We start from the raw sequence: 57,671 nt of genomic DNA on the forward strand, positions 1-57,671 counted from the left end.
CAATGGCGTAGTCGTCGGAAACCTGGCCCGCAAACCGCAGCCGGTACAACGCCGAGGCCGTGACGGGCAATTCCAGCACAAACTCGGTGGGCCGGTCCGGTACCGGCCGCAGCAGCAGCTTGCGCCCGCCCAGCTCCAGCACCGGCGCGCCCGCCGCGCGGTTCACCGTCACCGTCCAGCGCACCCGGCTGCCCTGAGGGCAGCGGAACGAGGGGGTGGCCGGGGCGAAGGCCGGCTGCCGGGTGTAGGCCGGCGGCACTACCCGCAGCTGGGTAATCAGAATGCGCGGCGCGGCAGCAGGCGTACCGGCCGGCTCGTTGAAATGAACTGGTACGGCGGGTTCCGTCAACTGCACCGGCGCGGCAGCCGAAGTGGGCTGCAGCAGCCAGATCAGGCCCGCTAGCACTAGTAGCGCCAGAGTACCGGCCAGCGGTTTGCGCCAGTTGAGAGGGAGCAGCGGTGCTTCGGCGGCCAACTCAGGCAGGCGCGTGAGCAGGCGTTGCTGCTGTAGCTGTTCCAGCAGGTTCAGGTCGGCGGTGGGGCGCAGGAGCAGGGCGGTGCTGTCCTCCAGGGTTAGGTGGCGGCGGTTGAGGCGGCGCGCCACGCTGGGCAGCGGCTCGTGCCAGATGCGCCAGAGCTGCCAGCCGGCCCCAGCCAGTAACAGCCCCAGCAATGCCCACAGCCCCGGCCGCGCGGCCGGCCAAACGGTGGCCGCCGTCAGCAGCAGGGCCAGGCCACCGGCCAGCAGCAGCACCAGCGCGCCCGTCTGCCGACTGGCCCAGGCCCGGGCCGCCGCCTGCACCGGGGCCTGGGGTGATACCGAAGAAGCAACCAGTGGACTCATGCCTGCGGAGTAGTTAAGGGCGAAATTCCCGGCCGCCGGGCGGCCACCAGCCGTTCCAGCGCAAACAGCAGCCCGGCTCCCAGCACCAGCCACGCGGCCAGCGGCCGATGCGGCGCGGCGGGTTCAGGCTGGCCGGCTACCGGTGTCGCCACCGGCCCGCGCAACTGCGCCAGAGCCAGGGTGCGGGAATCGGGAGTTGGTCCCGGCGAAACAGCCGGCAGCAGCAGCGGCAGTAGTAACCCCGGCAGCTCGGGGCTGTCGGCGAGGCTGCTCCAGGTTGGGTCGAAGCGGGAATGGAAGTAGTAGCGGCCCGGGGCCGGCTGGCTCAACAGCGCCGCGCCGGTGGCCGTGGGCCAGCGTACAGCGCCGGCCGTGGCCGCGGTGTCCAGCCGTTGGATGGCTACTGGCTGGCCGGAGCTAGCGGGCAAAAATTCGGTGTTGATGCGGGCTGCCTTTGGGCCGGCTTCCTGCCAAACGTGCGTGCGCCGGGGCAGGCCCGCCGGCAACGGCTCGGTGCGCAGCCAGAACAGCCAGTCGAGCGAATCGGTGGGGGCGGGTGGGGCGGTGGTTACCGTGAGACGCGGTGCCAGGGGCAAGGCTGGGCCTACCGCTCGCAACGCCGCCGTCAGCACCCGGGCCGAAGCGGCGTGGGCGGCATCGTGGCTGAGAAACCAGCGCGGTGCGCGCGTCAGCAGCGGTAGTAGCCGGGACTGACCGTTTTCGGTGAGGCGTAGCTGTTGCGTGGTCAAGTCAAGCCGCAGCTGCCCGCCCCAGGGGCCGGCTACTACGGCACCGCCAGCGGGCATTCGGCGGCGCACTTTCCGCAGCCGAATGCCTTGTTCGGAGCCCTGAGCCACCAATATCACGAGGCTGTCGGGGCGGGGCTGCCAGGCGGCTACGGGCCAGCGGCTGGAATCGGGAGTGGGCAGCGAGAGCCAGTGCACGGCGGCTGGCAGGGCGGGCCGGGTGCCCGTAAACGAGGCCACGGTAAGCGGGGCGACTACCAGCAGCGGCCGGTTCGGCAGCGAGTCGGCGGCCATTTGTACGGTGGCCCAGAGGTTGGTGGTCGGGACCGAATCGGCGGCAAACGGAGCGGTGCCCGTGGTGTCGCCTAACCCGAGGCCGGCCCAAGGCAGCGGCGCACTCATGGGCCGGGCGGCGTGCAGCTGCCGCAGCTCGTAGCCGCGTTGGCGCAAGGAGTCGAGCACCGGCCGGACGGGCTCCAGGGCGGCCACCGTCACGCCGGGAGCCAGCAGCACCTGCCCACGCCGGGGCGGTACGGGCAGCTGCTGTAACGGCTCAGCCAATGCAAGCGCAAGCAGCCCGATGATGCCCGCCCGCAGCAGAAACAGCAGCAGCTGCTGGGGCTTGAGGCTGCGCAGGCGCTGGTTGGCGGCGGCCTCCAACCAGCGCACACTGCCCACCCGCACTACCCGCCCCGGCCGGCGGTTCCAGAGGTAAATAGCCAGCGGCACCACCAGCCCCAACAGGGCCAGCCAACCGGTGGCAGCATGCGAAAAGAAGAGCGGAAGCAAAGACGGAGCCTGGTTGGATGAACGCGGTGTGCGGCCCCAAGGTGGGGAAGCCTTTCCACAGACACAACTTCCGGCCCCGGCGTTGCGGCAAACGGCTTCCCCGGCAGCGGATTCCTTGCGCCCCGCTTACGGCAGCGGCTGGCTCAGCTCCCGGCCCAGCGCCGCTACCAAGGTGGTCATGGCCTCCTGAATACCCTGGCACTGCTGCACCATGCGCGGTTTGGGCTCACCCTTGGTCGTATACTGGTCGTAGTCGCGCAAGGCAAATTCCACCGGCTGCCGCCGGTTCTGGGCCGCAGTGGTGCTGATGCGGGAAAATTCATCGGCCCGCTGCCACTGTACCAGCCCATCGGCGGTTAGCCCGCCGCCGGCGTCACTGGCGGCAGTGGTAACGGGGTAGTTGGGGTAGCTGATGTCGGTCAGCTCGTAGTGCAGGCCGTCGGGCTGGGCGCGTAGCCGGAAGCGGAACAGCAGGTTGAAGCGGCGGGCCTCCAGGTTCTTCTGGGCCGGCCCCACGGCCTGCACCATAGCCTGCCCGATGAGTACGCCCCGGCCGGTATCGGCGAAGCGCACTACCTGATCATACTGCTCAAACTGCCGGGCCAGCCACTCCTGGGCGCGGCCGTACACCTCTGCCTGGGGCAGTCCGGCGGCCGGCAGCACGCCTCGGTAGGTTATCTGATGGGTCACGGAATCAAGGGGCACTACCGGCAGCGGCCGTTGGTAGCCGGTCAGCAGCGGGGCCGTTTGGGCGTGGGCGGCGGGCGTAATCAGGCCCAAAGCCAGCAGGCCAGCGAGTAGATAACGGGTCATAGCGAGCAGGATAAAGCAGTGTGCGCCGGCTGCTCGCAACTATCGGGCCTGAGGGCCGGAATGTGCCGCCTCAGCCCCGGGCGCGGCGGCGCAGGAACTCGCGCAGGGCCCCGGTGAGCGGCTCGGCGGTGCTGAGCTGGTGGTAGTCGAAGCCGTGGGAGCGGGCGCGCTGGGCCGTGTCGCGGAGCCACTGCTGGAGCTGCTGCTGCCAGGCGCGGCGCTGCTGGCCGGCATCCAGCTGGAGCTGCTGGCCGGTTTCGAGGTCCTCGAAGGTAATGGCGCCTTTGAAGGTAAACTCCAGCTCGTTGCGGGCCATCAGGTGCAGCAGCAGCACTTCGCCGGAAGCGGCGCGCAGGCGGGTCAGCAGCCGCTCAATCTCGCCGCTGGCCTCGTACAAATCACTCACGCAGATGGTCAGGGCGGGTTGCCGCCGGGCCGTAAGCGGGGCCAGAGTGGCCGAATCGGGGAATTGGCCAGCGGCCTCGGTGGTTTCCAGGGCGTGGTAGAGGCGGCTGAGCTGACGGGCATCGGCGCGAGGCGGCAGGTGGCGCAGGCCGCCGGGGTGCAGCACCGTCAGGGACACCGCGTCGCCCTGCTGGGTGGCCACGTAGGCCAGGGCCGCGCACAGCAGCCGGCCGTAGTGCAGCTTGCTCAGGCCGTTATCATCCTGGTGGTTCATGCTGGCGGTGGCATCCAGCACGAGGTGGACCACCAGGCTGGTATCCACCTCCGACTCGCGCAGGTAGTACCGGTCGGAGCGGGCGGCCAGCCGCCAGTCGAGGCGGCGCAGGTCGTCGCCGGGCTGGTAGGGGCGGTACTGGCTGAACTCCATGCCCGCCCCCTTGCGCCGACTCAGGTGCGCCCCGTGCAGCAGCCCCTCAGCGGCGCGCCGGGCCGCCAGCGGCAGGTTCTGCAAGGCGTGAAGGTATTCGGGGGTGAGCATGAGGTAGGGGTTGGGGGTATGCGGGTAAGCGTTTCGTGGCGGCAGTAGCGCGAACTTTGTAGTTCGCGTTTCCGTGCCGATAGCGTGGTTGGAATGGCGCGGGGCCGCGAACTACAAAGTTCGCGCTACTGCCCAACGGCCCGATCTGCGCTTGATGAAGACCTCCCCGCGAATTGGAAGGTCGCTTTTCGCCTGATGAGGACCTCCCCGCGAGATGGAAGGTCACTTTTCGCTTGAAATGGGGCTTTCCATCTCGCGGGGAGGTCCTCGTCAGGCGAAAGATGGCGTTACCAACGTCGGTAATGCTTGTCGTCAGGTGAAAGATGCCGTTACCAACGCCGGGCAGGGGGCCTGACTACAAACGAACGGCTTTCAGCAGGGCGGCTACCGCGTCGTCGGGAGTGAGGTTTTCGGCTTCGGCGTTGAAGTTGAGCAACACCCGGTGGCGCAGCACGGCCGGGGCCAGGGCCTGCACATCCTCCAGGGTGGCGGCGAAGCGGCCGTGCAGCAAGGCCCGGGCCTTGGCGCACAAAATCAAGGCCTGTCCGGCCCGGGGGCCCGCGCCCCAGCGGCCGTACTCCCGAATAAACGGCACTTCCGACGTAGCCGGCCGCGTAGCCCGCACCAGCCGGTTCACCAGCCCCATCAGCTCCGCGCTGATGCTTACCTGCCGCGTGAGCAGCTGCAGCTGCCGCACTTCCTCACCGCCCAGAATGGGCTGCACCTGCTGGCGGCTGGTGCCGGTGGTGCCGCTGAGTACGGCCAGTTCCTCCTGCTCGGTGGGGTAGCCGATGCGCACGTACAGCAGAAACCGGTCGAGCTGAGCTTCGGGCAGCGGGTAGGTGCCGCTCTGCTCGATGGGGTTCTGGGTGGCCAGCAGGAAGAACGGCTTGGGCAGCGCGTGCTCCTGGCCGGCGTAGGTTACGTGGCCTTCCTGCATGGCTTCCAGCAGCGCGGCCTGAGTTTTGGGCGGCGTCCGGTTAATCTCATCGGCCAGTACCAGACTGGCGAAAATGGGGCCGGGGTTGAACTTGAACGAGCGGTGGCCGGTGCCGTGGTCTTCCTCCAGAATCTCGGTGCCCAGAATATCGGTGGGCATCAGGTCGGGGGTGAACTGGATGCGGCGGAAGGGCAGGTCCATGGCCTGGGCCAGGGTGCGCACCAGCAGGGTTTTGGCCAGGCCCGGTACGCCTTCCAGCAGGGCGTGGCCCCCGGCCAGCAGGGCCACCAGCACTTCTTCCAGCACCTCGTGCTGGCCCACAATCACCTTTCCTATTTCCTGTTTGAGCAGCGGAATTTTGGCCAGTAGGCGGGTTACGTCTTGTTCGGTCACCGGGAGCGGGCGTTGAAAGTCAGGGAAAAGATGGCGAATACCGCAACAAAGTCCGGTAAAGCCTGCCAAGGCTGCTTATAGGCAGGCTGGGTACATAAATTTTCTTGCGGCGGTAAAGTCTGATTAGCGTGGCGAGTGGTTTGCGGCCGGTCGGCCTAATCTGCTACTTCGGACCATGATACACAACTCCTCCCGTATTTCCGGCCCCGCCCGCCTGTTAACGGCCCTGCTGCTCGGTGCCGGCCTCGCCACCTCCGCACAGGCCCAAACCACCCCCGATGCGCCGACTCCTAACAAACCGCCGTACGCCAACGCCCTGCGCCTGGACATTGGTGGGGCGCTGGCCCGCAACGTGGCTCATAACATCCTGAATTCTTCCCCGGATCTGCTAGTGCCTGTTCTGGTAGGCTACGAGCGGCAACTGGGCCGCCGCATCAGCGGCAACGTGGAGGTGCTGGTGAACGGGGGCGAGCCGGACGAGCGGTTATCGGGGGTGGCACTGCAGGGCCGTTATTACCTGTATCAGGGGCGTAAAACGGGGCTGCTGGGCGTATATGCCGCTCCTACGCTGAGCTTCCGGAGTGCGCGCCAGCAGTTTTACTACAGTTCCACCAGGTATACAAGCAAGCTGGGCGGGGCTGGCGGATTGCTGGGAGTACAGCTGCCCCTAGGAAACCGGCTGCTGCTGGATGTATCGGGTGGGGTCATGACCTGGAAGCGTCTGGATGAAACTGAGCTTTCCAGTCTGCCTAGCTACTACCGGTACAAAACCTACTACGAAGAGCAGGGCACCGTATTCGATGGCCGCCTCAGTCTGGGCTACCGGTTTTGAATTGTCAGGGGAAAACACCCTTGCCCTCTTCCAGCAGAAATACCTTTCATACAGCTTGTACACAGTAGTTTATTGAACCATCAGTTTATGCTAAAATCCGAATCCTATGCTCACGCCATGCAGAACTAAGCGCCGCAGTCTGCGCAAAAACATGTTTCCGCTGATACTGACCTTCTGGACCGCTACTATCTGCGCCCAGGCCCAGACCGCTCCCGATACCGCCGCGCCGGCCCGTATCGGCTTCCGCCACGCCCTGCGGCTGGATGTGGGCGGCGTGCTGGCCCGCAATTTGGCCTACAATGCCCTGAACAATACGCCGCAGCTCCTGCTGCCCGTGCTGGTGGGTTACGAGCAGCAGCTGGGCCGCCGCACGAGCGGCAGCGTGGAGGTGCTGCTCAACGGCGGCGAGCCTACCGAACGGGCCTCGGGCTTGGCGGTGCAGGGACGCTACTACCTGTATCAGGGCCGCCAAACGGGCCTGGTGGGTATCTACGCGGCACCCACACTCAGCTACCGGGCCATAAAACAGGCTACCTATTACAGCCTCGGCACCGAAAAGCGCAAGCTGGGCGGGGCGGGCGTGCTGCTGGGGGCGCAGGTGCCGCTGGGCGGCCGGGGCCGGCTGCTGCTCGATGTATCAGGCGGCATCATGGCCTGGAAACGGCTCGACCAGGGCCCGCAGAATACCGCGCCGGGGTATTATGATAACGAGACGTTCTACGAGCGAAATTCCTCCGTTTTCGATGGCCGTATCAGCCTGGGCTACCGGTTTTAGCATCAGGCCGTGAGGGCATACAGGATGATGTTCACCCCGAACTTGGTGTTGTCCTCGGCCAGGAAGCGTTTGTTGCGGAAGTCGTAGTCCCACTCGCAGCCGTAGTCTTTGTTGGAGTAGAGCACGGCCAGCCGACCGTTGATTTCGATGCCCTTCAGGTAGTCATGCACCAGGTCGTCGCCCCAGCCGTTGAGCTCAAAACCGGTGTTGGGCGGGCCATCAGGGAACTTGAAGAACTGCGAGTAAATCGGGTGCGACTTGGGCAGCTTCTTCAGCGCCCCGGCCCCGAAGCACACGCGCATCTGCTCCTCAAAGCTGCGCGCGAATAGCCCGTCGATATCGTGGTTGCAGTCATCCACGAACACGAAGCCGCCGCCGCGCACGTACTGCTCAAAGTTCTTGCGCTCCGGGGCCGAAAACTGCACCAGCCGGTGCCCCGAGAGGTAGCAGAACGGGTAGTGAAACAGCTCCACCGAGTCGAGGGCCACCACTTTCTCCTTGGCATTCACGGGCACCTTGGTGTACTGCACCAGGGAGTGCAGCAGGTTGGCGGGCATCCGCTCATCCACGGCATCCCAGTCGCCGGAGCGGTATTGGAGGCGTACAAAAGTGAACGGAGCGGGCATAGAGAGCAGGGAAGAGGAGGATAAAGGCGGGGCAATGACACCGGTCCGGTACTAAAGGTGGCACCGGGCAGCCCGGTAGGATGCCAGCCCGCAGCGGATTGTCCCCGAATGAGGCACGGTTTATGACGCTAAACATACGCCGCCACTGGCAACCACCGTTACCGGAGCTGGCGTATTGTCCGTAACCACATCTTTGTCTGGAAGCTATGAAACGCACCCTGCTCCTGTTGCCGGCCCTGCTGCTGGCCGCCACCGCCCATGCCCAGTTTGGGGTGAAGGCCGGTATCAACGCCGCCGTGCTGGACGGTGAAAACCTGGGCTCCACCTCCACCCGGTACAAAACCTACTACCACGCCGGGCTGCTCTACGAGGCCAAAGTGCTGGGGCCGGTATCCATTCAGCCCGAGTTGCTGTACTCGTTGCAGGGCAGCTCCATCCGCACGGCCATCGGGAATTACGACGCCCGGCTGCACTACCTCAACCTGCCCGTATTGGCCAAAATAACGGTGGGGCCGGTGTTTGTGGAGGCTGGCCCGCAGGTGGGCTTTCTGGTTGCGAATGAAGAAGCCAACGTAGTAGGCGGCGGGGGCGGCTACCGTTTCCGCCGCACCGATTTCACGCTGGCGGCCGGGGGTGGCTTCAAGCTGGGTAACCTGCTGCTCGGGGCCCGCTTCAACGCCGGCCTCAACGACATCGACCGGACGCCATACCCCACGAATCTCAACGACCCGCGCTTCAAAAACCGCGTGCTACAGGGCTACGTGGCCTATCAGTTCGGTGACGACTGACAGCCGCTACCCGCTGCCGCCCGGTACTTGACTTTTGTCAAGTTAGTTGCGGAAAATGCGGTTAAGGCTGCCCGGCAGGCGTTAGGGATGGGAAAGAAAGGAATGTACTTTTCTGGCGTACTCTTTCTCCATTCTGCTTTATGCGCCAAACGTTACTTGTTATTGGGACCAGTCTGCTGGCCGCTATCTGCTCCACCACCACGCATGCTCAAGCCCTGAGCGGCACCCGGCTGGGGCTGAAAGGCGGAGTTTCCATCACTACGCTGGATGGCGTACTCAATGCCACGCCTAAAATGCGCGGTGGCATAGTATTAGGCCCTGTGTTGCGTCTGAAGCCGAACAAGCAGGGATTTTCTGTGCAACTGGAAGCGTTGCTCAGTGCCCAAGGTGCCAACCTGGATACGGGTACCGAAACCATTAAGCGAGATACCTATTATTTCAACGTGCCCGTGCTGCTCCGCCAATACATTAGCAGGTTGTTTTACGTAAACGTGGGTCCGCAGCTGGGCTTGCACTTGGGCGCCGGTCAAGGGCAGTACAAAACCGCCGAGGCGGCCGTTACAGGAGGTTTCGGTTTGGAAACGGCCGATGGATTTATAGTGGATGCTCGTCTGAACTATGGCCTTTCCGACATCAACGACAACCCAGGCGAGCGGCAGTTGCGCCAGCAGCTAGGTATTGGGGGGCTGCACAACCGAGGCGGGCAGCTGACTATTGGCTATCTGTTCGGGAAGAAATAACGGCTCATATTTCCTACATACAAAGGGGCTCCGTTGCGGTTGAAACGGAGCCCCTTTGTAACTGTTTAAGTCTTCTCTACACCGCGTCGGAAAGACTGGTGAAGGTGAAGTCCCGGATTTTGAGTGGGGGCACCAGATTCCCACCCAGGCGCACGGGCTTGCCGATGGCCTCGATGTTATTGAGCATAATCACCGGGCTTTCGTTAAAACGGAAGTTCTTGATGGGGAACTTGATCTTGCCATTCTCGATGTAAAACGTCCCGTCGCGGGTGAGGCCGGTGAACAGCAGCGTCTGCGGGTCTACGTCGCGGATGTACCACAGGCGCGTCACCAGAATGCCTTTGGCGGTGCTCTTGATCAGGTCCTGCACACTCTGGGTGCCGCCTTCCATGATGAAGTTGCCGGAAAAGGCGGTGGGCTCGGTCTTGTTTTTCTCGGCCCAGTACCGGGTATAGTAGAGGTTTTTCACCACGCCCTTTTCCACCCAGTTCATACGCTTCACCGGCAGCCCGTCGCCATCGAACACGCCCCCGGGCGCCTGTGGGTTCAGCGGGTCGGAATAGATGCTGATGCGGGAGTCGAATAGCTTCTCGCCCTTACGGTTGCCGCCGCCCTTTTTGCTCAGGAAGGAGCGGCCCTCATCGGCTTCGCGGGCTCCAAATGAGTACACTAGGTTGTTGAGCAGACCCTCATCCGATACCAGCGCAGCGGGTTCCAGAATTACGGTGTACTTGCCGGGCTCCAGGGCCTTGGCATTGCGCGAACCGGCAGCTTTATCGGCGGCCAGTTGCGTGAGGTTCTTGGCGCTGAACTTGGCTACGTCGGTGAAATCGGCCACGGCGTAGCCCGAGCCGGTGCCGTCGGGCGTGCGCACCGTCACTGAGAAATCGAGGCTGGTACTCTGCTGATAGGCTTCCAGCCCTTTGTTGTTGCGCATGGCCTGGAAGTAAGCGCCGTCTTCGAGGTAGCCGGCACCGGTGAGCTGCTTAGCGGTACACAGCGCAATACTGTCGCCGGCGGCTTGGGCCCGGAAATCGGGGGTGATGGCGGCAGTGCCGGCCGCGTAACTCACGGGCGTGAGGTACTGCTGGGGCCCCAGCAGGGGCATGTACTCGGGGTCTTCGGGGGCGAGGCGGGCAATTTCCTCGGCCCGCTGCACGCAGCGGCGCAGAGTGGCATCGTCGAACTCGTTGCAGGTGGCCACGCCCGCCCGCTTACCAAACCGCGCCTCTACTACCAACGATACGTTGTCGGTGGCCCCGGCCGTACTCACCGAGTTGCGGGCGTAGCGGATGTTGCCGGTGTTGCGGCCGTTCAGGTTGGCCTGGCACTCATCGGCTTTGCTGAAGCCGATGACCTTCTTCAGAATAGCCTGGGCCTCGTCTTTGGAGAGAATAGCCATAGTCTTAACCGATTTTGCGGGCGGTGTTGATGACATTTACCGCGTTGAAGCGGGTGGTGCTGGAGCCGTGGCTTACGGCCGACGACTGCGAGGGCTGGCCCTTGCCGTCGTTGAAGAAGCCCGCAAACCGGTAGTCCGACTGGTCGCAGACGGCAGCGCACGAGTTCCAGAACTCCAGGGTGTTGGTCTGGTAGGCCACGTCTTCCAGCATACCCGTAATTTTGCCCTTCTCGATGGCATAGAACACTTGCCCGCCGAACTGGGAGTTGTAGCGCTGCTGGTCGATGGAGAAGGAGCCGTTGCCGGCAATGTAAATGCCCTTGTCCACTTTGCTCACCATATCGTCCACGCTCATCTTCTCGGTGCCGGGCTTGAGGCTCACGTTGGGCATGCGCTGGAACTGCACATCCTGCCACGACTGCGAGTAGCAGCAGCCGTCCGATTCCGTCTGGCCCACGATGTGCGCCTGGTCGCGGATTTTCTCGTAGCCCACCAGCTTGCCTTCGTCAATGAGCTTCCACTCCTTGGTTTTCACGCCCTCGTCGTCGTAGCCCACCGCGCCCAAAGAGCCGGGCTGGAGCTTATCGGCCACAATGTTCACTTGCTTCGAGCCGTAGGGCAGGTTTTTGGCTTTCCATTCCAGCGTAGCGAAGCTGGTGCCGGCGTAGTTGGCCTCGTAGCCCAGCACGCGGTCTAGTTCCAGCGGGTGCCCCACCGATTCGTGAATGGTGAGGCCCAGGTGGTGCGGGTCGAGCACCAGATCATACTTGCCGGGTACCACGCTTTTGGCTGTGAGCTTTTCCTTGGCCTGGCGGGCGGCCAAAGCCGCGTCTTCCAGCATATCGTAGCTGTTGCGGTAGCCGATGACGCCCGAGCCCTGAGGACCGGCAATTTTGTCCTCGGCCTTAGGCGATAGGTACTCGTAGCCCAGGCCCATAGGGGCACTCAGGGCCTGCCGGCTGCGGAACTTGCCCGAGCTGCGGTCCACCACCGTTACGCCAAACGTGGGGAAAATGCGGTGAATGTCCTGGTCGATGTAGGAGCCGTCGGTGCTGGCGAAGTACTTCTGCTCGTTCACCTGAAACAGTACCGAATTCACGAAGCTGGCGCCGTTTTCCATGGCCTTGGCGTTGGCGGCCAGCAGCAGGTCCACTTTGTCCTTGATGGGCACCTCAAACGCGTTCTGCTTGATGGGCGCTTTCCACTCCACCTCGCCGTACCCCTTCTGGGGGGCCAGTTTCACCTGTTCCTTCTGCACCTTGGCGTTGGCCTTGGCAATCTGCACGGCCAGTTGGGCCGCTTTGGCAATACCGGCTTCCGTGACCTGGTTGGTAGCCGCAAAACCCCAGGTACCGTTGGCAATAACGCGCACGCCCGCCCCGTAGCTTTCCGAGTTGACGATGTTCTGCACCTGCTTCTCCCGGGTGAATACGCCCTGGTTGAGGTAGCGGCCAATACGCACGTCGGCGTAGGTAGCACCCGCCGATTTGGCGGCGTTCAGGGCCACATCGGCCATGCGCTTCTTCACGGCTACATCGGGGCCGGGCTCCAGCAGGCGCAGCGGGTCTACGGCGTCGCCGGCGAAGCTGGGCAGGGAGGGCAGCCACAGGGAGCCGGCGGCCAGGCCGGTCAGGCCCACAAAATCACGTCTTTTCATAATCACAGAGGGTACAGATGGAGGGATGTCGCAGATTCGTGCTGGTGGCAGGAAAAATCACAGATGGTGCCGATAGCGCCGATACCGCAGATTCGTTCTGGCGCTATTGGCACCACCTATGCTTACACTGCGTCGGAGAGGCTGGTGAAGGTGAAGTCCCGGATTTTGAGCGGGGGCACCAAGTTACCGTTCACGCGCACGGGTTTGCCAATGGCTTCCAGGTTGTTGAGCATGATAATCGGTGACTCATTGAAGCGGAAGTTCTTCACCGGGAACTTGATTTTGCCGTTCTCGATGTAGAACGTTCCGTCGCGGGTGAGGCCGGTGTAGAGCAGCGTCTGCGGGTCTACGGGGCGGATGTACCACAGGCGCGTCACCAGAATGCCCTTAGCTGTGCCTTTGATGAGGTCGGCGGTGCTTTGGCTGCCGCCTTCCATAATCCAGCCGCCGGGACGGGGTACATCCGGAATGCCAGCTTTCTGGGCCCAGTAGCGGGAGGTGTAGAGGTTCTTCACCACACCCTTCTCAATCCAGGTGATTTTCTGCTGCGGACGGCCGTCACCGGAGAACGTGAGGTCAGCAATTTCGGGGTTCAGTGGGTCGGAGTAGATGGTCACCCGCTCATCGAACAACTTCTCACCCTTGCGGTTACCACCACCCTTTTTGCTCAGGAAGGAGCGGCCTTCGTCGGCGTTGCGGGCATCGAGGGCGCTCATCAGGGCCTGCATCAGCGAGGCGTCGGAGTTGGCTACCAGCGCGGCAGGTTCCAGAATCACGGTGTATTTGCCAGGCTCCAGGGCCTGGGCGTTGCGCGAGCCGGATGCCTTATCGGCCGCAATCTGGGTAAGGCGGCGGGCGTCGAACTTGCTGGCGTCGTTGTAGTCGGCGGTGGCGTAGCCTGAGCCGGTACCGTCAGGCGTGCGCACCGTAATGCTGAACTCCAGGCCCGAGGTCTGCTGGTAGGCTTCGAGTCCTTTGCTGTTGCGCTTGGCCACAAAACCGGCCGCGTCGTTGAGGAAAGCCGCCGAAGTCAACTTCTTCTCGTCGCAGAGCTTCATGCTGGCTCCTACCTGGGCGGCCCGGTAGTCGGGCGTGATGTCGGCGGTGGCTTTGGCGAAGCTATTGGCCGAGGTCAGGTATTTCTGGGGGCCCAGCAGGGGCATATACTCGGGGCTTTCGGGGGCGAGGCGGGCAATTTCCTCGGCCCGCTGCACGCAGCTGCGCAGCGTCGCGTCGTCGAACTGGTTGCAGGTAGCCACGCCCGAGCGTTTGCCGAAGCGCGACTCCACCGTCAGGCTCACGTTATCCACGCCGCCGCTGGTGCTGATGGCGTTGCGGGCCGAGCGAACGTTGCCGCCAGTCTGGCCATTAAGGGTGGCCTCGCACTCATCGGCCTTGCTGAAGCTGAGCACCTTTTGCAGAATGCCCTGCGCTTCGGTTTGGGAAAGAATTGCCATGGGAGGTTGATAGGCTGATTTGTTGCTAACCGATTTTGCGGGCGGTGTTGATGACGTTCACGCTGTTGAAGCGGGTGGTGCTGGAGCCGTGGCTCACGGCCGACACCTGGCTAGGCTGGCCCTTGCCGTCGAAGAAGGAGCCGAACAGGCGGTAATCAGACTGGTCGCAGACGGCGGCGCAGCTGTTCCAGAACTCCACTGTGTTGGTCTGGTAGGCCACGTCCTCAATCATGCCGGCAATTTTGCCTTTCTCGATGGCGTAAAATACCGTACCGCCGAACTGGGAGTTGTAGCGCTGCTGGTCGATGCTAAACGAGCCCCGGCCAGCAATGTAAATGCCCTTGTCGACCTTGCTGATCATGTCGTCCACGCTCATTTTCTCGGTGCCGGGCTTGAGGCTGATGTTGGCCATGCGCTGGAACTGCACATCCTGCCACGACTGCGAGTAGCAGCAGCCATCCGACTTGTTCTGGCCCACGATGTGCGCCTGGTCGCGGATTTTCTGGTAATCCACCAGCTTGCCATCCTTGATGATGTCCCACTGGCCGGTCTGCACGCCTTCATCATCGAAGCCCACCGCACCCAAGGAGCCGGGCTGGGTTTTATCGGCAATGATGTTCACCTGCTTCGAGCCGTAGGGCAGGTTTTTAGCTTTCCATTCCAGCGTGGCGAAGCTGGTGCCGGCGTAGTTGGCCTCGTAGCCCAGCACGCGGTCCAGCTCGGTAGCGTGGCCGATGCTTTCGTGGATGGTCAGGCCCAGGTGGTTGGGGTCGAGCACCAGATCATACTTGCCGGGTACCACGCTTTTGGCCGTGAGCTTCTCCTTGGCTTGCTTGGCGGCCAGGGTGGCATCTTCCAGCATGTCGTAGCTGTACTTGTAACCCACCAAGCCGGTGCCGGCGGGGCCGGCAATCTTGTCCTGCGCTTTGGGCTGCATGTACTCGTAGCCCAGGCCCATCGGTGAACTGAGCGCCTCCCGGGTACGAAACTTGCCGGAAGCCCGGTCGATGGCCGTGACGGAGAAGTTGGGCCAGATGCGGTGAATGTCCTGGTCGATGTAGGAGCCGTCGGTGCTGGCAAAGTACTTCTGCTCGTTGATCTGGAACAGAGCTGAGTTGACGAACGTGGCACCGTTTTCCAAAGCTTTGGCGTTGGCAGCCAGCAGCAGATCCACCTTGTCTTTTACCGGTACCTCGAAGGCATTTACTTGAATGGGGGTTTTCCAGGAAACTTCCCCAAAACCCTTCTGCGGAGCCAGTTTCACGGGTTCCTTCTGTACTTTGGCGTTGGCTTTGGCAATCTGCACGGCCAGCTGGGCCGCTTTGGCCATGCCGGCCTCGGTTACCTGGTTGGTGGAGGCAAAGCCCCAGGTACCGTTGGCAATAACCCGGATGCCGGCCCCGAAACTCTCGCCGCTGGCAATGTTCTGCACCTGCTTTTCGCGGGTGAACACGCTCTGGTTGAGGTAGCGGCCGATGCGCACATCGGCGTAGGAGGCCCCGGCCGCTTTGGCCGCGTTGAGGGCCGCGTCGGCCAGGCGTTTTTTCACGGCCACATCCAGGCCGGGTTCCAGCAGGCGGGCGGGGTCAACCAGCGTCCCGCCGAAGCCGGGTACCGAGGGCAGCCACAGGGCCCCGGCCGCCAGACCGGTGAGGCCCACGAAGTCGCGTCGTTTCAAAAGCGTATCAGTTTGGGTGAATGGAGAAAGGAAATCGAAGGAAGTTTAGGCAGACGCGCTGCCAATTGCAACCTACGGACAAAAAAGCCGTAGTCGGGCTGCATTGCTGTGGGCATAACCCAATAATTATTGCGAAATCCGTAATGCAAGGGGCAGTCGAACGTCATGCAGAGGTGTAGCCAAAGCATCTTGCGTGCTGAAGTTGGAATAGCGTGGCAACGGCAGCACGCGAGATTCCTCGCCGGCTCGGAATGACGTTCTTATTGCTTGACGTTCTTCCCTAACAGCGTCAGCGCGCTACTCTACCAGCGCCAGCAGCTCGGCGGCAATCTGGGGCCAGGGTTGGGCCAGGTCGAGGGTGACGATGCGCACGGGGTGGCCGCCGAGGGTGTAGCGCACATCCAGCGAGTGGGTGGCGGCCGGGTACAGCAGGATGCCTTCCAGCTGCTGACCGGGCAGCGTGGGCTGGTTCTGCAGGTAGGCGTAGAGCTGGTAGAGGTGCGGGGCCAGCAGCTTCTGCTGGTTGTAGCGCAGGCGCAGGGCCGCCGCGTAGTACTTGGTATCGAGGATGATTTTGCGGTCCGGACTTTCTAGGGTAGTATCGGTAATCATGGCGGGCAGCAGCTCCAGGGCGGCGGCCGTTTCGGTACTTGCCTGCCACTGAATCGTTTCACTCAGCACCCGGAACTGCCGCTGCTCCAGGCGGTAGAAATTGCGCACGAACTGCTCGAACAGCCGGGCCATCAGCCGCTCGTCGCGGCGGAAGTCGCGGAAGCGGTGGTGCCCATCCGCCTCTGGCGTAGGCAGGGCGCTCAGGTGTAGCAGCTCGCACACGTTCAGCAGGAATCCGCCCAGCCCATTTGGCCGCTGCCGGCGCACGAAGCGCAGGGAAGCCGCCGTGAGGGGCAATGGCTCTACGGCGGCCGGAAACCGGCGCAACCCGGCCCGCAGCTCCTGCCGCAACGCCGTCGGCAGGCCCCGCGTCCGGCTCACTTGGTGCAAAGTGCCCCGCAGCAGGCCCGCCAGCGGGGTATTTGTGTTCAGCTCATCAAACGCGCACACGGCCCGGCCCCGGCGCAGCAGGTCGCGGCTGAGGGTAGGGGTGAGCAGTACCCGGCCCCGCAACTCGGGCAGCTCGGCAGTATGCTCCGTGTACCCGACCGGCAACCCTTGGCGCAGCAGCCGACGGGTACCGGTCAGCAACACATGACTCAGCAGCTCCAGCGGCCGGTGAAACGCCTCCGCACTGACAGCCCGCAGCTCCTCCTGCTCCGGCAGCCGGTTCCAGGCGTAGCACAACAGGTAGTACAGGTTCTGGATAGGAATCACGCGGGTGGCTGGGCGGATGGCTGAATTGACGGATTATTATATGGGTGAACGGCTTGATTCGCCACATGCTCAGGTATGACACGCTAACAATCCAGCAATCTACCCATCCAACAATCCACTCAGCAGTTTCTTCTGCTGCTGCGCGGCTTTGGCGGGTTGGTCGAGCCAATAATCGGTAAGGAGCGGGGCAATTTCCTGCTCCAGAATCAGGCGCAGCCAGTTGGCCGCCTCGACGGGGCTGGCCGGGGGCTGGCAGAAGTAGCTGTGGCCGATGCAGAAATCGGGTCCTAAATCGGGGTCGTCGGCAATGGTCTGGTTGAGTTGGTGGAGGCGGGTGGTGAGTTGCTGGATTATAGCGGAAGGCACGTGCCGCGCCGCCAGAAACTGGCGTAGCGGTTCGTCAAACCCAGGCGCCAATCTCACGAAAGCAAAGCGGCGGCGCAACGCGTAATCCAGCGGGGCGAGGCTGCGGTCGGCTAGGTTCATGGTCCCGATGACGTACACGTTTTCGGGCACGAAGAAAGGCGGGCTGCCAGCGGGAGAGTAGGGCAGCCGTACGGCGTGGGCCGGGCCGCGCTTATCGGCTTCCAGCAGCAGCAGCAATTCCCCAAAAATGCGGGCGACGTGGCCCCGGTTCAGCTCATCAATCAGCAGAAAATACGGCCGCTTGGGGTCCTGTCCTGCCCGCTGGCAAAAGTTCACCAGAATGCCATCCTGCAGCCTAAACTGCCCGTGCGCATCCGGCCGAAAACCCTGCACGAAATCCTCGTAGCTGTAGCTGGGGTGAAACTGCACCAGCTCCACGCGGGCCGCATCGGTAGCGCCCAGCTCCAGCCAGGCCAGTCGCCGAGCCAGAAACGTTTTGCCGGTGCCGGGCGGCCCCTGCAGGATCAGGTTGCGGCGGCGGCGCAGGGCTGCCAGAGCCGCCTGCAGATCTGCTTCGGATATAAACAGCTCCGCTAGTGCCATTTCCCGGGTATAGGGCGTGACAGGTGGCCGCGCGTAGGCGGGTTGTGGTTCGTGCGCTTCCGCTGCTTCCGGCGTTGCCCTTTCTTTGATTGGGCGAGCTACTTCCCGCGCTGTACCGGTGTACAGTTCCTGCATCTGCTCCTGCGCGGCCACGTCCCCGTCCAGCAGAGGCGAGTTTTCCAGGGTAGGGCGTTTTGTTGCAATAGTGAAGCTGAGGTTTTCCAGAATGCGGTTGGTAGGTGTTCCGGCCGGTAAGGGCCACCGCGCCTCCGGTTGCCCCAACGCCAGCCGATACGCCAGCTGGGCCACGGCACGCGGGGCATACCGCTTGCTTCGGTACACCAAATCGTACACCGTACTCAGGGGCATGCGCGAACCCTCCTGGTCCATGTGACGAAGGGCCTGCAGCACCTGGGCGCGGGTCAGCAGAATTGAATCGGGAGAAGTGGGCATACGGTTCTAAAGTACGGGCAAAACAGCCGGATGCTGCCAAAAAGGTCCCGCCGGCCGGCCACAAAAGAGCCCGACCAACGAAACGCTGGCCGGGCTCTTTTGCTGTGCTACGAAAAGCTTAGGAGCCTTTCTGCGTGGTTTTCTTTTTACCGTCGGGCTTATCCGATTTGGTTTCTTCGTTCTTCTTTTCATCCTGCTTGGTCGCCGGATCGGTATGCTTGGGGGTGCTGGTAGGCTGAGCCATAATTTCTGGGTAAGAATGGATGGTGTACAGGTGTACGCGCCGCAGGGAAACAGGGTTGGTAAGATGCTTCCGGTGTCAGCCAATGGCTATTGCCCGCGTACCTCCACCGTGCGCTGAATCCCCAGCTTTTTCATGCGGGCTTCCAGGGTTTTAGGGTTGATATCGAGCAGCTGAGCCGCTCCGTTCGGGCCGCTGACCCGGCCGCCGGTGCGGTGTAGCGCCGCCAGAATATGGTCCCGTTCCTGGGCCTTCAGCGTTTTCAACGGGCCACCCGTTTCTGCTGGTGCCGGGGCTGCCTGCGCTGCGGCGGCAAAGCCCTGGAACTCCAGAAACGGCCCCTGACTCACAATTACGGCCTGTTCCACCACGTGCTCCAGCTCCCGGACGTTGCCGGGCCAACCGTATTGCTGCAGAGCCCGAAGGTCCCGCTCGCGCAGGCCACGTACGGGTTTGCCCATCTGCTTGGTGAAGCGCTCCAGAAAGTGCCGTATGAGGGCCTCTACGTCCTCGGGCCGCTCGCGCAGGGCGGGCAGCCGGATCGGGAATACGTTGAGGCGGTAGTACAAATCGGCCCGGAAGCGGCCGGCGGCTACTTCCTCCTCCAGCACGCGGTTGGTAGCCGTTATTACCCGCACATCGGTCTGGATTACCCGCCGGCCCCCAATGCGCTCAAACTCCTTTTCCTGCAATACCCGCAGCAGCTTGGCCTGCAGATCCAGCGGCAGCTCGCCCACTTCATCCAGGAAAATCGTGCCCCCATCGGCCAGCTCAAACTTCCCGATGCGCCGGTCATGTGCGCCCGTGAAGGCCCCCTTCTCGTGCCCGAAAAGCTCACTTTCGATAAGTTGGGCGGGTAGCGCGGCGCAGTTAAGCTTGATAAGGGCCCGTTCGCGCCGGGGCGACAGGTTGTGCAGGGCCCGGGCCACCAGCTCTTTGCCGGTGCCGGTTTCGCCGGTGATGAGCACGGTGGTATCGGTGGGGGCCACCTGGGCCAGCCGGGTATACACCTGCTGCATCCGGGCGCTGCCGCCCACAAAGTCGTCGAGGCGGGAAGCGGCCGTGGTGTTGATTTCGTCGATGAGGTAGGTTCGTTCCCGTTCCAGCTGGGTCCGGAGCGCCTCAATCTGCTCGAAGGCCAGCACGTTCTGAATGGCCAGCCGGACCTGGGGTACCAGGGTCTGAATCAGCTCCAGATTTTCCTCCGTGAAGGCGAAAGGTTGCCCACTGGCCAGAATCAGGGCCACGACAGGTTCTTCGCCGGTTTTCAGTGGGGTACACAGCAACGACTGCGTGCCGCGTTCCTCCCGGATAAAGCGCAGCAACTCGTAGCGCCGGGCCAGCTCTTCAAAATCGGAGCCTACGTACACGCCCGGCGCCGCAAACAGTTCCAGCACGGCTTCCTGGGCGGCGGCCCATTGCGGAAGCTCATCGTGGCGGCTGGCATCAAGCGGGGCGAAGCTGCCGTCGGGCTGCCGGTTGAACTCGGCCAGCGCCCGCACCGGTGAGTTGGATTTGCGCACCCGCACGCCAAAATAGTCGCAGGGCACCACCTGGCTGATTTCGGTGGCAATGGTGCGAAACAACTCCCCACGTTCCTTAATGCTGAGCAAGGCGTTATTAAGCGCCAGCTGCATGGATTTCTCCTGCTCTCGCCGGGCAATGTCCTCGAAGGCCAGGGTGTTGGTCACGGCCACGGCCACCAGGCTCCCGATTTTCTCCAGCAGATCAATATCGTTGGGTGAAAAGGACGGCTGCCGACGCGCCACCAACGACAACAAGCCGATGAGCCGGCCACCCGTACGGAGGGGCACTACCACAAAATACCGCATGCCCCGCTCCAGCAGCGCGCAAAAGGGCGAGTACTGCGGGTACGTGGTCAGCAGTTCCTCCAGGTCATACTGAGAAAGGTGCGGCTGGCGTACGAACTCTTCAATGGGCGTACCTTCAATGGGCATGCGGCCCACTGGTTTGGTGCCGGCCTGGCTGGGTAACAGCACCTCCCCGAGGTAATCCCGCAGGAATACCCGTCGATACTGGTGCTCAGCATCGAGGGTAAGGATGGTAATGGCGTCAAACGGAAAAATCAGCCGTAACTTTTCCGTCACGCTCCGGAACAGGTCCTCCTTATTGCGAGTGGTAGCAATGGCCTCATTGAGGTAGAGCAGTAGAGAATCGTCCTGGTCGGGCATGGCTATAGTAAGCTGGTAGAAATTCAGGAATTATTTATTCCTCAAATAGCAGGATAAAAATACAGGATATCCTGCTATTTGAGGAATAAATATTTTTATAGGGTTAATTGAATATTTGTGCTGTTGGAATTATTTTCTGCTATTGGAGTGAATGGGCGCGGTTTTGCATAGGCATTAAAATGATTTTAACGGGTTGGCACGAGGTTAGGTAAAAGGTGGATACTCATAAGCTGCTTTTTCTATGCTTTTCCGACCATACTACGCCGTGCCTTTGCTGGCAACTCTGGGGTTGCTCACGGCCAGCGCGGCCCAGGCCCAGGTGCCCATTGCCGCTGCTACTGCCGGCGACTCTCTGTCGCTGGAAACTACTGTCCGCTCGGTGCTGGATGCCAACCCGGCCATCAACGCCCTGCAGGAGGAAGTAAACCAGGCCCAGAGTCGTCTGGATGAAACGCGCACTTACCTGCGCCCAACGGTAGACGGCACAGCCAGCTACACCCGCATTGATCCGGTAGTGAAAATTCCGCTGGGCGATGCCACGTTTCAGCTGGCACCGGCCAACAACTACGATACCCACGTAACGGCCCGCTACACGCTGCTCGATTTTGGGCGGGCCAACGCAGCCATCAACGCGGCCAAGCTGCGGACCCTCGCGGCCACCGACCAGATCAACGTCACCCGCCGCGACCTGGCTTATGCCGCCGCCCAGAGCTACTACAGCATTCTGTTTGCCCGCGAAGCCATTCGGGTGCAGGATGCGCAGATTGCCTCGTTGCGCCAGCACGAGCGGGAAATGGCGAAGCGGGTAGAAGGCGGCGTAAGCACCAACTTCGACGTGACGACGACGCAGGTACGCATTGCTCAGGCCCTGGACCGTAAAATCGACCTCCAGAGCCAGCTCCGTAACCAGGAGATTCAGCTGGCCCGCCTGCTGCACCGTCCCGAGTCGGAAGTGGTTGCGGTGCGCGGCCGCTTCGAGTACAACCCGCAGGCCGTAAATGTGCAGGATGCGTTGGCGAAAGGCGCTGAAAACCGGCCCGAGGTGAAGCTGGCCAAGGATGCGGAAGAGGCTGCCGCCGCGCAGCTGCGCATCACCGAAACCAGCAACAAGCCCACGCTGAGCGTGCTGGCGCAGGCGGGCGGCAAAAACGGCTACATCGTGCCGAATCTGGAGCGGTTCCGCTTCAATACGGTAGCCGGGGCCCAGCTCAACATCCCGATTTACGATGGGGATAAGAACAAGTATCAGCGCGCCACGGCCCAGTCGGCTATTAAAGGCGCGCAGGCCCGCTCCCAGGATACGCAGGAGCAAATCCGTGCCGATGTGTTGCAGGCTGTGAATACCATGCAAACCAGCACCGCGCGCTACGATAACTCCCAGGTGCAGATTGGGCAGGCGGCCGACGCGCTGACCCGCGCCAAAGCCCGCTACCGCTACGGGGTAGGCAACAACCTGGACGTCCTCGACGCCGAAACCCAGCTGGCCCAGTCGCGCCTCTCGCGCCTGCAGTCTATCTACAACTACACCCTCGGCCAGTACCAGCTCCGCCGCGCCACCGGCGAGCAGATTTGGTAGCGGTGAGATGGTGAAATAGTGAGTTGATGTTCACTGAAAGTCATTATTCCACTAGCCGATTAAACTCACCATTTCACCATTCACCATCATGACCATCCTGTGTCCGATTGACTTTTCCGCCGCGACGGAGGCGCTGGTCACGTATTCGGCGGCGCTGGCGGCGGGCACGGGAGCAACACTGCGGCTGCTGCATGTGCTGGAACCCGGCCCGGCGGCCGCTACGGCCCCGGTGAACGACGTGGAGTTGGCGCGACGGCTGGCCCGGCATCATGAAGCGGCCCAGCAGGCCGGCGCGCAGGTCACCACGGCGGTTATTCAGGGCAATGCGGCGCAGGAAATTGTGGCCGAAGCCCGCCGCTACCCCGCCGACATCATTGTTATTGGCGCGCACGGCCAGACGGGCCTCACGCGCTTTCTGATGGGCAGTACCGCCGAAACCGTCGTGCGCACCGCCTCGTGCGTGACGCTGCTGGTAAAGCCCGGCTCTCCCAACGCCTACCGCCAATCGGCGTAAATCCTTCTGATTACGTGGCCGCTGACCATTGGCTACGTCCTTCCCTTCTCTTGAAACCCGAACAACCAAGTACCCATATGGCAACTCCCGTTCAACACGATTCGGCCGTAGCGCCTACGCAATCCGGAGCTTACGAGCCGGTAGCGGACGAGCAACCCGAGGGCCGCTCCAAGCGCCCGATTATCATGATTATTCTGGCCCTTGTGCTGCTGGTAGGCGGTTACTTTGGCTGGCAGCGCTATCAGTTCGGCCAGGCCCACGAGGAAACCGACGATGCCCAGGTGGAAGGCGACGTGTACCCGATTCTGCCCCGCGTTTCGGGCCCGGTGCTGGAAGTGAAGGTGGAAGACAACCAGCCCGTGAAAAAAGGTGATGTGCTGGTGACTGTGGACCCCGCCGACCAGCAGCAGCGCGTGAATGCCGCCGAAGCGGCCCTGGCCGCCGCCCAGGCCAACGTGGTAGCCGCCCGCGCCGCCGTGGGTACGGCCTCGGCCAACGTCAGCTCGGCCCAGTCGGCCATTGGCGTGAGTGATGCCACCCGGTCCCGCCTCGAAAAAGATCTGAAGCGCAGCCAGTTTCTGCGCAAGGAGGATATCATTCCGCAGAGTGAGTACGATGCCGTGCAGGCCAACCTGAAATCGACCAGCGCCCAGCGCGCTACGGCCCAGCAGCAGGTAAAAGTGGCCCAGCAGCAGGTAGCAGCCGCCCAGCAGCAGGTAGCAGTGGCAGAAGCCGTAGTGAAGCAGCGTCAGGCCGACCTCGACAATGCCAAACTTCAGCTGAGCTACACGACTATTGTGGCACCTGGTAACGGCATCGTGAGCAAGAAGAACGTGCAGCCCGGCCAGGTGGTGGGCCCCAACCAGCAGCTGATGGGCATTGTGGCCAGCGGCAACACCTGGGTTATTGCCAACTTCAAGGAAACCCAGCTGGAAAACATGCGCGTGGGCCAGCCGGTAACGGTAGAAGTGGATGCCTACCCGAACGAGGAGTTTGAAGGCAAAATCGAGTCTCTCTCAGCTGCTACCGGCGCCCGCTTCGCCCTGCTGCCCCCCGATAACGCCTCGGGCAACTTCGTGAAAGTAACCCAGCGCGTGCCCGTCAAAATCACCCTGACCAAAACTGACCCCGAACACCCTCTGCGCGCCGGGATGAGCGTGGTAGCAACGGTGAAGGTCAAGTAGTGTAGGAGGGTGAGAGGGTTTGAGAGTAGGAGTTTTCCTGCGTCAGACATTTTCACCCGCTTTATCTATCGGTCTGTTTTAGTTTATCCCGGACCGTCTTTTCGGCTTTTCCGAGGATGGACATAATAGCGCGGGCTTCTGACAGCAGATCGTCCAGTTTGCCGGTAGGTAGTGAGCTCCCTTCGCTCAAAAGCTCCAGCCACAGCACCGCTTCGTCGGCTTCTTCAAGGGCAATGTGCAGCTTGGCGTTGAACTCCCGTTCGGAGCGTGCCCGGCAAGCTGCCCGATAATTGGCGGCTACGGAAGTCCCGGACCGCAAAAGCTGCAAGCCCGCAACCCGACAGGAGGGCTCCTTCGGAAATCGGTCTGCCAGCTTCATAATGCGCAACGCAAACGTCTTGGTGCGCTGCCGAAACTCCTCGGCGAAGTCAAAATTTGACACACTGTTCGGCATAGTGGGTAGGAATTGATTCTCTCCAAAGAAAACAACTCCTACCCGCTTACCCTCACACCCTCATACCCTATATCAGCGTGGAAACCGGATTTACCAAGTGGATCATCGTCATTACGGTGGTGATGTGCTGCTTGCTGGAGCTCATTGATACCAGCATCGTAAACGTGGCCCTGACCCAGATGATGGGCAACCTCTCGGCCACGCAGCAGGAAGTTAGCTGGGTGGTGGCCTCCTACGGCATTGCCAACGTCATCGTGATTCCGATGACAGGCTTTCTGGCCGAGCAGTTCGGCCGCCGCAACTACTACCTGTTCTCCGTGATTCTGTTTACGCTGGCCTCCATGGCCTGCGGGCAGAGTACCAACATCTGGGAACTGGTAGCCTTCCGCTTCATTCAGGGCGTTGGTGGCGGGGCGCTCATGGCTACCTCCCAGGCTATCCTGATTGATACCTTCCCACCCAAGCAGCTGGCTTTGGGTCAGGCTCTCTTCGGGATGGGCGTGATTATCGGTCCCACCATCGGTCCCACGCTCGGCGGCTGGATTGTGACCAACTACACCTGGCCCTGGATTTTTTACGTGAACGTGCCAGTGGGTATTCTCGCTTCCATCTTCACGGTGCTGTTCATCCGCGACCCGGAGCGCATCAAAAATGCCATTCCGCGCCCGTTGCGCGAAATCGACTGGCTGGGGATTTTCCTGCTGATTCTGGGCGTGGGCTCGTTGCAGCTGGTGCTGGAGCAGGGCGAAACCGAAGACTGGTTCGAGAGCCTGTACATCAACTTCTTCACCCTGATGTCGGTAATCGGCGTGGTGGGCTTCATCTGGCGCGAGCTGACGGCCAAGCAGCCCATCGTGGATCTGCGGGTGCTCACGCGCAGCCGCAACCTGGCCATTGGGGCGTTCCTGTCGTTTATTCTCGGGTTCGGGCTGTTCGCCTCGGTGTTCGTCTTCCCGATTTTCTGCCAGCGGATTCTGGGCTTCACGGCCGAACAAACCGGCTACATTCTGCTGCCGGGGGCGTTGCTTTCGGGCTTTATGATGCCGGTGGTGGGCAAGATGATTCAGGGTGGCGTGCCGCAGAAATACATTCTGCCAGTGGGCTTCATCACCTTCTTTTTGTTCTCCTTCTGGATGAGCACCCAGATTTCGCCCACGGCCGGCGAGAGTGACTTCTTCTGGCCGCTGCTGCTGCGCGGGTTCGGTCTGGCTTTGCTGTTCCTGCCCATTACCACTATGTCGCTCAGCGGCATCAGTGGCAAGGATGCGGGCCAGGCTGCCGGCCTCACCGGCATGATCCGCCAGCTCGGCGGCTCGTTCGGGGTGGCGCTGGTGGGCACCTACCTGGAGCGCTCCATTGCCCAGAACCGGGTGGGCGTGGCCTCCAACGTGTCGCTCTACGACCCCGAAACCCAGCAGCGCATCCAGGGGCTCACGGCCAGCTTCATGAGCAAGGGAGCCAGCTTCCTCGATGCCCAGCAGCAGGCCTACGCCGCCCTCAGCGGCATGATCATGAAGCAGACCTCCATCATCACCTACGGCCAGACCTTCCTAATGATCGGGGGCTTCTTCCTGCTCTGTCTGCCGCTGATGTTCCTCATCCAGCGCGCCAAGCCCGGCGAAAAAGTCGACCTGAACGCCGCGCACTAAGCGGTAGGGTATGGGGGTAGGAGGGGATGAGTTTAGGAGTTGCTTTTAGATAAGAGCCTGTATGAACGTGCAACGCCCCAGCCGGAATCCGGTTGGGGCGTTGTTTCGTCCTTGTAAAGCAGGTTGACCGAGTAATCTGAGTACAACGATTCAGGAGTAATAACTCCTGCCGGCATAACCTCTTACCCCCACACCTTACTACCTACTGATACTGAATATACAGCGGCTTGGGAGTGAGTTCGGCCAGGACCTCCTTGGCGGTCATGATGTGGTGGGGCTTGGGGCGGGCATCGTACTCATAGAACAGCTTGAAGCCGGTGTACTGCACGGGCTCATTCTGGATGTAGGCTTTGTAGGAGTCCTTTTTCAGGGTGGGCTCGCCGTGGCCGTCCATGTGCATCACAATCTGCACGCGCGGGTCCAGTTTGATGTTCTTGTAGTTGCTGATCATCTTCCGGGTGAAGCGGTGGACGGTCAGCACTTTGGGCGGGAGCTTGTTTTCGCTCACGATGCGGGCCAAGAAGTTCACCGTGAAGTTCACGTCCTTGGCATCCAGCGTCCCGATTTTCTGGTTGGGGCGCACGCCGGGCATGGTGGAGAGCGAAAACTCGGGGTCTATGCCCAGGTGCACGATGGGGTCTTTCAGGTACTGCTCCAGCTTGGGCAGCTCGGCCTGCAGGGTGCTGTGGCCCGGCTGCACGTCCAGAAACAGCAGGCAGTTGTGCTCCTTGGCCCAGCTGAGGACTTCCTCAATGGTGGCTTTGGAGTTCATCAGACGCCATTTGCCATCCTTGCCGGCCGTGCCCTGGGCCGTGATGGTCACGTTGTGCAAGGCGGCCTGCACCGGAATGCTGGGGTCGGCGGCCTGCCACTCCTTCAGCACGCCCTCAAACTTGCGGAACATCTGCTCCTTGGGCTCCCGGCCCAGAATACCCATGCCCTTCGAGCGGATATTGCCATAGAAGGCAATAATGCGGTGACCCGGCAGAATAGCACCCGGCAGCTGGCCGTTCTTCTTGGCAATGGAATCGGCCTTGAGCGAGTCGCGGCGCATAGCTTCCATTTTCAGCTTCACCGTGTCAATCACCACGGGTTTGGTGGTATCGGCCACAACGGCGGCGTTTTCCGAGTCGGTGCCGGAGCGGGAGCCGCAGCCGGGCAGCGTGGTGAGGGTAAAGGCGAGGCCCAGGGTAGCCAGCGCGGGGGCCGTCAGGCGGGTGAAAGTCTGAAAATAAGACACTGAAAGGAAACGGATTGAGGTCGGGAAACAAAAACGAAGGTACGCGTTTTCGTCTGACCCATACGGACTAAGTAAGGGTTGCCGGAGCAGTAGCTGAACAGTAGCGCGGAAACGGCCTGTGGTGTGTTTTGTGCGAGAGTGATTTCCGGAGTCGTTCTTATTATCTACTTATTCGCCAATGATTTACGATTCTTAATCTTGCAGATTAGCCTGCCGTATTCGGTTCGGGCCGGTGGGTTGCTGCATGTTGCGCCGGGGCCTGCTTGCCCGATAGGCATCATTACCTACCGGGCAAGCAGGTCCGGATAGGTGGCCTGTACCTGCCCGTTGCGCATGTAGCAGGACTGATGCGTAACGGGCAGGTATATATTTCGTGGCAAAGTTGTTGCGCCATCATTAGCAACGTGCTGTATTCACCATTTCATATGATACCAACCCGATACGCTTCCATTCGCTCAGTAGTGCTAGCTACTGGCCTCGTTATAACCGCCTCATTGCTGGCCTTTCGGTACCCGGCAGATGACGCTATTCAGAGAATAGTGCAGGGGCTGCAGCTTTTTTATGCGCGTACGCTTCCGGAAAAAGTATATATCCAGTTTGATAAGCCCTTCTACGCAACCGGCGAAACGGTTTGGTTTAAAGCATACGCCGTAATGGCCGATTCGCACCGGGCTGATACGCTGAGCAAAGTGCTGTATGTGGATATGGTTTCTGAGAAAAAGCAGATCGTATTCCGGCGTACTCTTCGGCTGCAAAATGGCTTGGCTACTGGTGATTTTGCTTTGCCCGATACGCTGCAACCGGGCCATTATCTGGTGCGCGCCTACACCAACTGGATGCGCAACGCGGGAGAGGATTTTTTTTACTCGCATCAGCTTGCTATCTGGGGAGCTGCCGCGCCTTCTTCGGACGAAGGGCCAGCAACTCGCCCGCAAAAGTCGAAAGGGAGTAGTAAAGCGGTGGCGGCTGATGTTGATGTACAGTTCTTCCCGGAAGGCGGAAACCTGGTGGATGAGCTGGAAAGCGAGGTGGGGTTTAAGGTGGTAGATGAAACAGGACGCGGCGTAAGCAGCCAGGGTAAGGTTATGACGGCGGATGGAACCGTCGTCACGACTTTTACGAGCCGGCACGCGGGCATGGGCTCTTTCCGGCTGATTCCGCAGTCAGGGCAGCGCTACGAGGCGGAGGTGACGCTGCCTGACGGCCGGCGCGCTACCTATCCGCTGCCCCGCAGTCAGCCATCTGGCTGGCTGCTGCGCGTAACGGAAACGCAGGAATATTATATGGCCATCATTCGGCGGCGGGCGTCTGCTGCCGAACCATCCCAGAGCACTGCTGTTCTGCTGGCGCACGTGCGGGGTGCGGTTGTGTATACCGGACAAACGCCGGTAAACGGCAACGAGGCATTTATAACCAGAATCCCGAAAAGCAAATTTCCGGCCGGCATAGCGCATTTTACGCTGTTTGATGCGCGCAACGAGCCGCAATGCGAGCGGCTGGTTTTCACGCCGGAAACCGAGCCGGTACGTGTGCGCATTGCGACCGATAAACAGGCGTACGGTCCGCGGGAACCCGTGAAGCTGCGTATTGAAACCAGCGGAGCTGGTGGGCAGCCGGTCAGCGCCAACGTGTCGGTGGCAGTAGCCGCTCTGCAAGGGCAGCCAGGAGAAGGCGCAACGATTACGTCACATTTGCTACTCACTTCCGATTTGGGTGGGTACGTGGAGGATGCGGCCTATTACTTGCAGGATCAGCAACCCGCTACCCGGCAAGCCCTCAATGACTTATTGCTAACCCAGGGCTGGCGCCGGTTCGTGTGGAAAAAACAGCTGGCCGGTACGCTACCCCCAGCTGAGTTTGCGCTGGAGCAGGGCCTGACGCTGGGCGGGCAGGTACTGACCGCCGCCCGCAAGCCGGCACCTGCCACTCGGCTGACCTACTTGCAGGCGCAGCCGGATAAGGCATTTTACACCGCAGAAACCGACAAGGAAGGCCTGTTCTTATTTGAAGGCCTGAAGGGTACGGATACTGCTAAAATTGCACTGCAAGCCCGCACTCCTGAAAACAAGCGCAACCTGTTTATCCGCCTAACTCCGCCTCCAACTACCGCAGGAGTTATATTGGCCCCATTACCCGCAATGCCTTCGGCAACAGTAAGCGACTACATACGTCTTAGTCAACGCCAGCAGGTTGCGGAAAGCCAGCTCCATCCCAATGCTGTAAAAACAATTGCGTTAGGTAACATAAGGGTTAAAGCGAAGAAGTCAGGTTCTACACCGTCACCACTCAATAGTCTTCCTCGGCCGTACTCCCTGGCAAATGTGAAGGAATTTCGGGTAGCTGATATGCCTGAATCGAACAGAGCACTTTTAACGGTAGAAGAATTTTTACAAGGACGAGTTATCTTACGCCCGAACCAAGCGCCACCCTTATACCTACTGGATGGAATTCCCACCTCTGGCGCAAACAAAACATCCATGAGTGAGGTAGAAAGTATTGATGTTTTGAGCGGTAATAATGTAGCTATATTCGGTAGTATTGGCGCTGGTGGAGTTATTAGTATATTCTCAAGAAATGCTTTAACACATAGGTATTCAGAAAGCTACAAAACCAAGGAAGGTGACAAAGGGATGCTGACGATAAGCTTTCCAGGCTATTACAAAGGCCGGGAGTTCTACACCCCGCGCTTTGCTGATGCCAAAACAAAAAATCAGCCTGACCCGCGTCATACTACTTTGTCGTGGAATCCAACTGTTCAGACAGACGCTACGGGGCAAGCTACCCTTTCGTTTTATACTTCAGATGCCCCGGGAGAATATCGGGTTACGGTTGAAGGTATGACAGCAGGGGGGCAGCCGGTTCAAGGTGTCGGACAGATTACGTGTACCCGATAGAAGCTGCCCCTTTTTTATCGGTTACTGGTACTGAATATACAGCGGCTCAGGCGTGAGGCTGACGACCTCCCGGGGCGTCATAAGGCGGGAGCCGGGGCGCTGGTCCTGGCGGTAGAACAGCTTGAAGCCGGTGTACTCCACGGGTTCTTTCTTGATGAATTTGCGGTAGGAGCTGCGCTTGATGCCGGGCGTGCCCCAGCCATCCATGTGCATCACAATCTGCACGCGCGGGTCCAGCTGAATGTTCTGGTAGTTGGTCACCATATCCTGGCGGAAGCGGTGTACCACCAGCACCTTGGGCGGCAGTCGGTTTTCGCTCACCAAGCGGGCCAGAAACTCGCGGGCGTAGTTGATATCGGCCGCGTCGAACTCGCCTACCTCCGTACCCGGCCGCCGCCCCGATTTCATGGAAAACTCCGGGTCGATGCCCAGATGCACGAAGGGCAGGCGCAGGTATTTGGCCAGCGGCGGCAACTCGTGCTGCAAATCACTCAGGCCTACCTGCACATCCAGGAATACCAGGGCGTTGTGCTCCTGGCCCCACGCAATAACCCGGCGAATGGTACTGTCTGGCAGGGGCAGGCGGTACTTGCCATCGGCCCCGGAGTCGCGCTGGGCAATGATGGCGGTCATGTGCAGGGCCGGCAGTACCGGCAGGCTGTCGGCGCGCTGCCAGGCGGCGGTTTCCAGGCGCAGGCGGCGCAGCATCTCGTCCTTGGGATATTGGCCCAGAATCCCCATTTTCTTGTGCAATGGGTTGCCATAGAAAGCCACAATGCGACTGCCCGGCAGCACGGCACCCGGCAGCTGTCCCCCAACGCGGGCTACGGAATCGACCAGCAAAGAATCTTGTAACAGGAGTTGCTGCCGGCGGCGGGCCAGCTCGGCAGGCGTGGGGGCTGAGTCGGCCGTTCGCCGTCGTGCACCAGAGTCGCAGCCGCTCAGCGCACCACTCAACAGGTTCATTACGATCAACACCCAACCTAACCACGCAACGGGATTATCTCCCTTTTTCTTCCGCATCACAGCATAAAACAAGCAGCGGCTCCCACGGAGCTCCACTGTATCCACCATCCTGAGCGGTCCTGAACTGCTAGGCGCTCAATGCTAATATACGGTCCGAAGCCAAAAACCGCTGCCCACTTAACAGTGAACAGCGGTTTTGCTAAGCAATAGTGCATAGGCTTATTTCAGAGCAAACGAAATAGGAATAGTATAACGGGTTTCTATTAGCTGGCCGTTGCGCTGGCAAGGTGTCCAGCGGCCTGGTAGGTTATTCACGGCCGTCAGGGCTTCCGCTTTCAGGGCTGCTACGGCGGCAGCCGGGCCTTTGGGAGCCTTCACTACGGTGGCGTTCCGGATCAGCCCCTGCTCACTTACAATGAACTGCACGAACACGCTGCCGGCTACTTTCGCGTCTTTGGCTACGGCCGGGTACTTCACAAGCTTAAAAATATCGGCCATCAACTGGGTCTGGCCACCTGGGTAGCCCGGACCTTGCTCCTGGGTTAGAAGCGCGGGTGGTGGGGGCGGCGGGGCGAGCTGGGCATTGGTCGGCAAAGCCGGCGGCGGCGGCGGTGGCAGCTCAACGGCTTTTTCACACGCCAGCAGCCCCAGCAGGGCCAAGCTCAGGGGGAGGGCCAGCCGCTGTTTCCAGCGCCGGACCGGGGAATGGGAGGTAAGCATACGGATACGGGTAAGGGTGAAGGATTGGGTAAACGAATGAGTAAGCGGTAAATCGGGATGGAGTTGGCGGAGGGCGGCGCGGGCCAGCAGGGCGGCGTAGTTTTCGGTGGTACCGGACGTTGGGCGCGTGGTGGGGTCGGGCCGGATGGCGGCCTCATCGGCCAGAAACTCGTGGGTCAGCTCCAGGGCCGGCGGGAACAGGTGCACGAACGGGCAGGGCCAGAGCAGCACCCGGGCCACTTCCAGGGCCAGCCGCCCGGTGGTGTGGCCCTGCCGGGCGTGGGCTACCTCGTGGCGCAGTACCTGGGCGGCCTCGGCCTCAGTAAGCACGGCGGTATCGTCCCAGAACACCCAGCGGCCAAACGAGCCGGTGGGCCGCAGCCCGCCCGTGAGCACCAGCGTGTAACCCGGCCGCAGGTGGCGGGGCCAGCGGCGCGTCGTCAGCCAGAGGTGCAACACCTGCCCGAGTAGCCGGCTCAGTCCCAGCCCCACGCCCAGCCCGTAGAGCAGCGGCAGCCAAGCTACCGGTCCGGTTACTGCCCCGCCATCGGCTGAAATCGTAATAACCGGTAGCACACGGCTATAAAGCAGCTGCGCCACGGCCGGTGCCGCCTGCCAGGTAGGCAGCCAGGGCGCCAGCAGCACCAGAAAAGGCGGCAGCAATATAGCCGCCCAGGGCGCCAGCAGCAGAAACCGACGGTTGTAACTGAAGCACCGTTCTTGGCGCAGCAGCTGGCGGTAGAATAGCCACGCCAAGCCCAGCAGCAGAGTGCTTTGTCCCAGCCAGCTAAGAAGGGTGCTCGTCGGGGGCAGCATCAGTAGCGGCATCGGGGGAAGGGGGGATTTGCGCGTGACGGAGGAGTTCTTCCAGCTGCGGAGCGGTCAGGTCCTCTTCTTTGGCGAAAAAGGACACCAGCCGCGAAAATGAGCCACCGAAGTAGCCGCCCAATAGCTTGCCCAGCGAGAAGCGCCGATAGGCATCCTGGGCCACCAGGGCGTAGTAACGGTGGGTACGCCCGAATGCCTCGTGGCCCACGAACCCTTTCTGCTCCAGAATGCGGATGATGGTGGACACGGTGGTAGTGGCCGGCTTGGGTTCCGATAGCTCCGGCACTACATCCTTCACGAAGGAGGGGCCGCGCTGCCAGAGCACCTGCATCACCTGCTCCTCGGCGCGGGTGAGTTCGGGGAAAGTAGAATCGGGCATAAGGTAAGGAGTAGCGGATGAGTGAGTTAAATGTATAACTATTTTTTTAGTTTATCAACTAATTTATTGGCTGAATAAAAAATAGGTTGGTTGTCGGTTCGGGTGGTGCAGCCAGCAGCCGCTGGGAACGGTGCGCCGGCCGCAGCTGTTATATGGCCAGCTTCTTCACCAAACCCTGTTTCTCTTCGTGACGATATCCCTTTTTCGCCGCCTGCCGGCCGTGGGCGCGCTCTGGCTGAGCACGGTGCTGCTGGCCCCTGGCTGCAATAGCAGTGCCCCCGAGCCCGCGTCTCCCACCGAAACCCCGGCCGCCACGCCGCCTGCCACCACGCTCACCGGTAGCACCCTGCTGGGCGAGTACACGCCGGCCCAGCTGGCCGCCCGCGTGCAGGATATTCCGTTGGTAGGCCCCCTGGCCCGCTATTCGGTGCGGGTATACCGCCTCACGTACACCACGCGCAACACCGATGGACAGCTGGTAACGGCCTCCGGGGCGCTGCTGGTGCCGGTGGCTCCGGCGGCACTGCCGGTTATCAGCTACCAGCACGGCACCATCCGGCCCGACGACGAGAATCGGGCGCCGTCGTACTACAGCCAGAGCAGTGAGTTGTGGTCGGCGGTATCGGTGCTGGCGGCTACGGGCTACGTGGTGTCGGCTCCCGATTACATTGGCTACGGGGCCTCGAAAGCCCTGCCGCACCCGTATGAGCACGCCGCCTCCCTGGCCTCCGCCTCGGCCGATATGCTGCGGGCGGCCCGGGAGTTCTGCAAAAAGGAAAGCATTAGCGTGAATCAGAAAAACTTTCTGCTCGGCTACTCCGAGGGCGGGTACGCCACCATGGCCCTGCACAAGTACTTGGAGGAGAAATACGCCACCGAGCTGCCCGTAACGGCCAGTGCGCCCGGGGCCGGGGCCTACCACAAATCGGAGTTTGCGAAGTACATCATGCGCTCCACGCAGCCGCTGAATTTCCTGAGCACTTACGTGTGGGTGCTCGATACCTACAACCGGGTATATCAGCTGAACCGGCCGTTTTCCTTTTACTATCAGGAGCCGTACGCCACGCAGCTGCAGGCCAACGCCTTTGGAGAAGTGCCGGCCCAGGCCAGTCAGCTGTTCACGGCCGGCTTCCGGCAGCAGGTGCTGAATGATACGGACGCGGCCCTGACATCTTCCCTGCGTGACAATGACATCTATGACTGGAAACCCAAAGCTCCGGTAGCCCTTTTCCACGGCACAGCCGATGACTACGTGCCGTACTTCAACTCCCAGAATGCCTACGCGGCCATGCGGGCCCGGGGGGCTATGCAGGTGGAACTGCGCCCAATTCAGGGCGGCAACCACTTTTCATCGGTTACCAGCTACACGCTGCAGGCCTTTGCGTTCATCTCGCAATTCTAGGAAGAGCTGCGTGCAAAAAGCCCCGGCCAGCCTCTACTAACTGCAGTAGGGGCTGGCCGGGGCCTTTTTTGGGGTGGCTATAGTGAACTTTGCGGGGCGGCTTTCGGGGCAACAGCCCGCCGGAGCCACGTTCCGCTCAGGCAGGCCAATCCGCCCACTATCCCTGCTAACAAACCACTTACCAGTACCAGCAGGGGCGTGCTGCCGCCCAGCGGCAACAGCATTGCTACGCGGGTGGCCAGCAAGCCGGCTCCGTGCGAGGCGAGCCAGGCGGCGGGTAGCCACCAACTAAACCCGGCTCCCAGCAGCCCCGCCACAAAAGCCCGGCCGCCGGATGGGTTGCGCCAAGCGGCCAGCAGCAGACACACCGGCACCAGCATCCACCACGGGAGAAAAAGCTGAACCAGTGCGCAGGCAAGCAGAACCAGCAGGAAAAGTAGGCCAAATGATTTCATACAATTGAGGCGGATCAGTCTTCGATGGCTCCGGCGTTTTTGCGCGGCAGCTCGGGGGCAGGCATCGGAATAATAACACTCTGGCGCACGGCAATTGGCTGGCCGGTAGCGTCACGGGCCGGCGCCCAGACCGGCATGGCGCGCACCAGGCGCAGGGCTTCTTCGTCGCAGCTGCGGCACAGGGGGCGCACTACCTCGCCTGCCCCAATCCGGCCGTCGGCCTGCACCACGAAGCGCACTTCCACGGCTCCCCGCAGGTTTTCTTTAGCCAGTACTTTCGGCTCTTTCAGTTTCTCGGTGAAGTACTGGCGCAAAGCCACGCCGCCGCCGGGAAAAGTAGCCTGTGTGGCTGCTTCACGGGGTTCGAACACGTGGGTCGGGCTGTAGAGCTGGAGCACCTGAGTAAGCTGTACGCGCACTATGTTGCCGTTTTGCCGGCCGGGCTCCAGGCGGGGCAGGCTGGCCACGGCGGCTAGGGCGGCCGCGTCGCAGGCGGGGCACAAGGAGCGGACTACTTTCGCGTCTTCGGCTTTGCCCTCCAGTCCCACCACGAAACTCACGAACACGCGGCCTTCGGTAGTGCCCTGGGCTATTTCTTTGGGCAGCACTAGGCCAGCCTGTAAAGCTGAGGCAATGGTAGCTTCGGTGGTGCCGGCCAGGCGGGGCATCTGCTCCACGTAGGTGTATACTTTTTCCTCAGGCTTGGGCAGCGTAGGAGCCGGCGGAATAGTTACGCCAGGCGCGCCCGGGGTGGTTTGCAGGCTGAATGTAACCGGCACCGTGTACGATACTGACACGGTACGGCCATTTTGCTTGCCGGGCTCAAACGGCGGCAGTACCCGGATTACCCGCAGCACTTCTTCGTCGCACCCGGCCCCCAGGCCCTTTATGATTTCCGGGTTGATGGCTTTACCGCTGGGCTCCACCGTGAACTTCACGAATACTTTGCCCTCCACCTGTTTCTGCGCAGCCTCGGCGGGGTAGCGCAGACTGGCCTGAATGTAATTGATGAGGCCTGACTGCCCGCCCGGGAAGACCGGCATCTGCTCCACGTACGTGTATACCTTATTTTCCCCTACTTCCTCCACCACCCGCCGGTCACTCTCCAGGCCCGATAAATCAGGCGCACCCCGGACCGTAACGGCTTTCTGCATGGGCGGCTCGAACGGGATGGAAATTGGGTACTGCACAGGCACGGCCTTATCCTGGTAGCGGGCGGGACGCCAGCGGGGCATGGCCTGCACCAGACGCAGCGCCTCCGCATTGCTGGCGGCACTGAGGCCCCGGGCCACAAAGGCATCGGTGAGGCGGCCGTCCGGCTGCACCACGAAGCTAACCGTTACCACACCCCGCTCCGTGCCCGCCTTCACGGCAGCGGGCCGGCGCAATTGGTTCTGTAGGTATTGTCGCAATGCATATTCACCTTCCGCATACTCCGGCCTCGTCTGCACTTCATATAGACTGTAGATGCGGGGCGGAGCAGCAATGGGGGCCGCCGCAGACTTTTTGCCGGATTTCTGAGCCTGCGCAACAGGCACTACGGCTCCGGCAAGACAAGCTACCAATAGCACACGAGGCCACGCGGAGCGGATAAACGAGAAAGACATTGCAGAGAGGAGATAAAGCGTAAAAAGGGTGCTGCCAGCCTAGCAAGTTACGTACGGAACCAGTATCGCCGAACCCTACTGCTCCAGCCGCCAAGCCGCCTGCAGGCGGGGGTGATTTTCATCAGCGGCGCGCAGGAATACCAGCTCATCCAGACGGCCCACGCGCCAGCTTTCCAGCATATCATCATAATACCGGGAGGCCGGGTTGCCGCTTTGCCCGCCGGGGAAAATGCCGTAGGCTTTCACCTGCGGCCCCAGCGCCACCACCATGCGCCAGGAGGGGCCGTTACGCGAGGTAGTGGCATTGACGGTGCCGCGGCTGCCGGCGCATATAATATCCTGGTGCCCGAAGCCCGGCAGCTGGGCCAGATGGTTGATGTCGGTGCTTTTCTGGTTGGCCCATCCCCACTTCGGCCCTAATGGCCCAAATTTGCGGGTCAGGGAGTCCACGGCAAAGTGCAGGGAGGCCGTCAGCAGGTCGTGTACGTTTTCCTTCTTGGGCGTGCGCCGGTCATCAATCCAGGGGCTGCCCTCCTGAAAGCAAGTAGCCGGATTACCCGATTGGGCAAGCAACAGTCGATTTGTTCGGTCTTGCGATGGGTAGCGCATTTCAATCCCGGTGGCCTGTTTGCTGAAATCATCCTTCCAAAGTCGTTCCACCAACTCCTGATACCACAGCTCGAAGATGGTGGCGGCCACAGCATCAGTGGTATAATGGTAATCCCACTTCTGCAGAACCCGGGTCGCAGACAGTTCCGGCGAGGACGGCACCATCATACCGTAGCAGTCATCGGTCAGTTTGTTGCCCTCCATCCGCATCAGCATCCACGGCAGCATGGTTTGGGCGTTGATGCCTAGGTTGTCGTTCTGCAGCTCGCGCAGCGTATCGGCGGTGGCGCGGCGCATCTTGGCCAGCTGCTGGTTGATGCGGTGGCCCCGGTCCCAGGGCGCGTAGTCCCAGCCGATGTAGTAGGGGTAGTCGGGGCCGGCGGAATGCTGGTTGGCCGACGATACGAAGCCCCGGGCCGGGTTCTGCACCCGCGGCGTTTGCGTCATCGGAATCCAGCCCTGCCAGTCGGCGCGGGCATCGGTGCCATCCAGAATAAACTTGCCCTGCTCGGGCCACTTCAGCGGGTAGTGGCCGTTGGGCCGGATGGCAATGTCGTTTTGGTTGCTGGCGAAGATGAAGTTCTGGGCCGGGGAGGCATAGGTGCGCAGGGCCCGGTCGTAATCCTGGTAGGTGCGGGCGTGGTTGAGCTTCACGAAGGCCAGTACTTCGTCAGCACCCTCGTGGGCCGTCCAGCGCATGGCGTGGCGGGTGGGCGTCTGCGGGTTGAAGGGCTTCTCGTCGTGGTCGTACACCACGGGGCCGTGGTGGGTGTAGAGCACGGTATCGAGGCGGTCGGGGAGGCCGCGCACCACAATGCGCTCCACCACCCGGCGCACCGGCTTCCAGCGGCCGTCGTGCCGATATTCGCGCTTCGTATTGTCCCGGAACTTGAGCTGGTACCAGTCCAGCACGTCGCCGCCCACGTTGGTCACGCCCCAGGCCACATCCTCGTTGAAGCCGATAATCACGGCCGGCGCGCCCGGAATGGTCACGCCGTACACGTTCTGGCCGGGCGCGTGCAGCTGCACCTGGTACCAGATGCTGGGCAGGTTCAGCTGCAAGTGCGGGTCGTTGGCCAGCAGCGGCAGGCCCGAGGCCGAGCGGCTGCCCGCCACGGCAAAGTTGTTGGAGCCCAGCTCGGCATCCGGCTCCCGCTCGGGCACCTTATCCGACAAGGCCGCCGTGAACGAAGGCGGCGTGGCCGGCACCGGTAGCGGCTTGAAATCCAGGGGCGTGCCCACCGGTATAATCGGGTCTTCGCGGAATGGGTAGTCCGGAAACAGGTCCTGCGTCACCTTGGGGCCGTACTTGCTCAGGATATTGCTCAGGCGCAAATCGTCGGAGCGGCCGCTCAGGTCCCAGGCCATCAGCTTCAGCAGCAGCGCGCACTTGAGCGGCTGCCAGGGCTCGGGCTCGTAATCGAGCAGCTTGTACTCAAACGGATACTCCCGGGGCGAAAGACTGCTGATATAGACATTCACCCCCGCCGAGTACGACTCCAGCACCAGCCGCGTGGTGTCGTTTTTTAGCATAGCCCGCAGGGAGTTTTCGGCCCCGTAGGGCAGGCCCATGCGCCGCTGGAACCGGTCGTACTCCAGCGCTCGGGGGCCTACCACTTCCGAAATGCGGCCGGCCGCCACCCGGGTCATAAACTCCATCTGCCAGAGCCGGTCCCGGGCCGTGAGGTAGCCCTGGGCGTAATACAGGTCGTGGTCGTTCTGGGCGAAAATGTGGGGCACCCGTCGGTCATCAAACCGCACCCGTACCGGCTGGTGCAGGCCAGCGAGGTGCAACGTCTGCTGCTCGGGAAAATCAGCGGGCGTCTCGCCGTTTTGCCAGAAGCCCCGGTACGGGCTCAGCAGCCGGGCCACGGGCGGCACGTCGCCCTGCTTGGTGTTCAGAACCCAGGTGAGAGTAAGCGTAACGAGGAGCACCAGAGTGCCCGGAAGAAATCGAAGCATTTGTCAACCAGTTTCGCGGGAGCGGAAGGTAGCAAATGCTTCGGTTTCGGGCGGGTGTCACTGCGTACCTACTGACCCAGATAGGCCTGCAGGCCGATGTTCAATGTCAGGCCATCGTAGCCGGAGATAAAGCCCCTTGCTGATAGGCCAGCATGCTTTCCACGGCCACGTTTGGGGTCAGGAAATAAGAATAGCCAGCTCCGATACTCACAAAGCCGCCAAAGTCATGCCCTTTAAACCGGTCCATGTGGGGTGTGCCTGTTGGATCGTACACCGGTTGCCGGCCCCAGTAGGAATTTACCAGCGCCCCAACTTGGGCTTCCGCAAATACCCGGTGCCGGCTTGAAGATGGAATATAGAACCGCAGCCAGGGAGCCAGCCCCGCCACCAACTCATTATTGTGCTGGTCCTGCAACTTGTAGCGAAACGCGTGATATTCCAGCGGCAGGGCAATGCCTGCGGCCCAGTTATCAGCAAAGAAAAGCCCGGCTGTTGGCGCAAACGCCACATCAACAGAGGCGGTGGTGGCTTTCGACTGAAAGAACAGACTGCCTGCGGAGAAGCCCACCATACGGGTGCCCTTGGTCGTAAGGCTCTGGCTTAAAGCCGTAGTGCAGGGTAGTAATAAGGCGGTAGTGAGAAGGTAAGTGGATGCCCGCATGGTGTTAATTAATGAATGAAGTATTGTCAGATGTATAGATTCCGCAGGATTATAAAGCCGAATGACGGGACGATATAAAAAGGAGCACCTCCCGCCAGCGGGAGGTGCTCCTTGCAAATCTGTATACTTCGAAAAATCCGGCTGAATCCGAGCGTTATAAGTTCTCGCCCTGGCGAACCAGTCCGGCCACGCCCACGCGGGCCAGCCGGAGCCGTACTTCATCGGCCTCGGCCTGGGTGGCAAAGCGGCCTACCACCACGCGGTTCAGGGCGCGGCCCTCGGCGGTAGTGGTAGCCACGGTAGTTACTAGCAGCTTAGGCTCTACGCTTTGAATTTTGTCCATTACGGCGCGGGCATTGCGCGGGTCGCCGAAGGTGCCGGCCTGAATCACGAAGGTGGCGGCAGGTTCGGGGGTAACGGCTACGTCGGCGGCCTCGGTGGTGCCTGGCAGAATGTTGGTGTGCACGTCGGCCGTGATGGTGGAGTCGGCGGCCAGCAGGGCCAGATCTTCAGGGACATCCGTCGGGCCGAGTGGCGTAGATGGATCTACTACCTGGGCTACCACCGATACGGCGCCGTGCGTGACGATGCCCAGCGGGCGGGCCGCTACTTCGGCCAGGTCCAGAATGCGCTGGTGGCGGAATGGGCCCCGGTCGGTAACGCGCACCACTACCGCTTTACCGGTTTCAGGGTTGGAAACCCGCAGTTTGGTGCCGAAGGGCAGGGTTTTGTGGGCGCAGGTGTACTTGTTACGGTCGAACCGCTCGCCATTGCTGGTGCGCATTCCTTGATGTTCGCGGCCGTACCAGGAGGCGCGGCCACGCAGTACAGTTGCTTTTTTAGCGGCGACGGGGGCTTTTTCATCATCACATGCCCGCCGGGTGCGCGCCGAGGCCGAGAAGGCCGTCAGCAACACAAGGAGCAGGCCCATCATCAAGCCCGAGAGATGCAGTCGTAGAGTCAACTTCATGTAGTCTCTTGGTTGGTGAGTGCGACAAATCTAGAAGCCTCCACCAAACCACTGTCTAAGCAGGTTGCGTATACGCCAGATACTGCGGGTGTAAATTGATCTTTTTAAAGAAATATTGTATTTAAATTATTGATTGAGCAGGCTTCAAATAGTTGATTGTGTTTCGTTGAGACGCTTTTTGCACTCTTTTTATACAGGTGCCACCTACCTGTTGAAATGCGACTATCCGCCGCTTAAAAAATTTTGGCTTTTCATGGGCTGCCTATGTAAAAGGTAGGTTGCAAAAGTCCCGGAAATGTGCTAAGAGTATGAGGGCGGTTTACTATTCGGTTTGCTTGTGGACGTTGATAATGGAAGATCAATTCAACGTAACAAGCTCATTATCCGGCAGCTTCTTTATAATACCCCGCTGTCAGTCATCTTTTTGATCATCTCCCGGTAGCTGATGCCAATGGGTATTTCCGTGTTATTAGCCATTTCAATGACGTTGCCATTGATGGCTTTGATGGCCGATTTCTGCACTATGTAGGAGCGGTTGACCCGCAGGAAATCGGCTTCGTGCAGCATTTCCTCCATTTTCGTCATCGTCATGTGGGTGGTGATGACTTTGCCCGTGGTGTGGATTTTCAGGTAGTCTTTCATGCCTTCAATGAAGAACACTTCGGCCAATGCTACTTTCAGAAACCGCTTGTTCTCCTTAATCAATAGCATGCGGCTCTTGTCCGTCAGCTCGGGCTCGGCGGCCGGCGGCAAGTCAGGCCGGGAAGGTGCAGCGGGCACCGGCATTTTGAGGCGCACTTTTTCCCGCACCTTGTTTACCGCCTTCACAAACCGATCAAAAGTGATAGGCTTCAGGATAAAGTCCACCACATCGTATTCGAAGCCCTGAATGGCATATTCCGAGTAGGCGGTGGTCAGGATAACGGCGGGCTTGAACTCATTGAAGGTTTTGAGGAACTCGATGCCGTTCATTTCGGGCATGTTCACATCCAGGAAAATGAGGTCGGGCCGGAGCTCTTCCACTTTACCCAGGGCTTCAATGGCGTTATCAAATACGGCCACTACTTCCAGAAACCCCAGCCGGCCCGCGTATTTCAGAATCAGGTCCTGGGCCAGGGGTTCATCGTCAATGATGACACACGCTAACGGGTTGCTCATCTACCAGATTTTTAACAGAACAGCATATTGGGTTTCACTTTGCTTTATCTCCAGCGAGTGCAGGGCCGGGTAGATAATGTTGAGGCGGCGGCGGGTATTGCGGATTCCGATGCCCTCCCGTACTTCTTCACCCGACTGCGGCGGCTTGGAGTTGACCACGGAAAAGCAGAAGGCACCGGTTTCGTCGCGGTAGGCCTTAATCCGAATCCAGGCCTTTTTGATGAGCTTGTCCACGCCGTGCTTGATGGCATTCTCGATGAAGTTGATAAGTAGCAGCGGCGGAATACTCTGGTGGCCAATCTGGTGGGAAATGTCCATTTCTATTTCCAGGCGCCGACTGTGGCGGATAGTTTGAATTTCGATGTAGTTCTTGATGAAGGCCAGCTCTTTATCTACCTCTACCTCCGTGGTGTTGGAGTCGTAGAGGGCATAGCGCATCATATTGGAGAGGGAAAAGACGATGGAAGCCGCCGTGCGGTCCTTGTCCTCAATGAGTGAATATACACTATTCAAGGTATTAAACAGGAAATGCGGATTGATCTGGGAGCGGAGAAAGTTGAGCTCCAGCTTCAGATTGTCTTTTTCCAGCGCAATACTCTTGATGCGGGACTGGAAAGCGGCCCGAAAGGCCTTAATGATAAGCGGGACGAAAATGGCCAGCACCAGCTGCTCGAAATGGAAGTAGAGTACCTCCGGGTCGCGCAGGAACGTCCAGGGGCCCTGCGCGGAAAGGCTACGCACCAAGTTCTTGAAATACAGCGGCATGGTGGGCACCGTTGTATTAATATAGTTATAGGTATAGTAAGCCAGTAGGCTGTAGCAAATCAGGGCAAGGGTGAGCACGCCCAGCACCAGCCCCCAGATCTGGGGAGTAGGCAGCTTGAGGCCGATGCAGTAGGAAATCAGGTAGAAGGAGATAAGCACCACCACGTTCTTGTCCAGCGCGATGATCATCGTCACGAACGGGTGGCCCTCACCGCTGAGCCAGCGGCCCTGGAAGGCAAACCAGTTGTAGGCCACCACCCAAAACAGGACGTGCAGCAGAATGGTAATATTCTTGTTGCTGTTGGTACCGGATAAAATGGCGGTAAGTCCTTTGGATTGGTCCAGCATAAAAAGAGGAAGAGAATAAACACAAGGAGGTGTGCGGATTACCGCACACCTCAGGTCTTACATTCAGGCAGAAATGTAGGGAATTTGTACAGCCAAGCCGAATAGGCCGGCAATTCGCCGGCCTGTTTTTTTGCGCGAACCGGACCTAATTGCCCAAATCCAGCTGGTTGTGTACCAGCTGATAGTAGTGGCCCCGCAGGCTGACCAGATCCTCGTGGGTGCCGATTTCCTGCACTTTGCCTTTGTTGAGCACCACAATTTGGTCGGCATTCTTCACGGTGCTTAGCCGGTGGGCTACCACCACTACCGTTCGGCCCGCGAAAAAGCGGTCCAGGTTCTCCATGATAATCTTTTCGTTGTTGGCATCCAGGGCGTTGGTGGCCTCATCGAAAAACAGGAAGCTGGGGTCTTTGTAAATGGCCCGGGCAATGAAAATCCGCTGCTTCTGGCCCTGGCTCAGACCGTTGCCCTCGGCCCCGATTTTGGTGTTGAGGCCCAGCGGCGAGTCTTTGATGAACTGCTCAATGTTGGCGGCCCGAATGGCGTGCAGCAGCTTGGGCAGGTCCTTCTTTTCGTCGCTCACCATGATGTTGTTGGCAATGGTATCGGAGAAGATGAAGCCTTCCTGCATCACTACGCCGCACTCCTTGCGGATGGCCGTGTGGGAAATGGAGTTGTAATCGGTATCCTCCATGCTGATGCTGCCGGTTTCGGGCTGGTAAATCTTCAGCAGCAGCTTCAGAATGGTGGTTTTGCCGCTACCACTGTCGCCCACAATGGCCGTTACCTTGCCCGGCGGAATGTACAGATCGATGCCGCGCAGCACGGGGTGGTTGCCCGCGCCAGGGTAGGTAAAGTTGACGTCGCGCAGGTGAATGGATTTCTCGTCGGGTAGATTGGTAATCAGAAATTTGTCCTCGGGTTCCTCGTCGGGTACCCGGTGGATGTCGTTGAGCCGGTCCACGCTGATTTTGGCATCCTGGGCCGTTTGCATGAACTGGATGAGCTGCTCCACCGGCAGGTTCAGCTGGCCCACAATGAACTGAATGGCCAGCATTTCGCCCAGGGTGAGCGTCCCGTTCAGAACGGCCTGCGCCGCATAGAAAATGATGAGAATATTCTTCGTCTGGTTAATAAAGAACGCGCCCAACTGCTGGTACTGGCTCAGCGAAAGGGTTTGGGTGTTGTAGTTGAACAGCTTGGCCTGAATTCGCTCCCATTCCCAGAGTTTGTAGCTGCCGCAGTCGTTGAGCTTTATTTCGTGGACGCCGCTGATGAGCTGCATGATGTTGTTCTGGCTGGTGCTGGAAATGGCAAAGCGCTTGTAGTCCAGTTTCTTGCGGTAGCGCAGGAAGATGGTCACCCAGGCCATATACAGCAGACTGCCGCCCATGAAAATCAGGAAGATGGAGTTGTTGAACGACAGCAGCACGCTCCCGAACACCAGCAGGCTGATGATAGAAAACAGCGTGTTCAGCAGCGTGCCCGTCAGAAACAGCTCGATGCGGCGCTGGTCGTTGATGCGCTGCATGATGTCGCCGGTGATGCGCGAATCGAAGAAGGACAGCGGCAGGCGCAGCAGCTTCATCAGGAAATCGGAGAGGATGGCAATGCTGATGCGACTACTGATATGCAGCAGAATCCAGCCCCGAATAAACTCCACCGATGTTTGCCCGATAGACAGCAGCAGCTGCCCGGCCAGCACGATGTAGATGAACTCCACGTCGCGGGTGTTGAGGCCGATATCCACAATGGCCTGGGTCAGGAACGGGAGCAGGCTCTGCAGGAACGCGCCCGCCAGCAACCCCACCAACAGCTGCAGAAACAGGCGCTTGTGGCTGCTCAGGTAAGCCAGAATTTTGGCCACGCCAATGGAGCTGTCAATTTCCTCCTCCACGGAGTAGAAGGACGGCGTGGGCTCCACGAACAGCACAATGCCTTCTTCCTTCACGCCTTCTCCAATCTGCCACTTCTCCAGAAACTCCGTTTTCCTGTACGAAAGCAATGATTTGCCGGGGTCGGCCACAAACACCCGGTCTTTCTTTACCTTATAAATGACCACAAAGTGGTTCTGGTCCCAGTGGGCAATGCAGGGCAGGTTGGCTTCCGTGAGCAGGTCTTTGTAGTGCACTTTGGCCCCCACGGCCCGGAAGCCAATCTGCTCGGCGGCCTTGCTGATACCAAGCAGCGACACCCCGTTGCGGCTGTGGCGGGTTTTCTGGCGCAGCGTTTCAAGGCTGAAGTTTTTGCCATAGAACCGGGCTATCATTCGCAGGCAGGTGGGCCCGCAATCCATGGATTCGAGCTGCCGGTAATGAGGAAACGTTGTCATATAGCCGAAAAAGGAAGGAAAGAAACGGCCCTGCTACCAAGGCCGGGAGCAGGATGGGAGCGGAAAATCGGGGCTAAACGGCGGCGGCTTTTTTCGCCTTGACCGGGGGGGCTTTCAGGCTGAAGGCTTCGCTCCAGAGCTCCAGGGCCACGGCGCGGTCTTTGGGCTTCATGGCTACGTTCATCAGGATAATCTCGTCGAAGCCGTAGTCCTGCTGGTATTGCAGGGCCGTGTCGTAGAACTGGTTGGCGGTGCCCACAATGTTGTAGTCGTAGCCTTCCTCGGTGGCGAATACGGCGGCTTTGGCCTTGGCCGTGGTGTGGTGCACGGCCCCGGCCAGCACCAGGTTGGTTTGCGGATAATGGCCGTGAAGAGCGAAAAAAGCCTCCTTGAACGCCAGCAGCTCCTCCTTGTGAAATTCCCGGTCGGACCCTTTGTGAAAGATGGAGCGCGAGAGATTCATCTTGTTATCGATGGCGCGCTGTAGGCCCCGGCCCATATTGGTGGTCAGCGACCAGACCTCGGGAACGGTGCCCTTGAACGGGGGAATGACGGTGCCTAGCTGGAGCAATTCTTCCTCCTCACGCAGGCAGAACAACAGCTTTTCGAGGTGGCGGGCAAACGACTCGGGTAGGTTCAGGCCCGCAATACCAGTAGCCAGCTCCGCTACCGTGGGCATCACGCCACCATTGGCCAGGCCCAGGTCAATCCGGCCGGGAAACAGGTTGTTGAGCATTTTGTAGTCGCCGGCTACGTGGTAGGGCTGGTGAATGCCCAGCAGAATGCCGGCTACCCCAATCTTGATGCGGCTGGTCATGCCGGCCAGCAAAGGGAGCAGAATGGTGGGGTTGCTCCAGGACTGCTTTTTGGAAGGAATGTGGTGCTCACTGATCCAGAGGCGGGAAAAACCCAGCAAATCGGCCCGGCTGGCGTAATCCAGCAGGTCGGTTACGCGCAGCAAGCTGTTCATCTCCGTATGACGAACGCCGAAGTCCAATAAACCAATGGATAGCTTTTTCATGATGGCAGGAGGAGGGTGGAGGAGGAAGAACTAGAAGAGGAAAAGCTGCTCCCAGGACGTTGGGGTATCCAGCATTTCCGTGACGAGAATCAGCAGGATACCCGGAATGCCCATCAGCAGCCCGGGCGCGTGCTTATTGGTGAAGGCCTGCCGGTATTCTTCGTTGAGGTAAGTGGTGGTGCGGTGCAGCCAGTAGTGCTTGGCTTCGGCGTAGCAGGCCAGGGGCATTTCGCGCAGCAGGGCGTTGTAGCACATAACCAGGCTGGCCGAGCCGTGACAGATATGTGCATTCTCGATGCCGGAGGCCTCCAGCGTGCGGCGGGTACAGGTATACGCGCCTACTTCATCGGCCAGGGCCACCAGGTGGGGTAGTTGCAGAATGCGGGCGGCCCGATAGAGCACCAGCACCACGTTCAAATCACCGTAGCACCAGCCCATGCGGTTGTTGTACTTCACGCGGTTCAGCGGTTCACTCGGCGCCGCGTCTTCATCGAAGCGGGCCGGGAAGAAGGAGTGGTAGCCGTTTGTCGGCTCCGGGGGCAGCTGCAGGCTCAGCATGTACTGGAGCATGCCGGTGGCTACCGGCCGGATTTCCGCCTGCAGAATGCCGGCCTCATACAATTTTAGCAGCACCAGCAGCAGTCCGCACTGCCCGTGGGCCAGGCCCAGGTTCATGTCGGTGCTGTTGTTCAGGCGGTTGATGTGGGAGTTGTAGAACCGTATGCCGCGCGCATCTTCCACCTTATGCGCCAGCAACTCCTGCAACAGGGTGCGCAGGTAGCCGGCGGCGGCGGGGTTGTGGCCCAGGCGGGTGCTGAGGTAGTTGAGCGCCCCCACAGCACCATACAGAAAATCGATGTTGCGGTCCTGCAGGTTGGCCTGCGTATTCTGAAACACCACTTCATCCAGCTGCCGCAGCGTGTCAGTTCCCAGGTCGATGTCGGTTATATCGTCGGTGCTGAGCACCTGCAGCAGGTAGCACAGGCACGGAATCACGCCCGGCACGCTAATCAGGGCCGATCCGGCCGGGTTCCGGAGCTTGTCCAGCACTTCATCCAGGCAGGTCATGGCGTGCTCCCAGTGGGCTTCCTCGCCCGTGAGCTTGTAGGTGTAGGCGTATAGCAGCACATGGCCCAGCTTGCCCGAGAACAGGGAAATATCAGTGGCCGGCAGCTGCGGCAGCAGATCCAGCCCTTCCGCCAGGTAGGCCGACAGCGTTTTCTCAGCGGTAGATGAAGCAGTAGCGGGCATGTTAGTAACCAATCAGGGAGAGAAGGACAGAGGAGTCGGTTTCGTACTCAAGCAGGGCCAGGCCGTAGCCGGCCATTCCCTCGAATAGGGAATAGTGGGCGCTGGCCGTCTGCTGATTGTAGTGGCCTTTGTAGCCGGCCACGCAGCCGGGTTGCTGGCTCAGTTGGTGTGCCTGTTGGTGCCAGTAGGCAGCGGCCTCCTGGAAAGCCGGGCGTTGCATTGTCTGGTACAGTTGCTTGAAAAACAGGCTGTTGCCGCTGGCGCCATAAATCAGAGAGGCATCGGGGACGCGGCATTCCGGGGCACCCCGGCGGTAGGCTGCCGAAGTAAGCACCGCCAGCGCGGCCGTGTGCAGGTTTTCTTCCGCAAGGGCCTGGCTGGTTTGCAGCAGGGCAAAGCCAATGCCCAGGTCGCCGTAGCAGAGGTTGAGGCTATTGGAGGGGCCGGGCTGCCCCACCACGTCGGGAAACAGGTTCAGGCCGTTAGTCGTCTGGTGGGCCAGCAGGTAGTGGCTGGCGCCCCGCATGGCGGCCTGCAACTCCGTTAGCCGATACGTACTGCCGGTTTGCAGCACTTTGGCCAGGAACAGTAGCACCGCCGCAATGCCATGGCTCCAGCCGGTGTACACCTGGTTTTTGCCAAACAGATAAGAGCGCCAAAACCCGCCCTGCGCCTCTTCTTCATACGTGCGCAACAGGGTATCCAGCACCTGCTGCACGGCTTGCGCGGCCCCGGCCGTGCGCCGGCCCAGCAGATACGTGGCCGCCGGCAGGTAGCCCACAAACGGATCAAACAGCTCTCGTTTAGTCAGCAGCGCAATACCCGGCAGCAGTAGCCGGTCTGTTTTTTCCAGCACCAGCTCAAACGATTCATCCAGGTAGTGCTGCTCGCGCAGGTAGCTAATAACGGTGCCGGCCTCGGCCAACTCCCGGTAATACAGCGGAGAGGTAGCCGGGTAGCTGGGCAGTACTTTGATGGCCGTCAGCAGAATTTCGGCCGCGCCGGCCGCGTACGTTTCGCTCTCGGTGAGGGTGGCGTAGGTGTGCAGGAACAGAAATGGCCCCAACCGCCCCCCCGACAGCCCCGGGCTGGCTGGCAGCTCCGCGCGGTTGGCCAGCAGAAAATCGGCAATGGCGCGGAGCTTTTCCAACAGCGGCTCTGCTTCCGCTTCGGCCAGCAGGTGGGCGCTACTTGATGCGGCTTTCTTCATCACCGGAGGCGTTGCGGCTCTTGGAAGAAGCCTTGATTTTCTGGTTGCCGAAGCTGTAGGTAAGCGTGGCCTGCAGGAAGTTGGAATCCCAGCGGTACAGGGAGCGGGTGCGCAGGTTGCTGAAGCGAGTATCGGTGAGGGCGCGGGAGGTTTTCAGCACGTCGTTGTACACCACCCGCAGCGCGAGCCGGTCGGCCAGGAATTTCTTCTGGAGCCCGAGATTTACCGAGTATTGCCCCCGGTTGCGGCTCACGCCATACGGGGCCGCGCTCTGGAAGTAGCCCGAGACGCTGGCATTCCAGCCACCCTTGATTTTGAAGTCGTTGGTCATGCCGTACACCCCCGAAAAGCCGCGAATAGTCTGGGGCGCGTTTTCGGTGGACTGCAGGGAATAAATGCTGTAATAGCCGTTGAAAAAGTTGGAAATATTCCACCACGCAAAGGGCGCGTACGGGGCCGTTATGGTAAGGCCATATTGGCTCTGGCTATTCAGGTTTTCGGCTCTTGACTGGGTGACCAGGGAAGTAGGGGTTTCGCGCTGCGTAACCCACGAAATCAAATTGTTCGTCCGGGAATAACCGGCCGCAATTACGTAGGTGCCATTTACGGTATAGGTTACATCAATATTATTTGCGTATTCAGGCCGGAGAAATGGGTTGCCCTGTGAGTAGGAATAAATATCCTGAAAATAAATAAACGGGTTCAGATCCTGGTAGCTGGGGCGTTGTAGTCTGCGGGAATAATTCAGGCTTAGAAAATCATCTTTGCCAATGGCCTGATTCAATAATATGGAAGGAAAAAAATTAGTATAGTTTCGCTTATTGAGAATGTTGCTAGTAACCAAATGGCCTTCCGACCGTGTGTTTTCCAGTCGGCCACCAATTCGGTAGTCCAGATTTTTGATTTTGCCACTATAGCTCAGATACGCAGCCATGATATTTTCTTTATAAGAAAAGTAATTGGTGCGTTGGGGGTCATTTACCCAGTCAATTTCCCGGTCGAGCTTCTCGTAGCGGGCATCATTATCCGTTTCTACCCGGCTGAACTTGAGGCCGGCTTCGAGCTTGTGCGTACCAACGGTCTGCTCGTAATCGGTTTGGGCCGCCAGAATCTGGATGGCGGTTGGCAGCACGTTCCGCAGGCTGATGCCCGGGGCCAGGCTATTGCCCTCGGGCGTGGTGAAGGAGTTGACAATGAGGTTCGTCTGCCGGCTGTCGTAGTTGGAGTAGTCCAGATCAGCGGAGATGGTGCGCACCGAGTCGATGGTATGGCGCAGCCCCAGGTTGCTGGAGTATTGGGTGGTGCCGTATTTCGTATCGGTGAGGCTGAGCAGCGTAGAATCCGGGGTGGCGGCGTAGCGCAGCAGCTGGGTGGCGGCCGTGGCATTGCGCGTCTTGTCGGAGGTGAAGCCCCGCAGGTAGAGGTTGACGCTGGTGCGGGGGCTCAGGGTCCAGTCGAGGCCGGCGCGGTAGTTATGCGCCAAGGAGCGGGACGGATTTACCAGGTCAGTTTTGTGGGTGGTCAGGACCTGGTCGGTGGCTTCGTCCAGGTAGTCGAGGCGGTTCTGCTCGGTGGTAGTCACCTGCCGGGCCGATAAGGTGTAGCCTGCCGACAGAGCCATGGCCCCGCGCCGGTGGTTGAGGCTGAGGCCCAGATTCTGCCGGCTGTTCTTGGTGAAGGCCCCGCCGGCCGTTACGGTAGCTTTGGTGCCGTCCTGCAGGCCTTTCTTGGTGACAATGTTGATGACGCCGCCCGGACCTTCGGCGTCGTAGCGGGCTCCGGGGCTGGTTATCAGCTCTATCTGCTGCACCTCATTGCTTTGCAAGCCCTTCAGAAACACGGCCAGGTCAGCCTCCGACATGTAGGTTTTCTTGCCATCCAGGATTACCGTGGCGCCCTTGCCGTTCAGGGTGATGGACTCGCTCTTGGGGTTGACGTAGATGCCCGGCGACTTCTCCAAGACCTCCAGCGCGGTGTAGCCGGAAGCCAGCACTGTGTTGGAGATGTTCACAATCATGCGGTCCGGCTTCTGGATGATGGTGGGCCGGGTGGCCGTAATGGTTACCTCTTTCAGGGCCGTGGCATGGTTGGCGGCCAGCCGGACAGCCAGGCGGGCCACCGGCTCGCCGGCGGTTACGCGCACCAACCGGCTGTCGGAGCTGAAGCCGATAAAGGAGGTTTTGAGCAGGTAGCTGCCCGCTGCCACGCCCGGCAGGCTAAAGGTGCCGGTGGCATCGGTAGTGGTGGCCGTAACGTGCGTGGAGTCCTGGGCCTTGAGCAGTACCACGGTAGCAAATTCCACCGGTTCCGGCCCTTCGCCCAGCACCTGCCCGGCAATGGTAACGCCCTGAGCCCACGTCGGCGCGGTGCTCAGCAGCCAGAAGAAAAGTGCGAGTAGAATCCTGCCGTGTCGCATAGCTTCGTCGAGTTTGAATTTCTTCCGAAGTAACCCGACGCCCGGCAGCTCCGGAAACTTTTTCGACTAAGTGGAAGCTGCCATAGACGTATTGAAAGGGCTCTGTATCCTATCAGAAGTAAGCCTTAGTGGCTGTCAGCAGGCTTGTCGGCGTTTTCAGGGTGTGCTTTTGTCACCCATTTACGGCTACCACTTTCAGGATTCCTTAATGCAATAGATGCGTGTTCAATAGGGTTGATTTTCAGGTTTTTAGTTCTGGTTCGAGGGCGGGGGGTAAGGTGCCTTTTTCATGCTAATGCACCTGTTTTAGCCGTGCACAGAAAGCAGTAAATGCGTTTTCACGGGACCATATTTTTCAGTGTCCGCCAGGAAATTGCCACTTGGTCGAAATACAGTGGCTAGTTTATCCTTCATATGCTGCGGTTGGTCTAGTTTATTTTTTTAGGGGGTAGTAGTAGTATTCATTTGTTTCATCAGCGGTGTACTTCTCTAACCAGAAAGCTTATGAAAGTCTTGCAGAATTTTATAAAGTCATTCGGTAAAAAAACCTCCAGCTATGTTTCGGGCGAGAGTTTTTTATCTGTGAATGAAATGGATTTAGTTTTCGGAGGTAAGCCCGAAGAAGTTAAATCTGATGATGCCTATTGGTGGATCGAGGAGCAGGATTTATCGGATATAAATACACTCGCTAAGTAGTATTTATATGGTATTGCTGGTAAGGCAGCGCAATGCTATTTTATATGCCTTTTTTAATTTCTCTGAACCATACGTGAGGAAGCCGGCCCTCACTGGTTGCATAGTTCCTTTCATTCATCCCCAAAAAAATTATGAAAAAGAAATCCATCTCCCTGGACAAGTCCCTTTCCCTGGACAAGGAAACCGTAGCCAAGCTCAATGAAGACCAGCTGGGCGACGTAGTTGGTGGCGGTACCACCAACACCTGCAACAACGTGCCCGCTCAGGAACTCGAAGCCATTCCCACCATCAATTCCTGCCAGGCTTGCTCCTGCAGTTAATCAGTCCCTTTCCACTTCCAAAACAGCCAGAACCCATGAAAAAGAAATCCATCTCCCTGGACAAGTCCCTTTCCCTGGACAAAGAAACCGTAGCCAAGCTCAATGAAGACCAGCTGGGCGACGTAGTTGGTGGCGGTACTACCAACACCTGCAACAACGTGCCCGCTCAGGAACTCGAAGCCATTCCCACGATTGGCTCCTGCCAGGCTTGCTCCTGCAACGGAGGCTAGGTAATACGCAGATGCTACGGGAGGGCTGTTGCTCTTCCGTAGCACCTGTATTGCCCGCGCTGCAAAGCGTTGCGTCACCAGAGTAAAGCCCTCTTGCACTCCGCTGCCGGGTTGTGGGTCTTCGTAGTAAATCCATCCTGAGAAGAAGAAACCCGTTTTTCTGCTCAAGCTGCTGGCCCCGGATAAAGCCACCATCACCTGGCTCAGTAAATTGAGCCAGGAACCAAACCGTCGGGCCGGGCGGGTCGCAAACCGCTCGTTCAGGCGGTTTTCCTGTTGAAAAAGCACCCGGCTGCGCTACTGACAAGGGCCATGCCCAAGAGTTAATATTCATTCAGGAGGTGCAAGGGCAGGGTCCTTGCCCCGGCGTGAGCTTCCTGCTAACGTACATCCGCAATGAAGAAGAAGAAATACATTCAGTTGAACGCCGCCCTGGTGCTAGGTAAGGAAACCATTACCCGCCTCAGTGAAGAGCAGCTGCAGGATCTGGTGGGCGGGCAGGTAACCGAGGGCGTTATCACCCAGTCATCGTGCGGGGCCTTCAGCTGCAACCCCGTTGACTGTTACGGTGGGCCGCGCGGAGCAGACGCTCCCAACCAACCCGGGTAACTTCCCGCCACAGGCAGAAAGAAGCGCAGCAGGCCTGGCATTATGCACTGCCTGCTGCGCTTCTTTCCCTTGTGGCTAACCCGGTTGAGCCGCCGCGCCGCTGCTGACCAACAGGATAGCTATGAGCAGATATAAACTAGTAGTTTAAACGCCGAATAATGCGCTAATCTATTCTGCCGCCCGTATTTCGCCGCCGTGCGGGCCGTGTGTATTCGTAACGGGCGGGAAATCTCATTCACTTATTACGCGTAGTTCCATGGCTGCCACGCCCTCCCTGAAACTGGAATCGGAGAAGTATTACCTGCTGAGGAAACCCCTGCTGCCACTCCAGACGGTGCTTGACCTGAACGAGCAAACCCGGCAGGAGCCCGCGCGGCTGGGGCCAGCGTTATTGCATTTGTTCCGCGACGAGCAGTTGCAGGAGGCCATCTACACGGCCTCGCCGGAGCTGTACGCGGAGCTGCACAAAGTGCTGGCAAAGGGCCTGGACCCTGCCGGCAAGGATGACCGGCTGGTGGCCACGCTCTACAAGTACCTGATCCGGATGAGCATGCGCTGCACGCCCTACGGGCTGTTTGCGGGCTGCGCGAGCGGCGAGCTGGCGGAAACTACCACGTTCGATTTCACCGGGGCACCGCCCCTGAAACAGTCCCGGCTGGATATGAACTACGTGAATGAGCTGGTGAAGCACCTGCTCACGACCACCGAGGTGAAATACCAGCTGCGCTACTTCCCCAACAACAGCCTGTACGCCATTGCCGACAGCTACCGGTACGTGGAGTACAAGGTCAAAAACAAGCGCCGACACTATTCCATTACTTCGGTCCGGAAATCGAGTTACCTGGAGGTGCTGCTGCAGGCGGCTGGTCCGGGCATCCACTTTGCCCGGCTGGTGGAACTGATACAGGCCGAGGAGCCGGAAGCTACGCCAGCGGAGGCTCAGGCCTATATTGAGGAACTGATTGATTCCCAGCTGCTGATCAGTGAGCTGGAGCCCACCATTACGGGCGCGGTGTTTTTTGAAGGGCTCCCGCAGAAGCTAGCCGGTAAAGTAGCGGCCCCGGTGGTAGCGCAGGTAGCGGAAATCCAGCAGCTGCTGGAAGCCGGCGGCGTACGCAACTTTCAGCAAGTACACCAGCTGATTAATACCTCCTTCGGGCAGTCCAGCTCCAAGGATTTGATTCAGACTGACCTCTTTTTCAGGCCGGAGAGCAACACGCTCAAAACGGAGGTGATAGAAACCGTGACCAGTCAGCTCAGTGAGCTATTCGCGCTGGCCAACAAAACCAACCTGCCGGACCTGGAACGCTTCAAGAAAGACTTTGTAGAGCGTTTCGAGGACCGTGAAGTACCCCTGCTGCTGGCGCTGGACAGCGAAACCGGCGTGGGCTACGGCCGCGCCGAGGTGGGCCGCAGTGACCACCTGCCGCTGCTGGATGGCATCACGCCGCGTGCCGCCGCCCCCCCCAAAAGCTCCGAGTGGAAGAAGTATACGCAGCTGGTGCATCGCCTCTTCCGGCAGGCGGCGGCCACCGGCGCCCAAGCCGTGGAGCTGACTCCCGCCGACCTGGCCGGCCTGGAGGAAAAGCCTGATTTGGGCCGCCATACGCCCGCCAGTCTCTATGCTTTCGGCTCTCTGTTGGCCAGCTCGCCGGCCGCCCTGGACGCGGGCGACTTCCGGTTTGCGCTGGGCGTCTGCTCGGCCCCATCGGCCGCGAATCTGCTGGGCCGCTTTTGCTACGGCGACACCAAGCTGCTCGATAACGTGAAAGCCAGCCTGCAACGAGCCGAGCCTGACACGGAAGAAGCCGTGTACGCGGAAGTGGTGCACCTGCCCGAGGCGCGCATTGGCAACATTCTGATGCGGCCCCATTTGCGGACGTACGAAATTCCGTTTTTGGGGCTGTCGGCCGCGCCGGCCGAGCACCAGATTACGGTGCAGGATCTGCGGGTATCGGTGCGGCAGGGGCAGTTGGTGCTCCGCTCGGCCCGGCTCAACAAACGCGTTATTCCCCGGCTGTCCTCGGCGCACAATTACACCACGGGGCTGCCCATCTACCGCTTCCTGTGCGATTTGCAGAAGCACGACATCTATTTCGGGGTGAGCTGGTACTGGGATAACCTCAGCTCGGAACCGTTTCTGCCCCGGGTGCAGTACCGGAATATCATCCTGACCAAAGCCACCTGGCACCTCACGCTGGCTGATCTGCAGCCGGGCGAGGGCCGCAAAAAGACCCTGACGGAAGCCGCGTTGCAGCAGCAGTTGGTGGACCGCAAACTGCCCCGGTTCTTCTGCCTGACCGACCACGACAATGAGCTGCTCATTGACAGCCACCACGCGGTGGCCCGGCAGCTGGTGGTGCAGCAGCTGGAGAAGAAAGGTCGCGTGACTCTCACGGAGTTTCTGGCTACGCCGGATAACTGCCCGCTGCAGGGCCCGGGCAACACCCACTACACCAACGAGCTGCTGCTGCCGCTCTACAACGGGGCATATATGCCGCCGGGTACGCCGGCGCGGGCGTTGCCGTTGCCTGATGTAACGCGCAGCTTTGCCCCGGGCAGTGAGTGGCTGTATCTGAAGCTCTATGCCGGTACCAAAACCATGGACCGGGTGCTGACCGAGAAAATCAGGCCGCTGGTGGCGCAGCTGCTGGCGGAAGGCGTCATCGATAAGTGGTTTTTTATTCGCTACAACGACCCTCATCACCACCTGCGGGTCCGCTTTCATGTGCCAGTAGGGCAGGAAAGCCGGTTTGCGCAGGTCGTGCAGGCGGTGCAGCAGGCCCTGGCCCCGGAACTGGCGGAAGGACTAGTGCACAAGCTCCAGCTCGATACCTACGTGCGGGAGCTGGAGCGCTACGGGGCTACCAACATAGAAAACTCAGAGTCGCTTTTCTACCACGACAGCCAGGCTATAGCCAACGTGCTGAGTCTGCTGGAAGGTGACGAAGGTGAAACCTACCGCTGGCTGCTGGCCCTACGGGGCCTCGATGAGTTGTTGACGGATTTCGGGCTGGAGCTGCCGGCCAAGAAGCAGGTGCTGCAGCAGCTGTCGGAGGCGTTCTTCCAGGAGTTCAACGGCGACAAATCCCTGCAGGTGCAGCTCAACGAAAAGTACCGGCAGGAGTCGCGCCGGATCCGGAGCTTCCTGAACCCGGCCGAAGACGAGCTTAACGGCATTGAAGACGCCACCCACGAGTTTCTGGTCCGGCGCCGGGAGTCTCGGGGAACGGTGGCGGCAATCCAGGCCCTGTATCCGCAGCCCCTGCCAGCTTCTGCGGCCGGTTTCAGCCTGCTGGCCAGCTACGTGCACATGTACGTCAACCGCTTTGTGCTGTCGAAATCCCGCCTGCATGAGCTAACGCTCTATGGCCTCCTGCACAAGTACTACACGGCCCAGGCTGCTATGGAAAAGAAAACTATTTCTGGCCCTAAAATCGTGAGCTATGCCCTCTGAAAACTACTACCACAGTGAGGTGAAGGAAATCATGCTCACTAAGCCCAGCTGGATTCTGAAGTGGGGCAACGTCATCATTCTGGGGCTGTTGCTGCTGGTATTTGCTTTTGCGGCCTTCTTCACTTATCCGGAGTCGCTCACCACGGCCATCACCCTCACGGCAGTGCGGCCGGTGGAGGTACTAAAGCCCCGGCCCATGAATTGGGGTATCCAAGCCGTGCTGGTGAAGGACGGGGCCACGGTTGTGCCGGGCACGCCGCTGGTTGCCTGGTACGATGCCGCTCAGGCCGATTACCGCGAAGTGCTCCGGCTGGAAAAGCTGCTGCGCGCCTATGCTGCCCAACCGCCGCTACCCGCTGGTACAGCCCCAAGTCAAAGCCTGCTGCGCCGTTTCTTTAAAGTAGACACCCTGAAGCTGGGCAACCTGCGCGGCACGTACCGGATGCTCAACCAACAGCTGCTGAAGCAGCACGATATTCCCGCCAACCACGTTGCGCAGGGCCTGCGCCAGGTAGCCGCCTGGAAAGCGGAGTTTGTCTCGGTGGCGCACAGCGCGGGGCAGGCCCGCATCAACTACAGCCTGCCCCAAACAGCCACGCCGGTAGCCGCTACCCAACCCATCGTGTACGTGCAGCCCCCGGCCGCCGAGTACGTAGCACATGGCTACATTACCGACGCGCAGTATGCCGCCGTAAGCACCGGCCAGAAGGTATTTGTGACAGTTGCCGAGCTGGGTGGTACCCGCATAGTGGGGCGGGTGCTGGGCGTAGCCCCACTGGCCGAGAACAGCCGGCATAAAGTGTTTATTCGCCTGTTGCCGACCGAGAAAATGGTGTTGAACGCTACGTTTTCCGGCACGGCCCGCATTGTGCTGCACAACCGGCCCCTGCTGGAAAAATTCCTGTCCATCAAGAGCTGAACTCCCCACCCAGAAAACCGGCGGCCTGGTACCCACACTGCATAAGGTGGGTGCCGGGCCGCCGGTTTTCTGGGGAAATGTGGGCCATGGATTACTGCTTAAGCAATGCCAGGGCCTGCGTGACTACCTGCTCGAACATCGGATACGTGAAAGGTTTGGTCAGGACTTTTAAATAGCGTATTCCCAGGCTCTGAACAAAGGATTCGGGGTACGCGGTGGTGATAATGACGTTCTGAAACTGATCCGCGTTTACGCGCACACC

At 60.2% G+C, this 57,671-nt stretch carries 48 protein-coding genes (2 of these 48 only partly in view); 16 read left to right on the forward strand and 32 right to left on the reverse strand.

What is annotated here, in order from left to right:
• The 5 genes from EI293_RS13070 to EI293_RS13090 all read right to left on the reverse strand — a co-directional run.
• Positions 1-844, reverse strand: partial view of a DUF4175 family protein gene (locus EI293_RS13070; RefSeq protein WP_125438520.1) — the 5' end (the start) only. The gene continues 1,439 nt to the left of window position 1, outside the view; the window shows 844 of its 2,283 coding nt (coding positions 1-844); it begins with the start codon at positions 842-844; the stop codon falls past the left edge of the window.
• Entirely contained in the window at positions 841-2,379 is a 1,539-nt protein-coding gene (locus EI293_RS13075) for a BatA domain-containing protein (protein ID WP_125438523.1), read from the reverse strand. The genes EI293_RS13070 and EI293_RS13075 overlap by 4 nt, the downstream gene beginning before the upstream one ends.
• Positions 2,380-2,505: 126 nt before the next feature.
• On the reverse strand, positions 2,506-3,192 hold the full coding sequence (locus tag EI293_RS13080) for a DUF4468 domain-containing protein (RefSeq protein WP_125438525.1): 687 nt from the start codon (positions 3,190-3,192) through the stop codon (positions 2,506-2,508).
• 70 nt (positions 3,193-3,262) lie between these two features.
• Positions 3,263-4,135 (reverse strand): DUF58 domain-containing protein, encoded by an 873-nt coding sequence (locus EI293_RS13085; protein ID WP_125438528.1) that lies wholly within the window; start codon positions 4,133-4,135, stop codon positions 3,263-3,265.
• Positions 4,136-4,490: 355 nt separating this feature from the next.
• Positions 4,491-5,468, reverse strand: coding sequence for an AAA family ATPase (locus tag EI293_RS13090; protein ID WP_125438531.1), 978 nt, complete (start codon positions 5,466-5,468; stop codon positions 4,491-4,493).
• A gap of 175 nt (positions 5,469-5,643) precedes the next feature.
• On the opposite strand from EI293_RS13090, the gene EI293_RS13095 reads away from it, so the two are divergent.
• Positions 5,644-6,300, forward strand: a complete 657-nt coding sequence (locus tag EI293_RS13095) for a hypothetical protein (protein WP_125438534.1) — start codon at positions 5,644-5,646, stop codon at positions 6,298-6,300.
• 151 nt (positions 6,301-6,451) lie between these two features.
• Complete coding sequence (locus EI293_RS13100) at positions 6,452-7,075, forward strand: hypothetical protein (RefSeq protein ID WP_125438537.1); 624 nt, start codon at positions 6,452-6,454, stop codon at positions 7,073-7,075.
• Between the two features lie 2 nt (positions 7,076-7,077).
• Here EI293_RS13100 and EI293_RS13105 read toward each other — a convergent pair whose 3' ends face one another.
• Positions 7,078-7,701 carry a DUF4159 domain-containing protein gene (locus EI293_RS13105; RefSeq protein WP_125438540.1) on the reverse strand — a complete coding sequence of 208 codons (624 nt, stop codon included), beginning with the start codon at positions 7,699-7,701 and terminating at the stop codon, positions 7,078-7,080.
• A gap of 206 nt (positions 7,702-7,907) precedes the next feature.
• Between EI293_RS13105 and EI293_RS13110 the strand changes: the two genes are divergently transcribed.
• Positions 7,908-8,489 (forward strand): porin family protein, encoded by a 582-nt coding sequence (locus tag EI293_RS13110; RefSeq protein WP_125438543.1) that lies wholly within the window; start codon positions 7,908-7,910, stop codon positions 8,487-8,489.
• Between the two features lie 140 nt (positions 8,490-8,629).
• A complete protein-coding gene (locus tag EI293_RS13115) occupies positions 8,630-9,229 on the forward strand; it encodes a porin family protein (RefSeq protein ID WP_125438546.1) in 600 nt (199 codons plus the stop codon).
• A gap of 76 nt (positions 9,230-9,305) precedes the next feature.
• Here the strand turns inward: EI293_RS13115 and EI293_RS13120 are convergent, their stop codons facing one another.
• The 8 genes from EI293_RS13120 to EI293_RS13150 all read right to left on the reverse strand — a co-directional run bounded on the left by EI293_RS13120 (position 9,306) and on the right by EI293_RS13150 (position 20,607).
• Positions 9,306-10,631 (reverse strand): TldD/PmbA family protein, encoded by a 1,326-nt coding sequence (locus tag EI293_RS13120; protein WP_125438549.1) that lies wholly within the window; start codon positions 10,629-10,631, stop codon positions 9,306-9,308.
• A gap of 4 nt (positions 10,632-10,635) precedes the next feature.
• Positions 10,636-12,288: a TldD/PmbA family protein gene (locus EI293_RS13125; protein ID WP_125438552.1), complete on the reverse strand. Its 1,653-nt coding sequence runs from the start codon at positions 12,286-12,288 to the stop codon at positions 10,636-10,638.
• Positions 12,289-12,410: 122 nt separating this feature from the next.
• Entirely contained in the window at positions 12,411-13,745 is a 1,335-nt protein-coding gene (locus EI293_RS13130; protein ID WP_125438555.1) for a TldD/PmbA family protein, read from the reverse strand.
• A gap of 25 nt (positions 13,746-13,770) precedes the next feature.
• Positions 13,771-15,423: a TldD/PmbA family protein gene (locus tag EI293_RS13135; protein ID WP_125438558.1), complete on the reverse strand. Its 1,653-nt coding sequence runs from the start codon at positions 15,421-15,423 to the stop codon at positions 13,771-13,773.
• 297 nt (positions 15,424-15,720) lie between these two features.
• Complete coding sequence (locus tag EI293_RS13140; RefSeq protein ID WP_170170364.1) at positions 15,721-16,752, reverse strand: 5-methylcytosine restriction system specificity protein McrC; 1,032 nt, start codon at positions 16,750-16,752, stop codon at positions 15,721-15,723.
• A 99-nt stretch (positions 16,753-16,851) separates the two neighbouring features.
• A complete protein-coding gene (locus EI293_RS22105) occupies positions 16,852-18,174 on the reverse strand; it encodes an AAA family ATPase (protein WP_170170365.1) in 1,323 nt (440 codons plus the stop codon).
• A 118-nt stretch (positions 18,175-18,292) separates the two neighbouring features.
• Positions 18,293-18,418 carry a hypothetical protein gene (locus EI293_RS22495; RefSeq protein WP_262706521.1) on the reverse strand — a complete coding sequence of 42 codons (126 nt, stop codon included), beginning with the start codon at positions 18,416-18,418 and terminating at the stop codon, positions 18,293-18,295.
• 86 nt (positions 18,419-18,504) lie between these two features.
• Entirely contained in the window at positions 18,505-20,607 is a 2,103-nt protein-coding gene (locus tag EI293_RS13150; protein ID WP_125438564.1) for a sigma 54-interacting transcriptional regulator, read from the reverse strand.
• A 241-nt stretch (positions 20,608-20,848) separates the two neighbouring features.
• Between EI293_RS13150 and EI293_RS13155 the strand changes: the two genes are divergently transcribed.
• From EI293_RS13155 to EI293_RS13165, 3 genes are all read left to right on the forward strand, one after another.
• A complete protein-coding gene (locus tag EI293_RS13155; protein WP_125438567.1) occupies positions 20,849-22,183 on the forward strand; it encodes a TolC family protein in 1,335 nt (444 codons plus the stop codon).
• A gap of 88 nt (positions 22,184-22,271) precedes the next feature.
• Positions 22,272-22,697: a universal stress protein gene (locus EI293_RS13160; RefSeq protein ID WP_125438569.1), complete on the forward strand. Its 426-nt coding sequence runs from the start codon at positions 22,272-22,274 to the stop codon at positions 22,695-22,697.
• Between the two features lie 77 nt (positions 22,698-22,774).
• Entirely contained in the window at positions 22,775-23,881 is a 1,107-nt protein-coding gene (locus tag EI293_RS13165; RefSeq protein ID WP_125438572.1) for an HlyD family secretion protein, read from the forward strand.
• A 61-nt stretch (positions 23,882-23,942) separates the two neighbouring features.
• On the opposite strand, the gene EI293_RS13170 is transcribed toward EI293_RS13165, so the two are convergent.
• A complete protein-coding gene (locus tag EI293_RS13170) occupies positions 23,943-24,323 on the reverse strand; it encodes a four helix bundle protein (protein WP_246010635.1) in 381 nt (126 codons plus the stop codon).
• A gap of 89 nt (positions 24,324-24,412) precedes the next feature.
• Between EI293_RS13170 and EI293_RS13175 the strand changes: the two genes are divergently transcribed.
• A complete protein-coding gene (locus EI293_RS13175; protein WP_125438577.1) occupies positions 24,413-25,984 on the forward strand; it encodes a DHA2 family efflux MFS transporter permease subunit in 1,572 nt (523 codons plus the stop codon).
• Positions 25,985-26,186: 202 nt separating this feature from the next.
• On the opposite strand, the gene EI293_RS13180 is transcribed toward EI293_RS13175, so the two are convergent.
• Positions 26,187-27,224 (reverse strand): hypothetical protein, encoded by a 1,038-nt coding sequence (locus EI293_RS13180; RefSeq protein WP_125438579.1) that lies wholly within the window; start codon positions 27,222-27,224, stop codon positions 26,187-26,189.
• A 539-nt stretch (positions 27,225-27,763) separates the two neighbouring features.
• Here EI293_RS13180 and EI293_RS13185 point away from each other — a divergent pair.
• A complete protein-coding gene (locus EI293_RS13185) occupies positions 27,764-30,118 on the forward strand; it encodes an MG2 domain-containing protein (RefSeq protein ID WP_170170366.1) in 2,355 nt (784 codons plus the stop codon).
• A gap of 21 nt (positions 30,119-30,139) precedes the next feature.
• Here EI293_RS13185 and EI293_RS13190 read toward each other — a convergent pair whose 3' ends face one another.
• The 3 genes from EI293_RS13190 to EI293_RS13200 all read right to left on the reverse strand — a co-directional run bounded on the left by EI293_RS13190 (position 30,140) and on the right by EI293_RS13200 (position 33,011).
• Positions 30,140-31,084, reverse strand: a complete 945-nt coding sequence (locus EI293_RS13190; protein WP_125438583.1) for a hypothetical protein — start codon at positions 31,082-31,084, stop codon at positions 30,140-30,142.
• 219 nt (positions 31,085-31,303) lie between these two features.
• On the reverse strand, positions 31,304-32,620 hold the full coding sequence (locus tag EI293_RS13195) for a TonB family protein (RefSeq protein WP_125438585.1): 1,317 nt from the start codon (positions 32,618-32,620) through the stop codon (positions 31,304-31,306).
• The gene (locus EI293_RS13200; protein ID WP_125438587.1) at positions 32,592-33,011 is read right to left on the reverse strand and encodes a BlaI/MecI/CopY family transcriptional regulator; all 420 of its coding nucleotides are present in this window, start codon (positions 33,009-33,011) and stop codon (positions 32,592-32,594) included. Before EI293_RS13200 ends, EI293_RS13195 begins: the two co-directional genes overlap by 29 nt.
• A 187-nt stretch (positions 33,012-33,198) precedes the next feature.
• Here EI293_RS13200 and EI293_RS13205 point away from each other — a divergent pair, with 187 nt between their 5' ends.
• A complete protein-coding gene (locus EI293_RS13205) occupies positions 33,199-34,413 on the forward strand; it encodes an alpha/beta hydrolase family protein (RefSeq protein ID WP_125438589.1) in 1,215 nt (404 codons plus the stop codon).
• A gap of 77 nt (positions 34,414-34,490) precedes the next feature.
• On the opposite strand, the gene EI293_RS13210 is transcribed toward EI293_RS13205, so the two are convergent.
• The 12 genes from EI293_RS13210 to EI293_RS13265 form a co-directional block, all read right to left on the reverse strand.
• Positions 34,491-34,868, reverse strand: coding sequence for a hypothetical protein (locus EI293_RS13210; RefSeq protein WP_125438591.1), 378 nt, complete (start codon positions 34,866-34,868; stop codon positions 34,491-34,493).
• A 14-nt stretch (positions 34,869-34,882) separates the two neighbouring features.
• Complete coding sequence (locus tag EI293_RS13215; protein WP_125438593.1) at positions 34,883-36,475, reverse strand: TonB family protein; 1,593 nt, start codon at positions 36,473-36,475, stop codon at positions 34,883-34,885.
• Between the two features lie 75 nt (positions 36,476-36,550).
• Positions 36,551-39,046, reverse strand: a complete 2,496-nt coding sequence (locus EI293_RS13220) for a penicillin acylase family protein (RefSeq protein WP_125438595.1) — start codon at positions 39,044-39,046, stop codon at positions 36,551-36,553.
• Positions 39,047-39,152: 106 nt separating this feature from the next.
• Entirely contained in the window at positions 39,153-39,707 is a 555-nt protein-coding gene (locus EI293_RS13225; RefSeq protein ID WP_125438597.1) for a hypothetical protein, read from the reverse strand.
• A gap of 154 nt (positions 39,708-39,861) precedes the next feature.
• Complete coding sequence (locus tag EI293_RS13230) at positions 39,862-40,677, reverse strand: septal ring lytic transglycosylase RlpA family protein (RefSeq protein ID WP_125438599.1); 816 nt, start codon at positions 40,675-40,677, stop codon at positions 39,862-39,864.
• 396 nt (positions 40,678-41,073) lie between these two features.
• Positions 41,074-41,835, reverse strand: coding sequence for a LytR/AlgR family response regulator transcription factor (locus EI293_RS13235; protein ID WP_125438601.1), 762 nt, complete (start codon positions 41,833-41,835; stop codon positions 41,074-41,076).
• Positions 41,836-42,948 carry a sensor histidine kinase gene (locus tag EI293_RS13240; RefSeq protein ID WP_125438603.1) on the reverse strand — a complete coding sequence of 371 codons (1,113 nt, stop codon included), beginning with the start codon at positions 42,946-42,948 and terminating at the stop codon, positions 41,836-41,838.
• Positions 42,949-43,093: 145 nt separating this feature from the next.
• Positions 43,094-45,280, reverse strand: a complete 2,187-nt coding sequence (locus EI293_RS13245; protein ID WP_125438605.1) for a peptidase domain-containing ABC transporter — start codon at positions 45,278-45,280, stop codon at positions 43,094-43,096.
• A gap of 73 nt (positions 45,281-45,353) precedes the next feature.
• Positions 45,354-46,301 carry an LLM class flavin-dependent oxidoreductase gene (locus EI293_RS13250; protein WP_125438607.1) on the reverse strand — a complete coding sequence of 316 codons (948 nt, stop codon included), beginning with the start codon at positions 46,299-46,301 and terminating at the stop codon, positions 45,354-45,356.
• Between the two features lie 30 nt (positions 46,302-46,331).
• Positions 46,332-47,552: a lanthionine synthetase LanC family protein gene (locus EI293_RS13255; RefSeq protein ID WP_125438609.1), complete on the reverse strand. Its 1,221-nt coding sequence runs from the start codon at positions 47,550-47,552 to the stop codon at positions 46,332-46,334.
• A gap of 1 nt (position 47,553) precedes the next feature.
• Positions 47,554-48,762 carry a lanthionine synthetase LanC family protein gene (locus EI293_RS13260; protein WP_125438611.1) on the reverse strand — a complete coding sequence of 403 codons (1,209 nt, stop codon included), beginning with the start codon at positions 48,760-48,762 and terminating at the stop codon, positions 47,554-47,556.
• Positions 48,740-51,178: an outer membrane beta-barrel protein gene (locus tag EI293_RS13265; RefSeq protein WP_125438613.1), complete on the reverse strand. Its 2,439-nt coding sequence runs from the start codon at positions 51,176-51,178 to the stop codon at positions 48,740-48,742. Before EI293_RS13265 ends, EI293_RS13260 begins: the two co-directional genes overlap by 23 nt.
• 504 nt (positions 51,179-51,682) lie before the next feature.
• On the opposite strand from EI293_RS13265, the gene EI293_RS13270 reads away from it, so the two are divergent.
• The 6 genes from EI293_RS13270 to EI293_RS13295 all read left to right on the forward strand — a co-directional run bounded on the left by EI293_RS13270 (position 51,683) and on the right by EI293_RS13295 (position 57,409).
• Positions 51,683-51,874, forward strand: a complete 192-nt coding sequence (locus tag EI293_RS13270; protein ID WP_125438615.1) for a hypothetical protein — start codon at positions 51,683-51,685, stop codon at positions 51,872-51,874.
• A 131-nt stretch (positions 51,875-52,005) separates the two neighbouring features.
• Positions 52,006-52,194: a class I lanthipeptide gene (locus EI293_RS13275; protein ID WP_125438617.1), complete on the forward strand. Its 189-nt coding sequence runs from the start codon at positions 52,006-52,008 to the stop codon at positions 52,192-52,194.
• 35 nt (positions 52,195-52,229) lie between these two features.
• A complete protein-coding gene (locus EI293_RS13280) occupies positions 52,230-52,424 on the forward strand; it encodes a class I lanthipeptide (RefSeq protein ID WP_044000689.1) in 195 nt (64 codons plus the stop codon).
• A gap of 396 nt (positions 52,425-52,820) precedes the next feature.
• On the forward strand, positions 52,821-53,033 hold the full coding sequence (locus EI293_RS13285) for a class I lanthipeptide (protein ID WP_125438619.1): 213 nt from the start codon (positions 52,821-52,823) through the stop codon (positions 53,031-53,033).
• Positions 53,034-53,289: 256 nt separating this feature from the next.
• The gene (locus EI293_RS13290; protein ID WP_125438621.1) at positions 53,290-56,490 is read left to right on the forward strand and encodes a lantibiotic dehydratase; all 3,201 of its coding nucleotides are present in this window, start codon (positions 53,290-53,292) and stop codon (positions 56,488-56,490) included.
• Positions 56,480-57,409: an HlyD family efflux transporter periplasmic adaptor subunit gene (locus tag EI293_RS13295; protein ID WP_125438623.1), complete on the forward strand. Its 930-nt coding sequence runs from the start codon at positions 56,480-56,482 to the stop codon at positions 57,407-57,409. The genes EI293_RS13290 and EI293_RS13295 overlap by 11 nt, the downstream gene beginning before the upstream one ends.
• A 91-nt stretch (positions 57,410-57,500) precedes the next feature.
• Here the strand turns inward: EI293_RS13295 and EI293_RS13300 are convergent, their stop codons facing one another.
• On the reverse strand, positions 57,501-57,671 hold the 3' end of the coding sequence (locus tag EI293_RS13300) for a response regulator (RefSeq protein ID WP_125438625.1). It continues 207 nt past the right edge of the window; only the last 171 of its 378 coding nucleotides appear in the window; the start codon falls outside the window, past its right edge — the gene reads right to left on this strand; the stop codon is at positions 57,501-57,503.

It is taken from the genome of Hymenobacter perfusus, assembly GCF_003944765.1.
In the GTDB taxonomy this organism is placed as follows: domain Bacteria; phylum Bacteroidota; class Bacteroidia; order Cytophagales; family Hymenobacteraceae; genus Hymenobacter; species Hymenobacter perfusus.

Excerpts from the sequence above, each read along its gene's own strand:
- EI293_RS13150 (WP_125438564.1), bottom strand. The coding sequence starts at position 20,607 with ATGCCCGACCAGGACGATTCTCTACTGCTCTACCTCAATGAGGCCATT.
- EI293_RS13285 (WP_125438619.1), top strand. The coding sequence starts at position 52,821 with ATGAAGAAGAAGAAATACATTCAGTTGAACGCCGCCCTGGTGCTAGGT.
- EI293_RS13215 (WP_125438593.1), bottom strand. The coding sequence starts at position 36,475 with ATGTCTTTCTCGTTTATCCGCTCCGCGTGGCCTCGTGTGCTATTGGTA.
- EI293_RS22495 (WP_262706521.1), bottom strand. The coding sequence starts at position 18,418 with ATGGCTCAGCCTACCAGCACCCCCAAGCATACCGATCCGGCGACCAAG.
- EI293_RS13195 (WP_125438585.1), bottom strand. The coding sequence starts at position 32,620 with ATGCTGCCCCCGACGAGCACCCTTCTTAGCTGGCTGGGACAAAGCACT.
- EI293_RS13115 (WP_125438546.1), top strand. The coding sequence starts at position 8,630 with ATGCGCCAAACGTTACTTGTTATTGGGACCAGTCTGCTGGCCGCTATC.
- EI293_RS13260 (WP_125438611.1), bottom strand. The coding sequence starts at position 48,762 with ATGAAGAAAGCCGCATCAAGTAGCGCCCACCTGCTGGCCGAAGCGGAA.
- EI293_RS13155 (WP_125438567.1), top strand. The coding sequence starts at position 20,849 with ATGCTTTTCCGACCATACTACGCCGTGCCTTTGCTGGCAACTCTGGGG.
- EI293_RS22105 (WP_170170365.1), bottom strand. The coding sequence starts at position 18,174 with ATGCCCACTTCTCCCGATTCAATTCTGCTGACCCGCGCCCAGGTGCTG.
- EI293_RS13230 (WP_125438599.1), bottom strand. The coding sequence starts at position 40,677 with ATGAAGTTGACTCTACGACTGCATCTCTCGGGCTTGATGATGGGCCTG.
- EI293_RS13270 (WP_125438615.1), top strand. The coding sequence starts at position 51,683 with ATGAAAGTCTTGCAGAATTTTATAAAGTCATTCGGTAAAAAAACCTCC.
- EI293_RS13265 (WP_125438613.1), bottom strand. The coding sequence starts at position 51,178 with ATGCGACACGGCAGGATTCTACTCGCACTTTTCTTCTGGCTGCTGAGC.
- EI293_RS13100 (WP_125438537.1), top strand. The coding sequence starts at position 6,452 with ATGTTTCCGCTGATACTGACCTTCTGGACCGCTACTATCTGCGCCCAG.
- EI293_RS13080 (WP_125438525.1), bottom strand. The coding sequence starts at position 3,192 with ATGACCCGTTATCTACTCGCTGGCCTGCTGGCTTTGGGCCTGATTACG.
- EI293_RS13085 (WP_125438528.1), bottom strand. The coding sequence starts at position 4,135 with ATGCTCACCCCCGAATACCTTCACGCCTTGCAGAACCTGCCGCTGGCG.
- EI293_RS13220 (WP_125438595.1), bottom strand. The coding sequence starts at position 39,046 with ATGCTTCGATTTCTTCCGGGCACTCTGGTGCTCCTCGTTACGCTTACT.
- EI293_RS13225 (WP_125438597.1), bottom strand. The coding sequence starts at position 39,707 with ATGCGGGCATCCACTTACCTTCTCACTACCGCCTTATTACTACCCTGC.
- EI293_RS13280 (WP_044000689.1), top strand. The coding sequence starts at position 52,230 with ATGAAAAAGAAATCCATCTCCCTGGACAAGTCCCTTTCCCTGGACAAA.
- EI293_RS13190 (WP_125438583.1), bottom strand. The coding sequence starts at position 31,084 with ATGAACCTGTTGAGTGGTGCGCTGAGCGGCTGCGACTCTGGTGCACGA.
- EI293_RS13250 (WP_125438607.1), bottom strand. The coding sequence starts at position 46,301 with ATGAAAAAGCTATCCATTGGTTTATTGGACTTCGGCGTTCGTCATACG.
- EI293_RS13105 (WP_125438540.1), bottom strand. The coding sequence starts at position 7,701 with ATGCCCGCTCCGTTCACTTTTGTACGCCTCCAATACCGCTCCGGCGAC.
- EI293_RS13130 (WP_125438555.1), bottom strand. The coding sequence starts at position 13,745 with ATGGCAATTCTTTCCCAAACCGAAGCGCAGGGCATTCTGCAAAAGGTG.
- EI293_RS13240 (WP_125438603.1), bottom strand. The coding sequence starts at position 42,948 with ATGCTGGACCAATCCAAAGGACTTACCGCCATTTTATCCGGTACCAAC.
- EI293_RS13255 (WP_125438609.1), bottom strand. The coding sequence starts at position 47,552 with ATGCCCGCTACTGCTTCATCTACCGCTGAGAAAACGCTGTCGGCCTAC.
- EI293_RS13125 (WP_125438552.1), bottom strand. The coding sequence starts at position 12,288 with ATGAAAAGACGTGATTTTGTGGGCCTGACCGGCCTGGCCGCCGGCTCC.
- EI293_RS13120 (WP_125438549.1), bottom strand. The coding sequence starts at position 10,631 with ATGGCTATTCTCTCCAAAGACGAGGCCCAGGCTATTCTGAAGAAGGTC.
- EI293_RS13165 (WP_125438572.1), top strand. The coding sequence starts at position 22,775 with ATGGCAACTCCCGTTCAACACGATTCGGCCGTAGCGCCTACGCAATCC.
- EI293_RS13235 (WP_125438601.1), bottom strand. The coding sequence starts at position 41,835 with ATGAGCAACCCGTTAGCGTGTGTCATCATTGACGATGAACCCCTGGCC.
- EI293_RS13275 (WP_125438617.1), top strand. The coding sequence starts at position 52,006 with ATGAAAAAGAAATCCATCTCCCTGGACAAGTCCCTTTCCCTGGACAAG.
- EI293_RS13095 (WP_125438534.1), top strand. The coding sequence starts at position 5,644 with ATGATACACAACTCCTCCCGTATTTCCGGCCCCGCCCGCCTGTTAACG.
- EI293_RS13200 (WP_125438587.1), bottom strand. The coding sequence starts at position 33,011 with ATGCCCGATTCTACTTTCCCCGAACTCACCCGCGCCGAGGAGCAGGTG.
- EI293_RS13160 (WP_125438569.1), top strand. The coding sequence starts at position 22,272 with ATGACCATCCTGTGTCCGATTGACTTTTCCGCCGCGACGGAGGCGCTG.
- EI293_RS13290 (WP_125438621.1), top strand. The coding sequence starts at position 53,290 with ATGGCTGCCACGCCCTCCCTGAAACTGGAATCGGAGAAGTATTACCTG.
- EI293_RS13295 (WP_125438623.1), top strand. The coding sequence starts at position 56,480 with ATGCCCTCTGAAAACTACTACCACAGTGAGGTGAAGGAAATCATGCTC.
- EI293_RS13245 (WP_125438605.1), bottom strand. The coding sequence starts at position 45,280 with ATGACAACGTTTCCTCATTACCGGCAGCTCGAATCCATGGATTGCGGG.
- EI293_RS13210 (WP_125438591.1), bottom strand. The coding sequence starts at position 34,868 with ATGAAATCATTTGGCCTACTTTTCCTGCTGGTTCTGCTTGCCTGCGCA.
- EI293_RS13110 (WP_125438543.1), top strand. The coding sequence starts at position 7,908 with ATGAAACGCACCCTGCTCCTGTTGCCGGCCCTGCTGCTGGCCGCCACC.